Origin of the sequence: Variovorax rhizosphaerae (assembly GCF_037889975.1) — a bacterium.
GTDB lineage: Bacteria > Pseudomonadota > Gammaproteobacteria > Burkholderiales > Burkholderiaceae_C > Variovorax > Variovorax rhizosphaerae.
This window is the reverse complement of the sequence record NZ_JBBKZT010000010.1, coordinates 57,672-113,171: the sequence shown is the minus strand read 5'-3', so window position 1 is coordinate 113,171 and position 55,500 is coordinate 57,672. Positions and strand designations below refer to the sequence as shown.

Below are 55,500 nucleotides of genomic sequence, written 5' to 3'. Positions count from 1 at the left end.
CCGCATGGAAGGCCACGCCATGGCGACTGATCTCCAGTTCCTCATCAAGAGCGATTCGCCGGCCAACGCCGACCTGATGTTCTGGACCATCGTCGGCCAGGAGTCGCTGTCGCGCCCTTCGCACTACGAACTCACCGTGCTGTCGACCAACGAGAAGATCAAGGCGACGGACATCCTCGGCCATGCCTTCGACGTGGTGATCGAGTTCCTCGACAAGGACGGCGGCAAGCACGAGCGGCATTGCCAGGGCCATGCGGTGCGCTTCATGCGCAAGGGCGCCGTGGGCCGCTACTTCGAATACCGCCTCACGCTGCGCTCCTGGTTCTGGCTGCTCACCAAGCGCCTCAACTCGCGCATCATCCAGGACAAGAAAGTGCTGGACATCCTCGACGCCACCTTCGAGGACAGCCCGATCAAGCGCTTCAAGAAGGTCAAGTCCGACAAGGTCATCGGCACCCACAACGCGCTGCGCTACAGCGTGCAGCACCAGGAGAGCGACTTCGACTATCTGTCGCGCATGCTGGAAGACGAGGGCATCTACTACTGGTTCGACGCGCACGACGCGCCCGGCACCATGTACCTGGCCGATGCCAGCGATGTCGCGCACAAGAAGCTGCCCGTCATCAACACGCTCAACTACATCCCCTTCGGCGCGAGCGAGGTCCGCTTCAACGAGATCAGCCACTGGGTCGATTCGCGGCGCCTCGACACCGGCAAGTACGACGCGCGCGACAGCGACTTCAAGGCCGTCAAGAAGCAGCTCAAGGCCACCAAGGCCGACCCCGACACGCACGAGCTGGCCGACCTCGAGGCCTTCGAATTCCCCGGCGGCTTCTTCCGCAACGACGACACCGACGACGCCGGCAAGGTGCGCATGGAGGAACTCGCCGCACGCCGCCGCGTCAACTGGGCCTTCACGCGCTGGCCCGACATCGCCGCCGGCATGAACTTCACCTTCCACGGCCACCCGATGGGCGAGCCGGACACCGACTACCTCTGCGCCGCCTGCACCTTCGTCGTCACGCATCCGGGCTACGAAGGCCTGACCGAGAACGATGGCAACGTGCAACGCCTGGGCCATGTGGTGCTCGAACTGCTGGACGACGACCCGATCAATGCCAAGTGGGAAGAAGCGCTGCACGACCTCATCCGCGGCCACCCCGACCTGATCGCGCCCATGCGCGGCAACAGCGCCTTCCTGCTTACCGCACTGCCGGCCGATACGCCCTACCGCCCCCCGCGCACCACACCGCGCGTGGTCATGCCCGGTCCGCAAAGCGCCATCGTGGTCGGCCCCACCGGCGACGAGATCCATGCCGACGACTTCGGCCGTGTGAAGGTGCACTTCCACTGGGACCGCTACGACAAGAGCGACGAGAAATCCACCTGCTGGGTGCGCGTGTCGCAGCCTTGGGCCGGCAAGGGCTGGGGCGGCTACTTCATCCCGCGCATCGGCCAGGAGGTGATCGTCGATTTCCTCAACGGCGACCCGGACCGGCCCATCATCATCGGCCGCGTCTACAACGACGACCAGCCCAAGCCCTTCGACTCCCACACCCAGAGCGGCTTCAGGACGCGCTCCACCCCCAAGGGCAGCGCAGCCAATTGCAACGAGTTCCGCTTCGACGACAAGAAGGGCAGCGAGCAGGTCTACCTGCATGCGGAGAAGAACCAGGACATCGAGGTCGAGAACGACGAGACGCACTGGGTGGGCCACGACCGCACCAAGACCATCGACCACGACGAGACCTCGCACATCAAGCACGACCGGACGGAGACGGTCGACCATGACGAACAGATCACCATCCACCACGACCGCATCGAGCGGGTGGACAACGACGAGACCATCAGCATCGGCCGCGACCGCAAGATGCAGATCGATCGCCACAAGGGCGAGACGGTCGTCGGCAACAAGACCATCCTGGTGGGCGGCACCCACACCGAGTCCATCACCGGCGCGATGAGCATCACGGTGGCCTCGACACTGACCGAGTCCGTCGCCATCAACTACGCCGAGACGGTCGGCGGCGCGATGGAACTGACGGTGGGCGGTGCGCTGGCCACCACCGTGGGCGCGGCCTCGGCAGAGACGGTCGCCGGCGCCAAGACGCTGAGCGTGGGCGGCAGCCTGAGCGAGAGCACCGGCGGCAGCAAGACCGTGACCGTCGGCAAGGACGTGGCCGAGACCATCAGCGGCAACGAGAACGTCAAGATCGCCAAGAACCAGACGGTGGCCATCGATGGCGAGCAGAAGATCAGCGTGACCAAGGAAGCGTCCCTCAAGGCCAAGAAGGTGCAGATCGTGGCCGACGACGAGATCAGTTTCAAGACCGGGAGCGCCGAGATCCTCATGAAGAAGAACGGCGACATCACCATCAAGGGCAACAAGATCACGGTCAAGGGGGATGGCGACCTCATCCTCAAGGGCAGCAAGATCACCGCCAATTGAGCGGGGAGATGAACATGACTTCAAATGCGTCCAATGCCTTGTTGAAGTGGCCTGAGCCAACGCCAGCGAAAGAGACCGGTGCGTTGACAGGACGCCTGGTGGCCATCGATGCGGGCCGGCCCATCGTCGAGTTCGATGCCGGCCGGGGCTTGCAGGAGGTGCCCGCGCGCGTGCTGCAGGACATGGCGCCCGGTGGCCAGCCGTGGGCCGTGGGGCAGAGCGTGCTGCTGGTGCTTGAGCGCGGCGATGCGAGCCTGCCGGTGATCATCGGGCGTGTGGCCGACACGCTGCCGCGGCCGTCGCTCGAGCTGCGTGGCGACGAACTGAACTTCGAAGGCCGCGAGCAGGTCGTGTTGCGTTGTGGCGAGGCGTCGATCACGCTGCGCGCGGATGGGCAGGTGCTCATCAAGGGTTCGCGCCTGTTGAGCCGCGCCTCGGAATCCAACAAGATCCGTGGCGCCACGGTGCTGATCAACTGATGCCGGAAGCCTTGCAATGCCTGTGACCGTTGCCGTCAATTTCATGTCGGTCGTGCATGCCGGCAGCAACGGCATCACGATGGCCTTTCCGGACGTGTGCAAGACGCCGGTACCGCCCGCGCCGCCGGTGCCCATTCCCTACCCGAACATCGCGCAGTCGAGCGACACGGCGCAAGGAGCATCCACCGTCAAGTGCGACGGCAACCCGCCGTGCGTGAAGGACTCCAACTTCAAGATGAGCACCGGCGACGAGGCCGGCAGCCTGATGGGCGTCGCCTCCAACAAGGTCAAGGGCAAGGCCGAGTTCGTGAACTTCTCCTTCGACGTCAAGTTCGATGGCAAGAACGTGGCTCGGGCGATGGACCTCATGTTGCACAACGACAAGAACACGCCGCCTTTCCCCGTGATCCAGGGCCCCGCGATGGCCATGGGCGGCGACAAGGGCAATTGCTACGTCTGCGGCGAGGCCATGTAGGGCACACACCATGGTTGCCATCCTCGCCCATGCCATGGTCAGCTCGCTGGGGTGCGACAGCGCCGACGCCTGTGCCGCCGCGCGCGCCGGCCTGACCCGCGCCGCGTTGATCGACGGCATGGAGGTCTCCGCTGCCGCCGATGGCAACCCGGAGCCGGTGGTGGTGCATGCGGTGCCCGTGCTGACCAAGGGCTTCGAAGGCGAGGCGCGGCTGCAGCGCATGGTCGACCATGCGCTGCTTGAGATGAAAGTGCTGCTATCACGCAGCGGCACGCTGCGGGACCGCGTCGGCGCTTACTTTGCGGTGCCCGATCCGGCGCGGGAGTATCAGGCCCTGGACCTGATCACGGCCGAGGCCGAGCGCCAGGAGAAGAGCGAGATCGCCGGAAGGCTCGCCATGCAGCCTTTCGATGGCAGTTCGGCGCAGCGCATGCTGACGCGCGCGGCGGACGCGGCCGAATGGCCCGGCACGATCAAGCTGATGCGCGCTTCGGCCGCCGGGCAGGCGGCCGCGCTGGCCTGCATGGCCGCCGCCAGGCAAGACCTGGAGGAAGACCGCCTGGACCTGGCCATCGTGGCGGCGGTCGATTCGCTGGTCTCTCCGGCCACGCTGATCTGGTTGCACCAGTGCCACCGCCTCAAGACCACCGACATGCCCATCGGCCTGATGCCCGGCGAAGGGTGCGTGATGCTGGCCATGGCCCGTGGCGGCGAAGGCGTGCAAGGCCATGTGCTGGACGCGGCCCTGGGGCAGGAACCCCTGAGCCTGTGGTCCGGTGCCACCAGTGTGGGCCAGGGCCTGGGCGAGGTCATGTCGCGCGTGGCGCAGAGTGCCGGATGGAAAGACGCCGAGGCCAGTGCCTGGGTCATCTCCGATCACAACGGCGAGGTCTACCGCGCCAATGAATGGGGCCATGCGCTGGTGCGCCTGCAAGGCGCCTGGCCAGCCGCAAGCGACCCGACGGTCTGGTTCCCTGCCATCAGCTTCGGCGACACCGGGTCGGCGGCGCCGCTGATCGGCGCCTGCATGGCACTGCGGGCCTTCGAGCGCGGCCACGCGCCCGCCGACCGCGCGATGGTGCTGGCTTCGTCCGAGGGCGAAGCCCGCGCCGCACTGGTCCTGGCCGCGCCGTAGGGCGCCGGGACATGCGAGGAAATCCATCATGGGCAATCACAACCGAGAGCTATTCAAGAACGATTTCTGCGCCGTCGCGGCCGATGGCGAGTGCAACTGCGGCAATGACTACAAGAAGAACTGCGTGCCTTCGCCAGCCTGGAGCTCGGCAGATGACTTCCAGTGGGGAGATCGCCAGCAGTCCTATGCGCCTCACCATGTGTTGTGCGTCGCATCTGTCGGCGTGCTGATCATCAAAGCCACGGACACAGACGTCAAGGGTGTCGTCAAGGCCACCAAGTGGTGCGTCAACAAGAAGGGCAACATGATCGCCTTGCCGCTGTGGGGCCACACCGTGAAGTGGTATTGCAAGGTCGGGACACGGGTCATCGGGGGCGGAAATACCAAGGCGCCAAAGTTCCAGAACCTGCCGCAACACGATTGGGACCACACCGGCGAGGGCGGCTATATCGAAGAGTTGAACGAAGAGCTCAAGGACCTGGTGAGGGAAGTCGCCAACAAGGCGCATGACGCCAAACCGGTCAACCTGGCTGCCACCCTGGACAAAAAGGCCAAATCCTTCAAGGACAGGCTGAAGGATCGCGGCAACCGCCAAGGCGGCACCCACAAGGCCTGGAAGAGCGGTGCGACCAATCCCGATTGGTACATGCCATTCTCGATGGCCTCAAATGATTCGGTGAAGGACAGGGCCTACCCGAAACTCGATTTCAGCGATGAGGTCCTGACAAAGTTGAAGTGGCTGGCCGAGAAACTGAAATGAGGACTGACTGATGTCGAACTACGTCATCTGGACAAAGAAAATCGTCAAGGGGGCCTGCACACTGGCCGACTTCACAGGCTATGCGCAGGATTGGCGCCTTCTGGACGGGCAATCCCTGAAGGACAGCTTTCCGTCCTCGGCCCGCTTCGACATGGACCCCGAGTACCCCGACAAGCTCGCGCTGACGGACAGCCTCTACAACACCGACAGGCAGATCGTTGCTTCGCCGAAGCTGCGCGGTCTGCTCGAAGGCCTCGACATCCCGCACATGGAATACCTCCCGGTGAACGTGTTCAACCACAAGGGCCGGCCAGTCGAACCGTCCTATGTCATTGCGCACCCCATCGACCCGATCGACTGCATCGACGTGGCTGCATCGGGTGCCGACTTCAGCCTGATCGACACCGACTCGATAGACAGCGTGCAAAGGCTGGTCATCGACGAAAGCTGCATCGATCCCGCGCGGCTGTTGTTCCGGCCCAAGGCCTACTACAAGGTCATCCTGGCGCACCGCAGCCTGGCCGACAAGGTCGATGCCGCCGGCATCACCGGGGTGCGCTGGATCGAGTTGTCCGACTGGCCCGGTTGAACAGAAGCGCAGGACACCATGCAACTGGCCGAAGATGTCGACGCACTGGCCTATGACACCGCCTTCTGGCTGGTGGGCTATGAGGAGCCCGGTGTTTATGAACTGAAGGACCTCGGCGACATTGGCGCGGACCTGTCCCGCAAGCTGCGGGCGTTGGCCATCATCACGCTGCTGACGACGGGCGACAGCGACAAGTTCTGCCACAACCTGATCCGCAGCGGTCGCGTGCGCGAGCACTACCTGACGCGCATGCGCCAGCAACCGGGGCAGGCCGACCATCACCTTGCATCCGCCCGTGTCGATCCACTGCTCGACGCCCTGGCTGCGGGCGATGTGGAGCTGGCGCACCGCATCGCCTGGATCTCGCCGCGCACATGGGAGCCGCAGCGCGAGTACGAAGACGACTTCTGCTATGCGCAGATCCTGCATCGCCTGATCCATGGCGTGCAGTCCCCGGCGGTGTACCAGCCCTTCATCGACCAGTTCGAAAACGCCCTCAAGGGCCAGCCCAGCGAGCGCCTGGCGGTGGTGAAGGCACTGGTGCAACGCTCGCAGGCAGACTTCGATCTGGCCTTCGAGGCCTTGCTCGATGCGCGTCGAAAGGACATCCTGTCCGCGATCAAGCGGGCGCAGATGGAGGACCCGATCGTGCTGGCTGGGCGCCAGGTCTTCATCGAGGGCCTGGCCCTGCTGCGCCTGGCCGAGCGCCAGGGGCTGCAGACCGCGCCCGACTACCTGTACTGCCCGTCGCTGGCGAGGCGGCCCATGCGCACGCCCGTGCCGACTGAACCGGACGCTCCCTGAGCGCCGACGTCATGCCCCACACCCTGGTCGACAACCGCACGCCCTATGCCTTCGAGGCCCTTCAACTGGTCGACGAGCAGGCCGTGGCGCAGTGCGTGACCTGCGTGCAGGCCACTTTCCTGATCCACCCCGAAGGGCTGATCCCGCTGGCCAAGCAGCGCCCGGTCAAGGTGGGTGGCGAATGGCGCGGCGACCCGGCCGAAACCAGCATGGTGATGGAGCCCCAGGTCGCGTTCATCAAGCAGGGCACGGATGTCGTGCTGCACGGCCATGCGCACGCACCGGAGCCGGGCGCCACCGAGAGCATGATCGGCATTCGCGTGGGGCCCTTGCAGAAGACCGCGCGCGTCTTCGGCGAACGCCGCCACACCGGCATCCCCGGCTTGCGGGGCATCTCGCCGCCGTTGCCCTTCGAGCGCATCCCCATCATTCCCGAGCGGGCCTTCGGTGGGTGGGACCGGCGCGATCCCGACCCCAACCGCCACGCCTGCGAGCCCCGCAATCCCGTCGGCCGGGGCTTCTACACTGCCGTCCCCGAGGGCGACGACACCTGGTTGCCCAACTTCGAGGATCCGCAGGATCTCATCACCTCGTGGAGCGACCGTCCGCAGCCGGCCTGCTTCGGCTTCATCGGGCCGGAGTGGCATCCGCGCCTGGCTTATGGCGGCACTTACAACGAGGCCTGGTCCAAGTCCCGCAAGCCCTTGCTGCCGACGGATTTCGACCGGCGCTTCTTCAATGCGGGCTCGCCCGGCCTGGTGTCGCCGAAGCCTTTGCGTGGCGATGAGGAGGTGGTGGTGATGGGCTGTTCGCCGCAGCGGCAGCGTGTGGCGTTCCGGCTGCCCGAGCCCGAGGCACCGGTGTGCGTGGTCGAGCTGCGGGGCCGCAAGCGGGTACCGCTGCGCACCACGCTGGACACCGTCATCGTCGACATGGACAGCCACCTGCTGACCCTGCTGTGGCGAGCCTGCCTGCCGGTGCGCAATGGACTGCACGACGTCGTGGCCATCGGCGTCTGGCAGGGCGCACACGCCCGCGATGCCGCCGCCTCCATGGCCGCCTGAGACGCCCCGTCGCGACGACGACCCGACACCATGTACGCCACCCTCCACGCCTTCACGCGCGGCCTGCACGAAGAACACCTGCAGGAGATCTCGCTGCTGTTCGAGCAGCGGCAGGCGCTGCGCCTCAAGCCCGATTTCAACTGGCTCGAGGTGGCGGACATCGAGGAGCGGATCGAGGCGCACCTGGACGCCTTGCTGATCGGCGGCGAGCTGGCGCTGGAGGTCAGTCGCCGTGCCGCAAGCGAAGGCGATTTCGGGGAGATCTTCGGCGCCATCGTGTTGTTTTGCAGGCAGCAACAGGCACCGCTCCTGGCCGAGGCGCTGCGCATGATGGATTTCAAGGATCCCAAGAAGCAGTTCGCCCTGGCCATGGCATTGCGCAAGGCGCTGCCCACCCCCTGGGCCAGCTTCGTCGAACAGGCGCTGACACAGGGTGACGCGCGCCTGATCCCTGTGCTGGCGGCAGTTTCCGGACACTTGCGTTTGCCGCATGGTGCGGCGCTGCTGGCCGCCCTGCGGCGCAGTCCCGAGCACGCCTTGCCTGTCATCGAGGCGCTGGGCCGTTTGCGGGAGGCCAGCGCCGAGCCTGTGTTGCGGGCCGCGCTGCAGGGCCCGGATGCCGAAGTGTCGGATGCCGCCGATCTCGCACTGTGGCGCATGGGGCGTGGTCAACCCGACATGCCAGCCACGCCGCTGACCCTTGCGGTGGCCGGCGGACCGGCGACGGCCACTGCCTTGCGCCAGCGGGTCGAGGCAGGCCATGCCAGCCCGGAAGAAATACTGGCGCTGGGCATCCTGGGCCATCCCCCGGCGTGGCGGGCACTGTACGACTGCCTGGGCCAGCCGGAGCTTGCCGAGGTCGCCGCGATCGCCCTGCAATGGAGCACCGGCGCGGATCTCCAGGCAGACGTCTTCGTGCCGGAAGAGGTCGACGAACAAGCCTTGTTCAAGGACGAACTGCAAGCCTGGCAGCAATACAAGCAGGCCCCCGTGCGGCTGGATGGCCAGCCCTTCGGCGAGGTCGTGAACAAGCCCGTGACCGACCCGGTCGCCTGGCAGCAATGGTTCGAGGCCAACGCCGCGCGCTTCGACCGCCGCCTGCGCTACCACAAGGGCCGGCCATGCGCGCCCGCGACCTGGGTGGCCAGCCTGCAGTCGCCGCGCGGGGATGCCCGCGTGCGCCGCTATGCCGCGCTGGAGATGGAGATCCGCTATGGCTGTCCCGTGCGCTTCGAGGTGGACATGGACGTCATTCAGCAGCGTCATGCCTTGCGTGCCATGGAGGACTGGAGCCGCAAGGAAGGCGCACGTTTCCAGCCGGGGCATTGGTACCTCCATGGCGCAGCATCCGAATGAAGACGCCGCTGATCTTTGCCATCGTGGCCGCTGTCTTTCTCGCTGCGGCCCTCTGGCGCACGGGGCGCGATGGCTTCAAACTGGCACTGGCGAGCCGCATCTGGCTGCTGGTCGCGCTGATCTTCGGCGCGGTGTCCGCCTGGTTGTGGTGGTCTGGCGGAAAGCCGGGCCTGACAGTGTGAAGAAGACTTCGTCCTGGAGGCACAAGCCGTGATCAATGTGGTGGTTGTCAGTCATCGCGGTGCGCCCGTCGGGCAGCCCCTGCAGGCGCAGTTCGGGCCGGCGGGGGGCACCATCGGGCGCGCACCGACCAACACGCTGGTGCTCGACGACCCGGACCGCACGGTGTCCCGCGTGCATGCGCAGGTGGAGTGCCGCGGCGGCCAGTTCTTCATCCTCGACCGCGGCAGCAATCCGTTGCAGCACAACGGGCACCCGGTCGGCGCCGGACGCGAGGTCGCGTTGGCGGCGGGCGACCGGTTGGTGGTGGGCGGCTTCGAGCTTTCGGTGCAGGGCGTTGGAGGGGGTGTCGCCGCACCGTCGCCGGCCCCCGCAACCGCCAGGGCGGCGCACCCCTCCGACGACGACCCGTTCGCCGACCTGCTCGCAGGCCTTGGAACACCCGCGCCGCCGGCCGCCGCCCCTGCGCCGAAGGCCGCGGCTCCGACCCCGAAAGTCGCCACCGATCCGTTCCAGTTCCCGGACCCGATGGCGCACCCCGCCGCGGCCGCCTCGCCGAGCGACGATCCCTTTGCCGACCTGTTGGGCTCGGGCGCTTCGCCGCCCCCCACCGGCAGTGCGAACCAGGACCTGTCCGGCCTGGGCCTGCTGCCCGGCGCCGCCAGCAACATCGATGAGCTGTTCGGCGGCTTTGGCGGCAGCGGCCCGGGCAGCGATCCGTTTGGAGACAACAGCCCACTCGGCGCGCCGCTGGTGCAACCGAACCTGTCGTCCGGCGCCGACCCGCTCGCCTCCTTGCAAGCTACACCCAAGCCGATTGCCGCGCCGCGCAGCGACCATCTGCCGATCGGGCAGTTCGGCTACACGCCGCCCAAGGGCGTCGTCCCCCCCGGCGGCGCCAGCGGTGGCGGCTCGCTGATGGACGACCTGGGCGCCAATCCGACCGTGCCCACGCCCCTGTTCGGCGACCTGATCGACGAGCCGGCCACGAGCCCGTCGGGCCGCAAGCTCCCTGCAGCCGATGCCGACGACGATCCCTTCGCCAACCTGATACCGGGCCCGCCACCCGCAGCGCCGGCCTCCAGGCCCGTTGCGCCATCGCGCGTCGCGCCCGTCGCGCCGCCGATGGCCGCCACCCCGCGCGCCGCGCCCGCCCCGGTCGCGGCAGCGGCAGCGGCAGCGGTGTCATCCGCCGCACGCGAATCCGACGACGTCCTCTTCGCCGCCTTCCTGCGCGGCGTCAACAGCAACCACCAGATGCCGACCGCGCTCACGCCCGAGCTCATGGAGCGCATCGGCGCGTTGCTGCGCACGGCTGCCGAGGGCACCTTGCAACTGTTGCATGCCCGCCAGGAGGTCAAGCGCGGCGTGCAGGCCGAGCTCACGATGATCGCGGCGCAGGCCAACAATCCGCTCAAGTTCTCGCCCTCGGCGGAGGTCGCGCTGGCGCATCTGCTGGGCGCCGGCGTGCGCGGCTTCATGAGCCCCGAGGAAGCCATGCGCGACGCCTACGACGACCTGCGTGCCCACGAGTTCGGCGTGATGGTCGGCATGCGCGCCGCGCTCGCCCATGTGCTCGCCCGCTTCACGCCCGCGGAGCTGGAGAAGAAGATCGTCTCCAAGTCCGCGTTCGACGCCTTCTTCAGCAATCGCAAGGCCAAGCTCTGGGATGAATTCGTCTCGCTGTACGACGGCATCGCGGCGGAGGCCGAGGATGACTTCCACAGCCTGTTCGGCAGGGCCTTCGTGCAGGCCTATGACGAGCAGATGGCGCGACTGAAGGCGGGCCGCAGATAGGGCGCAGACCCACGACAGCCACGAGGCAACAACGACAGAGAGGAGAGCCGGGTGGAAATCGAAATCGTGACCTTGTCCAAGCAGGGTGGGCGTTCGTACAACGAGGACACCTACGGCCATTGGAACGACGACCGCTACGTCATCTGCGTCGTCGCCGATGGGGCAGGCGGGCACGGTGGCGGCGACGTGGCCGCCGCCGTCGTGCGCAGCAGCGTGCTCGACACCTTCTCGCGGCGTCCGGGCCTCGATGCCGACCTGCTGCGCAACGTCATCGAGCGCGCCAACCTCGACGTGGTGGCCCGCCAGGCCGAAGGCGGCAAGCTGTCGGCGATGCGCTCCACCGTCGTGCTCGCCGCCATCGACCTGCACGAGAACACGGTCGCCATGGCCCACTGCGGCGACAGCCGCGCCTACCTGTTCCGCGGCGGCACGGTGCTGACGCGCTCGCTCGACCACAGCCTGGTCCAGCAGATGGTGGCCGGCGGCATGCTCGACGACGAGGGCGCGCGGCTGCATCCGCAACGCAACATGCTGCTGTCGGCGCTCGGCTCCATCGAGCAGGCGCCGGAGATCGGCGTCTCACGCCCCATGCCGCTCACGGTGGGCGACGTGATCCTGCTGTGCTCGGACGGCATCTGGGAACCGCTGGGCGATGGATGCCTGAAAGAGACGCTGCAGGCCTCGCGCAATCCCAGCCAATGGATCGAGCAGCTCGACGCGCAGATCAGGAGCCGGGCCAAGCCGGGGTATGACAACTACACGGCGTTGGCGCTGTGGGCGCATGCGGATGATGATGTGACGCAGATGTTGCCGTAGGGCTGGTCGGCCGCAGTGGCCTTGCCAGCCTGATCGCCTTGCTTCAAAGTAAGGCGGACAGGAATTTTCAAGATGACAACCGCCACCATCACCAGCAAGGGCCGGATCACCATCCCCGCCGAGGTGCGCAAAGCGCTGTTGGTGGATACCGGTGACCGCGTGGAGTTCGTGCAGATCGAGCCCGGCCAGTATCTGTTCATCGCCGCCAATCGCTCGGTGACCGAACTGAAGGGCATGTTCGGCAAGGCCACTAGGAATGTATCGATCGAAGAAATGAATCGCGCCATCGCCGCTCGTGGAGCATCGGCAAGATGATTCGCCGGGATATCAACGTCCTGGAGCGTTACGTCATGCCAGGACGACCCGAAGCAATCCCCCAAGGCAAACAAGATCATCGACGCATTGAGCACCGATGAGCCCGGTTTCGTGACCCTCGTTTCAATCGTTGAAATTGTCTGGGTGCTTTCCTCGGCCTACAGCCTGAGTCGCGAGCAGATCTCGCACGCGCTCGATGCGTTGCTCAGGTCGAGGCAGTTGGTGGTCGACCAGGCGGAGCACGTCCTGCGAGCGTTGCGTGTGTTTGGCCAAGGCAGTGCCGATTTCGCCGACTGCCTGATCGAGCGGACCGCGCATGCGGCAGGCTGCGAGCGAACGATGACGTTTGACATTGCCGCCTCCAAGACGGCCGGGATGACGCTGATCGGCTGATCGGCTGAGACATGAAAAAAGGGCAGAAGTCCTTCGGCGACTTCTGCCCTCTTGGGAGTCCGACTGTCCGCTTCCGCGCCCGTAGGCGGCCGAAGCGGCAGCCAACCCAACCCATCAACCGAACGGCACGTTCTCCGCAATATTCCACGCCGCCGTCTTCTTCCCCTTGCCCGCGCCTTCCTTCGCCTGCGGGTCGTACTCGTACTTCACCTTGGCAAAGTTGAGCGTGACGTTTTCCGTCAACCGGTCTTCGCCGCCGCTGCCGCCGGTGCTGACGCTGGTGATGATCAGGTCGCTCATCGTGATGGTGACGTATTCCAGCGGGTTGTCGCCGGCCTTGCGCACGACCAGTACGGCCTCGTCGTAGTGCGTGCCCTTGCAGCAGGCGAGGATCAGCGCATGCGAGGCGGAGTCGGTGTACTTCGTGAAGGACAGGTCCTGGATGTTCACCTTGCCCGCGCCGCCGCCGGTGCCCACGTGCGTGGTCCCGCTTTGCGACAGGCCCCAGTTCCAGGCCAGGACGTCGATTTCCTTCTTGTGCTTCGAATCGACGGACTCACCTTCGATTGCGCCTATCTTGATAAACATGTCTACGGCCATGATGCTCACCTTTCAGTTGAGAGAGAGTGGATAGATAACGGGCTTGCTTGCTTACGTCGCCATCGGCAATCGATCAATAGTTGCCAGTAGCTGCTCAGATAACGAGTACGCCTCCCTGTTTTCAAACACCTTGGATGCTTCTCACGCACCTTTCGCGGAGGGCAGTTTCGACACCAGCCGCAGGGACACGGTGAGCCCCTCCAGCTGGTAGTGCGGACGCAGGAAGAACTTCGAGGTGTAGTAGCCGGGATTGCCTTCCACCTCCTCCACGATCACCTCGGCCGCGGCCAGCGGCTTGCGCGCCTTGGTCTCTTCGGACGAGGTCGACGGGTCGCCGTCGACATAGTTGGTGATCCACTTGTTGAGCCACTTCTGCATGTCGTCCCGCTCCTTGAAGCTGCCGATCTTGTCGCGCACGATGCACTTCAGGTAGTGCGCGAAACGGTTGCAGGCGAACAGGTAGGGCAGGCGTGCGGCCAGGTTGGCATTGGCCGTGGCATCGGGGTCGTCGTATTCGAAGGGCTTCTGCAGCGACTGTGCGCCGATGAAGGCCGCGAAGTCCGAGTTCTTGCGGTGGATCAGCGAGAGCAGGCCGGCCTTCGACAGCTCGGCTTCGCGCCGGTCGCTGATGGCGATCTCGGTCGGGCACTTCTGGTCGACACCGCCGTCGTCGCTCGGGAAGGTGTGCAGCGGCAGGCCTTCCACCGCGCCGCCGGACTCGATGCCGCGGATGCGCGAGCCCCAGCCGTACATCTTGTACGAGCGGTTGATGTTGGTCGCCATCGCATACGCGGCGTTGGCCCATGCGTAGTGGCTGTGGTCTGCGCCGGCCACGTCTTCCTCGAAGTCGAAGTCCTCCACCGGATTCGTCTTCGCGCCATAGGGCGTGCGCGCCAGGAAGCGCGGCATGCACAGGCCGAGGTAGCGCGAATCGTCCGATTCGCGGAGCGACCGCCAGCCGGCGTATTCGGGCGTCAGGAAGATCTTGGTCAGGTCGCGCGGGTTGGCCAGCTCCTGCCACGACTCCATCTGCATCAGGTGCGGGCTCGCGCCGGTGATGAAGGGTGCATGCGCGGCGGCTGCGATCTTGGCCATCTCGCCGAGCAGTTCCACATCAGGCGGACTCTGGTCGAAGTGGTAGTCGCCGACGATTGCGCCGAAGGGCTCGCCGCCGAACTGGCCGTATTCCTGCTCGTAGACCTTCTTGAACATCGGGCTCTGGTCCCAGGCCGCGCCCTTGAACTTCTTGAGCTGCTTGTGGAGATCCTTCTTCGAGATGTCCATCACGCGGATCTTGAGGTTCTCGTCCGTCTCGGTGTTGTTCACCATGTAGTGCAGGCCGCGCCAGGCACTCTCGATCTTCTGGAAGTCGTCGTTGTGCAGGATCTTGTTGATCTGCTCCGAGAGCTTCGCGTCGATCGCGGCGATCATGGCCTGGATCGACTTGGTCACGTCCTTGCCGATGACCGCGGTGTTGCTCAGCGCCTGCTGCGCCAGCGTGAGAACCGCGGCCTCGACGGCGCTCTTGGCTTCGTCGCTGCGCGGCTTGAATTCCTTCTGCAGGAGCGACGAGAAGTCGTTCCCCTCCAGCGCAACGTCTTTCAGTGCGCTCTGCTGCTCGAGTGCTTCGGTCGCCATGGTGCGTTCTCCTGATGTGCGGTGAATGGGTCAGGCGTCACGCGGCGGGCGCGGCGTCGTCGGGTTTCTTGCTGGCGGCCAGGGTCTTCAGCAATTCGGGGTTCTCCAGGACCTTGGCCAGCAGGTCTTCCGCGCCGCCCTTGCCGTCCATGTAGGTCACCAGGTTCGACAGCTGCGTGCGCGCTTCGAGCAGCTTGTTCAGCGCATCGACCTTGCGCGCCACGGCGGCGGGGGAGAAGTCCTCCATGTTCTCGAAGGTCAGGTCGACCTTGAGCTCGCCTTCGCCGGTGAGCGTGTTGGGCACCGAGAAAGCCGCATGCGGCTTCATCGCCTTCATGCGCGTGTCGAAGTTGTCGACATCGAATTCCAGGAACTTGCGGTCGGCCACCGGGATGACCTTGTCGGGGTCGGCCGGCTTGCCCGACAGGTCGGCCAGCACGCCCATGACGAAGGGCAACTGGACCTTCTTCTCGGCCCCGTAGAGCTCGACGTCGTATTCGATCTGCACGCGAGGCGCCCGGTTGCGGGCGACGAATTTCTGACTGCTGGTGGCCATGGATTAACTCCTTGCGTTGGAAGTAGCGGTTCGCTGGAAAGAGGCTCACTCCGATGACGGGCGCGGGCCCGTCACTGTTTCGATGGTGTCGAGCGCGTTGGGCGCGAGGTCGGCCATGATCTCGAAGAAGCTCACGCCGATGAGGCGCTTGGCGCGTTCGAGCAGCAGGGGCGCCGGGTTGCCGGGTTCGGTCTGTTGCAGGTAGCGGATCACGCGGTCGAGCGTGAGCAGCACGTCCTGGCGGCTGTTGAGTTCGCCCTTTGCCGAAGCGGCCCGGCCACCGCCCGCCGGCGCATCGCCATCGGTTGCTTCGCCGGCCTCGTCTTCGGCTTCCGCCTCGGCGCCTTCGCCCACCACGGCCGTGGCAGCCGTGCGAAGCACGATGCCGACGCGGCGCAGCGGGTCGAGGTCCATCGCATCGGCACGGCCGGTCCGATCGGTCACCAGCGCCTGCAACGCGGCCACCTGCGCCTGGATGCCTTGCAGCAGCGGCAACACTTCCGGATGCGCCGCATGGATCTCGGCCAGCGCGCCATGTACCTGGGCCGGTGAATAACCGGTGCCGCCGCCGACAGGTGTGATCAGGTTGTGCGCGATCGCGATGTCGCGCACCTTGATCGGGCCGACGCCGCGCGACACGCCCACGCTCGCCTCATACAGATCACGCAGCACCATCGACGACTGGGTCAGCGGCGCGAGCGCGTTGAGGCGCATCGTCGGGTCGTTGTCCTCCTCGGCGTCCAGCATCGGATGGATGCTGTCCCAGTAGGTGTCGAGCAGACCTGTCAATAGTTGCAAGCCGAGGCTGAAGCCGGTCACACCCTGCTGGCGCGTCGACGCGCGCAGCAGCAGCATCGCCAGCCGCACGTCCTTGGCGCGCTGCAACAGCGCCTGCGCCTGGTCGGACACCTGCCGCCACTCGGGCTCCACGGCAGGAATGACCTTGTCGCCGAACTGCTGCTCGGGCTTGCCCTGGGATGCGGTGTCCAGTGCGGTGAAGGCCGGGTCATGCTCAAGGTCGTCGCCCACAGGCGATGCCTCGCTGATGGGCGCTTGCAAGGCCTCGACGAGTTCGGGAGTCAGCATGTTGCCTGTTCAAATTGACTGGTGATAATCAAAGAAGCGTCCGGACCGGTCAATGCAACGAAGGAAATAGCATGCATCTCCTTGGCACCTACCGTTTGCCCTATGGCAGCCACACGGTCCTCGCTTCAGTGCTCGTGGGGCTGGCGCTGGCGGGATGCGCCAAGCCACCACCGCCGCCGCCACCGCCGGTCACCACGCCCATGGCCTTCACGATCACGGCCGGCCCCGATGCCAATCCCGATGTGCGCGGCCGTGCATCACCGATCACCTTGCGCGTGTACGCGTTCAAGACCACGGCGGCCTTCGAAGGCGCCGACTTCTTCACCCTGTTCGAGAAGGACACCTCCGTCCTGGCCGCCGACACGGTGCAGCGCGAGGAAATGCTGCTGCGCCCCGGTGAAAGCAAGAAGCTGCAGTTCGTGCTGCCCGCCGATGCCAAGGCCTGGGGCGTGATGGGCGCCTACCGCGACCTGGACCGTGCCCGCTGGCGCGAAGTGCGCCCCGTCGAGCCGGGCAAGGGCCAGATCGTGACGGTGACGGTGGGCGCGCGGCAGATGAAGATCGACTCGGTCCCCGCGCCACCGCCACCGCCGCCGCCCAAGAAATAGACCTTGCAGTTCAGGAACTCCGGTGCCGCCGCGCCAGCGACTGGTCTGCGGGCAGAAAGCGGCGCAGCAGGTCTGAACTGAAGGCGGCCTGGCTCTGGGGCGAGGAAGCGCCGGTCAGGTAGAGGCCGCGCCAGAAACAGGCGGGCGAACCGTCGTTGGCCGGCTCGAACAGCTTGACCACCAATTCGCGCAAGGCCGGCTCCAGCGCCAGCAGTTGCTCCACCCACTGATGGCTCGCCAGCCGCGCGGCCGGCGCGTCCGGATGCTCGAGCAGCAGTCCCGCGCCGAGCGCGCGCAAGCGAGTGGACAGCGTCGCGAACAACGCGTCGAAGCGCTCGCCCGCCGAATGGCCCGGTGTGGCGGCTCCAGAGCCGGGTTCGGGCAGCCGATGGCCGAGAGCCTGTGCGAGCACCTGCGGCGCTAGCACCTCGCACACCTCGACATGGCCGGCGAGGCGTTCGAGCCCGGTGACCAGGACATACACGGGCAGGCGCAGCTCCAACAGTTGCGTGGTTTCCCGCAGCACGCGCTGCAGACGCTCCGCGAGCGGCGCGGTGGTCTGCGGCGGTTGCAACAGCTCGCGTGCTTCCACGCACACCACGATGCCGTTGAGCGGCAGTGCGGGGCGCTGCTCCGCCAATGCCATCAGCGCACGCAGCCAGAGGCCACGGGCCCGCTGCCCGGCGACGCCGTTGCTCACGGCAGCCGGCCCCATCACGATCGCCGCCATCTCCGGGCGGACCAACCCCTGCCAGAACATCCAGGGCTGCGCCTCGATCGCCAGCAGCCCCGGCAGGTTGGCGGCGGCGTTGCCGATGAACATCACCCACGGCTTGCTGATGTCCGCCGCGTCCGCTTCCGACAGCGCCTGCGGCAACGCGGCCAGCGCCGTGTCTGCGTCGTCGATGTCCGACTTCGCCAGCAGCCCGCGCAAGGTGCGCAGCCGCTGCGAGCGCCGCCGCCCCAGCGTCCACCACCACAGCAGCGCAAAGGCCACGGCGCACAGCACCGTCAGCAGCCAGAAGCGGTGGGGCAGTGCGTTCATCTTTCCGTTGTCTGCAGGAATTCGAACTCGGCAATCAGGCGCTCCGGGTCCTTGTGCAGCGACAGCGATTCGCGCAGCCGCAGCAGGTAGTCGGACGCCATCTCGAACGGCGGCCGGTCGATGTTCTCGCTGAAGGGCGTGGGGGAGGCCAGCACCGTCACCAGCACGGTGCCGAAAGGCGGGCTGACCAGCCAGCTCGCCGGCACGTCCGCGCCGATCTCGAAGCGTTCGGCGGCGGCACGGCGGCGCGGGCTGAGGCCGGCATTGAAGTGCAGCACCGAGCCGTCGGCGGTGAAGTAGTCGACCCAGACATAGCCGTCGTAGTTGGGCTGCGTGAGCTGCAGCAACACCGGATCGCCTTCGCGCAACTGGCCGTTGCGCGCGGTCTTCGAGAACACGGTCAACCCCCACTGCTTCTCGCGGTTGCGCATCTGGTAGGGCTTGAGCATCGCCACCACTTCGCAGTACGGCCACACCCGCAACGCCAGCTCGATGCGCGTGGACTTCACGCCCGGCACCGACGCCACCTCGTGCCGTACCCGCTCGGGGTCGTCGCGATGGGACACGAAGCCGCGCACCTCGGCCATGCCGCTGTCCGTCACGGTGGACTGCAAGTCGGCGCAGGTAAAGGTCTGCAGGCGGCTGTCGACGCGTTGCGCCAGCGTCGTCGGCACCTGCGGTGCGCGCGCAAGGAACAGCCAGAGCAGCATCACCAGCGGCAGCAGCAGCGCGAGCGCCAGGCCGGTGCGCAGCATGGTTCGCTCGCGCTGCTCGGGCTTGCTGGGGCCCGGCGGGTCCGGCGATGCATACGGTTGCGGTGTGATGTGCTCCTGCGCCAGCTCGCCCAGCACCAGCGGCGGCGTGCCCAATTGGCGGGCATGCAGTGCCTTCAGCTTGCCGAGTTCGCCGCTGTCGCCGTTCTCGAAGTAGTACTGGCCGCGAAACCCGTTCGCCATCACATGCCAGTAGACCTCGCGCAACTCATCGTCCTCGGCCTGCAGCGAGGACAGGTGATGGAAGAACTCCGTGTGCGCGTTGTTGGAGTTGAAGAGCCGCAACTGCAGCGGCGGCATGCGCGCGTGCCATGCGGGGCGCCGCGCGAGGATCTCGTCCAGCCAGGCGACCAGCGCAAAGGAAGCCGACTCGACCCGATCCGCAGGCTGCCCGGCGGCGATGGCCTGCGCACGCGCCCGTTCCAGCAGCCCCAGCGCCTGGGCATGGGGTTCCTCCACCGGCGGCTCCGCCTGGCCGGCGCGGATCGCGGCCTCCAATTCCAGGCCGAGCGAGAACAGGGGGTGGAAGAAGTCGAGCAGGCGGTGGCGGCTCATGGCTGCTCGCGGCTATCCTTCGTGGGCGCGAAGCCGCTGTGGTTGGCACATGCTCCGTCCCGTCCGATTTAGAAGTGCATCGATTTTTCCGGCCGCCGCGGGCATGCACCATACTTCGTGGGGACTATGTCTTTCGGGCGGCGACCCGGCTTGCCGGCATCGCCAAAGGCCGCTATCTTCACTGTTGCGTTAACAAACATTTGCCGCCGGGGGTGCGCCATGAAAATCCTGATCGCCGACGACCACCGGCTCGTCATCGAGGCGGTCAAGGCCAAGTTGTCGGAGCTGGAACCTGCCATTGAATTCGTGCTCGCCATGAGCGTGGACGAGTTGCTGGCGAGCGCTTCCGATGATCTCGACCTGGCCGTGATCGACCTCAACATGCCGGGTGCCGAGGGCCAGGCCCACATCGAGGAAATCCGCCGCCGCCATCCCGCGGTTCCGGTCATCGTCCTGTCGGGCTACGAAGACCCGACGGTGATGCGCAGCGCGCTCGAAGTGGGCGTGCTCGGCTTCATTCCCAAGGCCTATTCGCCCGAAGTCATGATCTCCGCCGTCCGGCTGGTGCTGGCCGGCGGCGTCTACGTGCCGCCGCTGATGCTGTCCGCCGTGCCACCGGGCATCGTGCCGGGCGTGAACGGCATCGGTGCGGAGTCCCCGGCGCCGCGCGGCGCCAACAGCACGCACACGCTCGAACACCTGCGCAAGGTGCTGACCGAGCGCCAGGTCGAGGTGCTGCAACTGCTGTCGCAGGGCAAGCCCAACAAGCTGATCGGCCGCAGCCTGGGCATCAGCGAAGGCACCGTGAAGATCCACCTCGCTGCCATTTTTCGCGCCCTGAACGTTCGCAACCGCACGGAAGCCGTCGTGGCGGCGCAGACGCTGACCGAAGCGCAGACGTAGGAACACGGGAGCGGGTACAGGACGCAGAGGACACGCAGTTCCGCGAGGACGCAAAAGGAATACCCGAAATCAGTTTTGGTTTTCCTCTTTTCTTCTTTCGCGTCCTTTGCCTAACCTTCGCGTCCTCTGCGTCCGGAAGTCCGAGTTCCTCAGCCTCAGCCTCAGCTCTCGCCGATCCTTCAAACCAGGAACTTGCGCGCCAGGCTGACCCAGTAGCTGGCGCCCAGGGGCAGGGCGCGATCGTTGAAGTCGTATCGGGGGTTGTGGACCATGCAGCCGCCGTCCTCGCCGGTGCCGTTGCCCAGCACCACGTAGGCGCCGGGGCGCGCCTGCAGCATGAACGCGAAGTCCTCGCTGCCCATGGTGGCGGGGCGCTCGAACACCTTGTCCTCGCCCAGCAGGTCGACGGCGACCTGGCGCGCGAAGGCCGTCTCGCGCTCCGGGTTCACCAGCACCGGGTATTGCTGGCGGTAGCCGATCTCGCACTTCAGGCCGTAGCTCTCGGACTGCGCGTGGACGAAAGCCTTCAGGCGGCGCTCGATCTGGTCGCGCACGCCGGGGTCGAGCGCACGCACGCCGATCTTGAGCACGGCCTGCTCGGGCACGATGTTGTAGACCTCGCCCGCCTGCACCGATCCCACCGTGATCACCGCGGCCTGGTGCGCGCTGACCTCGCGCGACACCAGGCTCTGCAGGCCCAGCACGATGCTGGCGGCGCATTGCATCGGGTCCACGCCGTGGTGCGGCATCGCACCGTGCGCGCTGACGCCGGTCAGCGTCACGGTCACGCGGTCGAAGGACGCCATCGCCGGGCCGGTGCGCATCGCCATCTGCCCGACCGGGATGCCCGGCCCGTTGTGCAGCGCGAACACCGCGTCGCACGGAAAGCGATCGAACAGGCCCTGCTCGATCATGACCCGCGCACCGCCCTCGTTTTCCTCGGCCGGCTGGAAGATGAGGTTCAGCGTGCCGTCGAAGCCGCGGTGCTCCGACAGGAAGCGCGCCGCGCTCAGCAGCATCGCCGTGTGGCCGTCGTGGCCGCAGGCATGCATGCAACCGATCTTCCGGCTGGCCCACGGATGGCCGGTGGCCTCGACGATCGGCAGCGCGTCCATGTCGGCGCGGATGCCCAGGCAGCGCGTGCCCGTGCCTTCGCGCAGGGTACCGACCACGCCGGTGCCGGCCAGGCCGCGGTGCACTTCGTAGCCCCAGGCCGCGAGCTTCTCGGCCACCAGGTCGCTGGTCTGGTGCTCCTGGAACGCGAGTTCCGGGTTCGCGTGGATGTGGCGCCGCAGTGCGACCATCTCCGGTGCGAGCAATTGCATGCGGTCGAGGAGTTCGGTGGAGTCCATGAATGGCAGGCCTTCTTCTATTGGTCGATGCGGATGTTCAGGTCCTTGACGAGCTTGGCGTAGCGCGCCGCGTCGTCACGGTACAGCTTTTGCTGGTCGGCTGCCGTCATCGGCGGCATGGGTTCGCCACCGCCGGCCTGGATGCCGGCGCGCAAGGTGGTCACCGCGATGGCTTCGCGGAAGGCAGCCTGCAGGCTTTCGACAAGCGGTGCAGGGGTGCCCGCCAGCACGAACAGGCCACCCCAGATCGTGAAGTCCGCGCCCTTCAGCGCATGGCTCTCCTGCGCGGTCGGCAGGCTGGGCGCGAGCGGGCTGCGCTCGCGGGTCAGCAGCGCCAGCGGCGTCATCTTGCCGCCCTCCACATAGCCGAGCGTGCCGCCGCTGAGCGTGGTCACGGCAAGGTCGACCTGCTGGCCCAGCAGGTCGTTGTTCATCGGCGCCGCGCCCTTGTAGGGCACGTGCAGCAGCTTCACGCCCATCAAGGCGCCGACGTGGGCGCCCAGCACGTGCTGCAACGAACCCGCGCCGACGCTGCCATAGGTCAGCTCGCGCGTCGCGGCCTTGGCGTACTTCTGCAGTTCGTCGGGGTTCTTCATCGGCAGTCCGGTGCGGGCGACCAGGATCATTGGCGTGCGGCTGGCAAAGCCCACCGGCACGAACTCCTCGGGCTTGTACTTGATGGCGGCATTCAGCGCCGGCACCAGGATCAGTTCATTCGGCGATCCGTAGAAGAGGGTGCGTCCGTCCGGTGGCGACGACAACAGCTTCTGCGCGCCGATCGCGCCGCCCGCGCCCGCCATGTTCTGCACGACCACGGGTTTGTTCAGGACCTTGGAGAGATGCGGGGCGATGCGCCGGGCGCTGATGTCTGAAGGGCCGCCGGCCGCGTAGGGGACGATGATGGTCAGGGGTTGGGCGTCCTGCGCCCACGCGGCCGGGCCGGCGGCCAGTCCTGCGAGCGCGAGGGCGGCCACGCCGCGGCGGGTCAGGTGGAAATTCTTCGATTTCATTTGTTGTGCCTCCTTTGGTGAATGATGAAAAGGAGGAGGCGTGCGGCACCTGATGCCGCTCGCCTGTGTGCCGGTCCGCAAACGGACGTTTGCGAATCAGCACGAGCCTCCCTGATTGCGACGACGGGCCCCCAGCGCGGCACCCGCTCGCGGCAACAGCGTAAACGCTTCCCGCTCCAGCGCCTCGCGATGCTCCGGCGCGGCGATGTCGATCATCCGGCGCACGCGCACCGACAGCGGCTGGTCGCGCAGGTCGGCCACGCCGAATTCGGTGACGATGAGCCCGGCGTCGGCGCGCGAGGTGCTCACCGGCCCGCCGAGGTCCAGCACGATGCGGCTGCGCGCGCCCGCACGCGCCGGCAGCCCGACGATCGGCAGGCCGCCGCGGCTGCGGCGCGCGCCGCGCAGGAAATCCACCGCACCGCCGACCGCGCCGACATAGAGGCCGTCGGCCACCTCGGCATTGACCTGCCCGGTCAGGTCGACCTCGATCGCGGCATTGATGGCGACCAGCCGCTCCTGCGCGGCCAGCACATCGGGATGGTGCGTGTATTCGGTGCCGCGCAGACTGAGGTTCGGGTTGCGATGGGCAAAGGCGCGCAGCCGCGGGCCGCCCAGCAGGATGCCGGTCACACCCACGCCTTTGTCCACTGTCTTGCGCGCATGCGTGAGCGCCCCCGATTCGGCCAGCGTCACGATGCCGTCGCCAGCCGCGCCGCTGTGCAGGCCCAGGTCGCGATGGCCGAGCAGCGCGCCGGGTACCGCGTCCGCCACCGCGCCGATGCCCAGTTGCAGCGTCGCGCCGTCTTCGACGAGGCCGGCGATGTGCGCGGCGATGGCTTGTTCGACAGGCCCGCTGCGCGCAACCGGCGCATCGACGATCGGATGGCGTGCGTCGAAGCAGGCCGCGATGCGCTCCGTGCCCAGGCTCAGGCCGCCTTGCAGCTGCGGCAGATCGGGATGCACCTCGACCAGCACCGTGCGCGCCACCTCCAGCGCCGCGCCCAGGTACTCATGTGCCAGGCCCAGCTGGAAGCGCCCGTCCGCGCCGGGCGGTGGCACCTGCAGCATCAGCACGTCGACCTTCAGCGCGCCGCTGTGGATCATCTGCGGCAACTGCGAGTAATGCGCCGGCACCACGTCGAGCACGCCCGCCTGCGCCAGGCCGCGCTGCGACGCGCCGCAGATATAGCCCACGAAGTCCAGGAAATCGGCATGCTCCGGTTGCAGCGTCCCCGCAAATCCCAGCCCGACCCATACGCGCACGCGCCCCTGGCCCGCCAGCGACGCGCGTTGCGCCACCAGCGCCCGCGTCAGCGTGAGGGGTTCGGCCGTGCCCTGGCCCCACATGACGGTGTCGCCGGGGCGGATCCAGTCGTCGAGCACGGGCTCGCCGGGTCGTCTCATTTTAATGCGCTTGTAATTTCTGATCGAAACCTATCATGACATGAAATGATATTTTCGATACTATCGTCCCGAAATAATGCATATCTGGAGACGCACAGTGGCAAACATGATGGAGAACAAGGTCGTCGTCGTGACTGGCGCGGGCAACGGCATCGGGCGCGACATCGCGCTGGCCATGGCAGCGGAGGGCGCGAAGGTGGTGGTCAACGACCTCGGCACCAGCGGCAGCGGCGAAGGCAGCGATGCCGGCCCGGCGCAGGCGGTGGTCAACGAGATCCGCGCGGCCGGCGGCGAGGCGGTGGCCAGCACCGAGAGCGTGTCGGAATGGAACGCGGCCAACCGCATCGTGCAGGCCGCGCTCGACCATTTCGGCCGCATCGACGGCGTGGTCAACAACGCCGGCATCCTGCGCGACCGCATGTTCTTCCGCATGAGCCCGGGGGAGTGGAAGGCGGTCATCGACGTGCACCTCAACGGCAGCTTCTACGTGGCGCGCGCGGCGGCCAACCACTTCAAGGAGCAGGGCAGCGGCGCCTACCTGCACATGACCTCGACCTCCGGGCTGATCGGCAACTTCGGCCAGACCAACTACGCGGCGGCCAAGCTCGGCATCGTCGGCCTGTCGCGCAACATCGCGCTGGACATGCAGCGCTACAACGTGCGCTCCAACTGCATCGCGCCCTTCGCCTGGAGCCGCCTGATCGGCACCATCCCGACCGAGACGCCGGAGGAGAAGCAGCGCGTCGAGCGCATGAAGCGCATGGAGACCGCCAAGATCGCGCCGCTGGTCGTGTACCTGTGCTCGGACGCGGCCAAGGGCGTGTCGGGACAGATCTTCACGGTGCGCGCCAACGAGATCTTCCTGTTCAACCAGATCCGCCCGATGCGCGGCGTGCACCGCAGCGAAGGCTGGACGCCGCAGACGGTGGCGGACCATGCGATGCCGGCGCTGAAGGCTGGCTTCACGCCGCTGGAACGCAGCGCCGACGTGTTCTGCTGGGACCCCATCTGATCCCTCTTCCTCCCTCTCCCGCTGGGAGAGGGCCGGGGTGAGGGCAGCGGCGCCTGCACAAGCACTCATCCACATCCCGCCCCTTCTGGAATCCAGCCAATGTCCATCGACTACCAAAAGCTACGCACCCGCGTCTTCCCCGACGTCGAGCAGACCTACACCTGGAAAGACAGCGCCCTCTACGCCTTGGGCGTCGGCTTCGGCCACGACCCGCTCGACGCGCAACAGTTGCCCTATGTCTACGAGCAGGACATGCGCGCCGTCCCCACCATGCCTGTGGTCCTGGCCACCCCCGGCTTCTGGCTCAAGGACCCCGACTCGGGCGTCGACTGGGTCAAGGTGCTGCATGGCGAGCAGAGCCTCACGATCCACGCGCCAATCCCTGTAGGCGCCACCGTGGTGGGCAAGCTCAAGGTCACATCCATCGTCGACAAGGGGCGTGACAAGGGCGCGCTGCTGGTCTCCGAGCGCACGCTGCATGACAAGGCGAGTGGCACGTTGCTGGCCACACTCGAAGGCCTGACCTTCTGCCGCGGCGACGGCGGCTTCTCCGAGACGCCGGGCAACGGCCCCCCGGGCGGCGACCCCGCCCCCACGCCCAAGCCCGCCACGCCGGACCGCACGCCCGACATCGTCTGCGACCTGCCGACGATGCTCCAATCCGCGCTGCTCTACCGCCTGTGCGCCGACCTCAACCCGCTGCATGCCGACCCGGCCGTGGCGCGCGCGGCCGGCTTCAAGCAGCCGATCCTGCACGGCCTGGCCAGCTTCGGCGTCGCGGGCCATGCCATCCTGCGCACCTGCTGCGACTACGAAGCGGCGCGGCTCACATCGATCGGCCTTCGCTTCGCCAGCCCGATGTACCCCGGCGAAACCCTGCGCACCGAGATCTGGCGCGACGGCACGCGCGTGCAGTTCCGCGCCCGCTCGCTCGAGCGCGACGTGGTCGTGCTGTCGCACGGCACCGCGAGCGTCGCCTGACCTTTTCCTCACACCAGAAAGCCCCAGCATGACGCAGGAACGCGGCATCCTTTCATTCGGCGCCTACATCCCGTGGCGGCGCCTCCAGCGCAAGGCCATCGCAAACGCCAACGTGTGGTTCAACCCGGGGCTCAAAGGCCAGGCGAAAGGCGAACGTGCCATCGCCAACTGGGATGAGGATGCGATCACGATGGGCATCGAGGCGGCGCGTGATTGCCTTGCCGGATTCGATCGTTCGGGCATCACGCAGGCGGTGCTTGCATCGACGACGCACCCGTTCGCAGACAGGCTCAACGTCGGCATCGTCGCCGGTGCGCTGAGCCTCCCGGGCAACGTGGGTGCGCAGGACGCGTCGGGCAGCCTGCGCGCAGGCACATCGGTGCTCCTGCAGGCGCTGCAAGGCGCAGGTCGGACGTTGGTGATGGCCTCCGACAAGCGCCCCGCCAAGGCCGCCAGCACACAGGAGATGGCGTATGGCGACGGCGCGGCAGCGATGCTCGTCGGCACCGGCGAGCCCATCGCCACGCTGCGCGCCGCGCACAGCCAGACGGTCGACTTCGTGCACCAGTACCGCATGCACGACCAGTCGCACGACTACGCCTGGGAGGAGCGCTGGATCCGCGACGAGGGCTACTTCAAGATCGTGCCCTCCGCGGTCACCGCGGCCTTGCAGGCGGCCGGCATCGAGGCATCGGTCGTGGCGCATTTCTGCATGCCCTGCACGCTGCCGCGCGTGGCGGCTGGCGTCGCGAAGAAGATCGGCATCCCCGACGCTGCCGTGCGCGACAACCTCGCATCCACCTGCGGCGACACCGGCGCCGCGCACGCGCTGCTGATGCTCGCGCAGACGCTGGAGACGGCGCAGCCCGGCGACATCATCGTGGTCGCCGCCTTCGGCCAGGGCTGCGATGCGCTGGTGCTGCAAGCCACCGAAGCCATCGCAACGCGACGCCGCGCGCAAGGCAGCGTCAGCGCCGCACTCGCGCGCCGCAGCGAGGACGGCAACTACATGCGCTACCTCACCATCAACGGCCTGGTCGACATCGAGCGCGGCATGCGCGCCGAAGCCGACAAGCTCACGCCGCAAAGCACCGCCTACCGCAACCGCGATGCGCTGCAAAGCCTCATCGGCGGCAAGTGCCGAAGCTGCGGCACCGTGCAATATCCCAAGCAGCGCTACTGCGCCGAGCCCAGCTGCAAGGCACTCGACAGCCAGGACGACCATGGCTTCGCCGAATCACGCGCGACCGTGCTCTCGTACACCGCCGACCTGCTCACCTACAGCCCCGACCCGCCGGCCTGGTACGGCATGGTGCAGTTCGAGGAGGGAGGGCGCTTGATGGCCGACTTCACCGACGTGGCCTCGGTCGACGTGGGCACGCCGATGCGCATGGCCTTCCGCATCAAGGACGTGGATGCCGCGCGCGGCTTCCAGCGCTATTTCTGGAAGGCGCAGCCGGTTCAACAAGCAGCGCCCGCAAAGCAGGACTGACAAGGAGCATCGACATGGCAAGCGGAATCAAGGACAAGGTCGTCGTCCTCGGCATGGGCTGCTCGCGCTTCGGCGAGCGCTGGGACTGCAACGCCGAAGACCTGATGGTCGAGGCATTCGAGGAAGCGCTGGCCGACGCCGGCATCGGGCGCGACCGCATCGAGGCCGCATGGCTGGGCACCGCCATCGCCGAGCAGCATGTCGGCATGTCGTCGGTGCCGCTCGCGATGACGCTGCGGCTGCCCTACATCCCGGTCACGCGCGTGGAGAACTACTGCGCCACCGGCACCGAGGCCTTTCGCGGCGCGTGCTATGCGGTGGCCTCCGGCGCGGCCGACATCGCGCTCGCGCTCGGCGTGGAGAAGCTCAAGGACACCGGCTACGGCGGCCTGCCGCAACGCGGCCGGGGCGCCCTCAACAACCTGCACTGGGCCAACATCTCCGCACCGGGCTCCTTCGCGCAACTGGCCAGCGCCTATCGCGCGAAGCACGGCGTCGATGCAGGCGACCTGAAGCGTGCGATGGCTCACATCTCGGTCAAGAGCCATGCGAACGCCGGCAAGAATTCAAAGGCGCACCTGCGCAATGCGATCAGCGAAGCAGACGTGCTCAACGCGCCGATGGTCGCCGACCCGCTGGGCCTGTACGACTGCTGCGGCGTGTCTGACGGATCGGCCTGCGCCATCGTCACCACGCCGGAGATCGCGCGCAGCCTCGGCAAGAAGGACCTGGTGGCGGTGAAGGCGCTGCAGCTTGCGGTGTCGAACGGCGAGGAGTTGCAGTTGGGCAAATGGGACGGCTCCTACTTCGCCACCACGCGCGTCGCCGCCGCTCGCGCGTACAAGGAAGCCGGCATCACCAAGCCGCGCGAACAGGTCTCGCTGGTCGACGTGCACGACTGCTTCTCGGTCACCGAGTTGGTCACGATGGAAGACCTTCTGCTGTCCGAGGAAGGCAAAGCGATCACCGACGTGCTCGACGGCTTCTACGACGCCGACGGCACGCTGCCCTGCCAGATCGACGGCGGCCTCAAGTGCTTCGGCCACCCCATCGGCGCCTCGGGACTGCGCATGATCTACGAGATGTACCTGCAGCTCAGCGGCCGTGCCGGTGCGCGCCAGCGTGCGTCCAATCCGACCTTTGGCATGACGCACAACCTGGGCGGCTTTCCGAGCCAGAACGTGTCGTCAGTGACCATCGTCGGCGCGTACGGCGCCTGAGCAAGGGAGCGAACAAGCATGAAGCAACGCCCATCCCCGTGGATGACCGAGGAACTCCAACTGCTGGCCGACACCTCCGGCCGCTTCTTCGAGCGCGAGGCCGTGCCGAACGATGCACGTTGGCGTGCTCAGCACGTCGGCGACCGCGACTACTGGAACAAGCTCGGCGCGGCGGGCCTGCTGTGCCTGAGCATCCCCGAGGAATACGGCGGCGGTGGCGGCGACTTCCGGCATGACGCGGTGTTCCTGCATGCGCAGATGCGGGCGATGGTCGGCGGCGGTTCCAACAACGTGCACTCGGCCATCGTCGCGCACTACATCCTGGGCTACGGCACCGAGGCCCAGAAGCGCCGTTGGCTGCCGAAGATGGCGAGCGGCGAGATGGTCGCCGCCATCGCCATGACCGAGCCCGGCGCGGGCACCGACCTGCAGGCGCTGCGCACCTCTGCACGCCGTGACGGCGACCACTACGTCATCAACGGCAGCAAGACCTTCATCACCAACGGCTGGCATGCGGACCTCGTCTGCGTGGTCGCGCGCACCGGCGCGGAAAAGGGTGGCAAGGGCCTGTCGATCATCGTCGTCGAGACGAAGGACCAGCAGGGCTACCGCCACGGCCCGTTGCTCGACAAGATCGGCCAGCACAGCACCGACACCTGCGAACTCTTCTTCGACGAGATGCGCGTGCCCTGCGAGCAACTATTGGGTGCCGAGGAGGGCAAGGGCTTCGCGCAACTCATGAGCCAGTTGCCGCGCGAGCGCCTCATCGTCGCCACCGGCGGCGTCGCCACCATGCAGCGCGCGGTCGAGGAAACGCTGGCCTACGTCAGCCAGCGCAAGGTGTTCGGCGAGACGCTGATGAAGATGCAGAACACGCGCTTCAAGCTCGCCGAATGCCAGACCCACGCCACCATCGCGCAGAGTTTCGTCGACGACTGCATCGTGCGTGCGACCAAGGGCGAGCTCGACCTGCCCACTTCTGCCATGGCCAAGTGGTGGGTCAGCGAGATGGTGTGCAAGGTCATCGACGAATGCCTGCAACTCTTCGGTGGCTACGGCTACATGAACGAATACCCGATCGCGCGCATGTATGCCGATGCGCGCGTGGGTCGCATCTACGGCGGGAGCAACGAGGTGATGAAGGAACTCATCGCGCGGAGCATGGAAGTGCAAGTGCTCGGCTGAGCGTTCCATTCAAAAAAAGACACAAGAGGAGCAGGGACGAGACATGGACAGGCGAAACACATTCAGGATTTCACGCCGCAGCGTGCTGCTGGCCGGCGCAGCGCAGGCAGCGCTCCCGGGCTTGGCCCTCGCGCAATCATCCGAAGCTGCCGGCAAGCCGATTCGCCTGCTCGTGCCCTTCGCAGCGGGCGGCGGTGCCGACGTCGCGGCACGCCAGCTGGCGGTGAAGTTCCAGGACGTCGTCAAGCAAACGGTGGTCGTCGAGAACAAGGCCGGCGCCGACGGCGCGCTCGCGTTGCAGGAACTGCTGCGCAGCAAGGCCGACGGCCACACCATCTGCCTCGCGACATCCAGTGCCTTGTCGTATGTCCCGCACATCCGCCGCACACCGGGCTACACGCTCGACGACTTCGCGCCACTCACGTCCTTCGTGACCTTCACCTTCTTCCTGATGGTGCACGAGAGCATCCCGGGCAAGAACCTCGCGGAGGTGCTCGCGCATGTCCGCGCCAACCCCGGCAAGTACGCGTATGGCGGTGGCAACTCCGCATCGATCATGGCGACCGAGCAGTTGATGGCCAACGCCGGCGTCAACATGATCCGCTCGCCGTACAAGGGCGAAGGCCAGATGACCACCGACCTCATCGGTGGCCGCATCCAGGTGTCATGGGCCACGCCGGCCGTCACGCCCGCATTGCTGAAGGACGGCCGCACGCGCCCGGTGGCAGTGCTGCTGCCCAGGCGCAGCAATGTCATGCCCGAGGTGCCGACGATTGCCGAGGCCGGTTACCCACTGGTCGACATCTCGCCCTGGGGCGGCTTCGTGGCCGCCGCTGCGACGCCCAAGCCCTTGATCGCCAGCCTGTCGCGCGACCTGCGCCAGGTCATATCCAACCCGGAACTCGTGGCCCAGTGCGACAAGTACGGCCTGCTCGCGCAGGCCAGCACGCCGGAGGAGTTCGGGGGCTTTCTCAAGCAACAGTACGTGGCTTGGGGGAACGCGGTGAAGCTGGCGAAGATTCCGATGGAGGACGCATAGCGAGCGGGTACGTCAAGCAAGCCGACGCATGCCTTGGGGGATGCCGGAGCATTCGGGAGAAACGACCTTGGACCAGGCTGCGTCGCTGGGTACGATGCCTGTTCAGCATCACAGGGAGAAATCAAATGAGCATTCGAGCTTTGATCGCGGCTGCCGCAGCGGTAATTGCAGTGCTTGGTTGCACCACGCCGTCATCCCGATCCGTTGCGCCGGTATCGCGCCCTCCCGGCCTGGGTGAAGCCAAGGTGTCGGCGATCGAAGTGTGCAAGCCATCAGGTCAGCGTGCGTACCTCGATCGTCTTCAATGTACCGACGGCTCGATTCCGGCCTATCGGCGAGTTGGCAGCTTCGGCGGACGCAACGAACTTCCGGCCAACCTCACCAAGGAGCAGCAGATCGCTCAACTCGAGCGCAATTTCAGCGGTGCGGCGCTCAAGCCCGGCGAGACTGACTATCACGTCATCGATGGGTACGAGGTGTCATGCGGGCCTGTAAAGCGCATGATCTACATGGACATGTATCACTGCAATCAGGCACCACCCGCCGAGATACCCAGCGGCTTTCAGCTTCGTGGGCCAGGCAAGTAATCCTCAGCCGCCGCATCGTGGCGGATCGTCTTCGGCGCCCGCCGCACAGTTTCGATCAGCATCCACCCGACCATGACGCAGTTCAAACCCCGCCGATCTGCCACCAGGAACTCCATGCTGGGTCGCTCGCAGGATGATGGTCGCGACTACCGGCTGGGCGGCGCCGCAATGGGGTTGTTCATCGGTCTTCTCATGGGCCTGGTGAGTGCTGGCGCGGTGCTTGTCTTGTTCAAGGGCTCCCCATCCTTCGCTCACTTTGTGTTCGGCGGTGGCGCTGCCGGGGTGATCGTGGGCGCGCTGTTTCCAGGAGCGGTTCTCAACGCGTCCGAGGGGACAGTGCACTTCCTCCTCGGCTTCTTCAGCGGCGCTGGCGAGAACTTCGAAATCGAGCAAAGCCGCCATGCGCCGACGTGGCTGCGCATCGTTTTCGGGATCGGCCTGGTGTTGGGGCTTGTCCTTTGCGCGTTCTATTGGCTGTGGGTTTGACGACGTCGCCGACGCCGCGGTGAAGTGAAGCGAGGCTGCTCATCGCCTTGTCTTGGCCCCTGCCGGGACTAACTAACTCTCATTGCGCAGGTCGGTGCGCTGAAATGGGCTTGTGCGCTTTGATCTGGCCCGTGTGGTAGTGAATTGCTTAGGGTCGAAGCGGGTGCGCTGGGCCAGCAGTTCTTCACCGTCGATGCGCTCGGCCAGGCTCGCGATGTCTCGCTGCGTGACGCCGACCGCCGCGAAGTGCGCCTGCCAGCCATTCACGACGTCGATCATCGCGGCCACTTCGAGCGCGGCCTCTGAAGGCAGCAGGCCGAACGCATCGCACTGCGACATCGCGTTTTCTAGCGTCGAGTCCCGACCATCCGCGCCGCAGATGAATTCCTGGAAGCCCTGGCCCGAATTCGTCGGCAGGACGTCGTATGCCGGCGCCAGCTTCAAACGGCCATTCTCGAAAGGGTTGGCGACGAGGAGGGCGTGGTTCTTCTCGTGGTCATCGGTGTTGTCGACGAGGATGTTGAAGACCATGCGACGAAACAGCTCGCGGGCGTCGCGCAGGTTGATGTCGTCCTGGGCAATGCCGATGCGGCGAAGGATTCGCGCCAGTTCGGGATAGCCCATCTCCGGCTCCGCGCCCGATGCGGTGGCCGCCCGGATGGCGGTGCCCGCCGAGATGCTGTGAATCCGCCGGCCCCGATCGCGGTCGAAGCGGCGAATGGCGATCGCGTGTTCGGCGCTGAGGCGGATGACCTGCGTTGTCGCGACAGTGATGCCGGCGCGCTGGGCCAATGTCATCGTCGCATGCTCGATCAGCGGCGTGTCCACAGGCTCGTTGTTGAAGAACTTGATGGCCCACTGCTCGCCATCGATCTCGATGAGGGCCTTGGGCTTTGCGCCACCGAGCGGGCTGCCGCCGCCCGCGATGATCTTTGCTTCCAGCGCGGTGAGCGGTTCCGACGCTTCGATCTTGGCTGCGACTTCGCTGAGCTTCTGCGCATCCCCGATCCGGGGAAGAGGGCCCGTCTCACGCGGGAGGTACTGGCTCGCGGATGTCGAGACGCCGAGCGCGCCGAAGCGATCGTCGCCGGCGTAGTAGAGGTACTCCATCAGGGAGAGGCGCCTGGGCTTGTCGACGAAGCGGATGACCTTCTCGCCCCACCGGTCCGGCCGCGCGTCGTCGACCGCGCCGACTGCACGCTGCGCATCGGTCGACAGGCGGCCCGGCGGCAGGAATTCGCTGTCGACAAGGGGCAGGTCCTCGCTCAGGGCGAAGCCGGTTTCGCGCCACGCCTTGTCGTAGTGCAGTGAGACGCCCTTGCCGGCGGAAACGAGCTTCCGCGCGCCGACGTAGCGCGGTGCAGCCGGGTCGTGCAGGAACCAGAGGTGCAGGTCGTCGAGGCGCATCTCAGGAGTCCTTGGCCCGCTGGCTTGTCATGCGCGCTTCCGCGGAAGCCTGGGCGCGGGCGCGGCCCAGTTCGACGGCCGCGCGGACATCCATTTCGATGGCGCCCTGGTCATGCTCGGGGGCTGCGAGCTTGCCCAGTTCGCCATCGCGCTGGATGAGCCAGAGCGCGGTCGCGACGATGCCGATGCCGACGGAGGGATCACCGGCTTCGAGCCGTTGGAGCGTGGGAACGGAAACGCCCATTCGCCTAGCCCAGGTCTTCAAGGATTCCTTGCGGCGCAGGCGGGCGACTGCCAGGTCAGCGCCGAGTTTGCCGATGGCGGCTGCGGTCGCGGGAGGCAGTTGCAGGAGGGCGCGGGCGGTCTTTGGCATGCATATAGATTATTCCAAAATCGACTATTTTGTAAACATCTATGTGTATTTGCACTTAGTGCACTCCACGGAAACTTCACCAAGCCGCACCACTCCCCTCCAACAACCGCTTGGCCAAGAGAAACGCCGCCGCATTCCAGCTCTGCCCCGCCATCCCCATTGGCGCCAGCGTTTTCCCATGGAACCACTCGGTGAATCGCCAGTCGCCGTGTTCATTGGCCCGCGCAAGCCGCCCCAGTTCAGCCCAGGCCTGTTCGCGCAGGCCCAACTGCGCCAGCGCCATCACCCAGAACCCCCCGACGAAGGGCCAGATGCCGCCGTTGTGGTACTGGTGGACGATGTTCTGCTGGTGCCGACCCATGTAGGCGCGCCACAGGTCGTGATCGCGCGCCAGCGGGTGCAGCACCACGCGCACCGGCCACGGCTCGCTCGCATGCGCGGTGGCGATGGTGTCGACGATGCGGCGGGCCATGTCGGCGTCGGCCAGTCCGCTCTGGATTGCCAGCACGTTGCCGAACACATCGCCCTCGTCGCCGACGAAGGAGAGGTTGACGAAGCTCAGGTACATCCCCGGGTCCTGCCGGCCGCGCCGCGCGTAGTGGCGCAGCAGCCGGGCGCGGTGGTATTCGGGCAGGTCCTGCTGGAAGGGATTGAACAGGTGGTTGAAGTGGTAGAGCGTGTCCTCCGCATGGTCGAGCGCGAAGCGGCGCTTGACGTCGTACCAGAGCGCATTGGTGTAGAGCACGTAGCCTGAGCGCGGCATGATGTCGGCCCAGTCGCTGGCCTCGTTCTGCTGCAGCAATCGGAAGTGCTGGTGCTCCTGCGCCAGCAGCCAGTCGATCGCGCGGCGCACGCCGCCGCCCCAGTGCGCGGGGCCGACGCTGCCGTGGCGGCGCACATGGTCCACCGCGATCAGCCACCACAGCGTGGCGTCGATGCAGCCCAGGTACCAGAAGTCGGCGTCCTGGCCTTCCGGGTCGACGTACTTGGGAATCTGCCCGTTGGCCGCCTGCTGTGCGGCCAGCGCATCGAGGCTGGCCACCGCGCCTTGCTCGAGTTCGGGCAAGCCGCTGCCGCACATCGCCATCACGCAGATCGCCGCATCCCGGCCGAAGATGCGCGTGTAGCGGCGCGCCACCGCCGCCTCGGTCCGGCTGGCGGCCAGGATGCCGTGCGGCGTGAGGTTGGCTTGCAGGAGATCGAGCGAGGCCTGGGCGCAGGTGTCGATCAGTGCGCGCGTGGCGGGGGAGTCGAGGTGGGTCATGAGGATGCGGCTGCAAGGTCAGCCGGCATTCTCGACCCATTGCGCAGCGTTTCAGTCGATGGCGACCTTCGCGTCTTTCACGAGCTTCGCGTACTTGGCGGTGTCATCCTTGATCTGCGTCGCCATCTGCGCGGGCGTGTCGCCGACCGGCTCGGCGCCGATCTCGTCCATGCGCTTCCTGAACTCCGGCGACTGGATGATCTTCACCATCTCGGTGTTGAGTTTGGCGACGATGTCCTTCGGTGTGCCGGCCGGCGCCAGCACGCCGAACCATGTGCCCTGGTTGAAGTCTTTCAGCCCCGACTCCGCCAGCGTCGGCACGTCGGGCAGCGTGGTCGAGCGCTTGGCCGTCGTCACGGCCAGCGCGCGCAGTTTGCCGCCCTTGATGTGCTGGACCACCGGCGTCAGCGTGTCGAAGGACATGTCGACCTGGCCGCCGAGCAGGTCCGTCGTGAGCGGCGCGCTGCCCTTGTACGGCACATGCAGGATGTCCACGCCGGCCAACGCCGCGAACTGCGTGCCGATCAGGTGCTGCACGGTGCCGTTGCCGTTGGAGCCGTAGGTGAGCTTGCCCGGCGAGGCCTTGGCGAGCGCGATCAGCCCCTTGACGTCGGTCGCCGGGGACTTCGCATTGACCACCAGCACATTCGGCACCAGCGCGACCGTGGTGACCGGCGCGAAGCTCTTTTCGAAGTCATACGGCAGCTTCTTGTAGACGCTGGTCGCGATGGTGTGATGCACCGCGCCCATCAGCAGCGTGTAGCCATCGGGCTTGGCCTTGGACACGTAGTCGGCGCCGAGCGTCGCGCCGGCGCCGGGCTTGCTCTCGACGATCACCGGCTGGCCCAGGCTTTGCGAGAGGCTGGTGGTCAGCGAACGAGCGAGCGCGTCCGAACTGCCGCCCGGCGGGAACGGCACGACGAGCGTGATCGCCTTGGTCGGCCAGGCCTGGGCCGCTGCGATGGATGTCGCAAGGCCAAGGGCCAGTGCGGTCAGGGTGGTGCGGGGAGCGAGCTTGAACATGGTTGTCTCCTACGTTGGGTTGGGTCTACGAAAGCACGGCGGACAGCGAGCGCGCGAACGCATCCCGTCCGGCAAAGGTGGCGGCCTGGCCCAGCTCTGCCTCGATGAGGAGCAGGCGGTTGTACTTGGCCATGCGGTCGGAGCGGCACAGCGATCCGGTCTTGATCTGCGTGGCCGCGGTGCAGACGCTGAGGTCGGCGATGGTGGTGTCCTCGGTCTCGCCGGAGCGGTGCGAGACGACCGATGAATAGCCCGCTTCATCGGCCATCGCGATGGCGGCAAGCGTTTCGGTCAGCGTGCCGATCTGGTTCGGCTTGATGAGGATCGAGTTGGCCGCGCCGCGCGCGATGCCCTGCTGCAGGATCTCGGTGTTGGTGACGAACAGGTCGTCGCCAACGAGTTGCAGGCGGCGGCCGAGCTTTGCGGTCAGCAGTTCCCATCCGTCCCAGTCGGCCTCGGCCATGCCGTCCTCGATGGTGACGATCGGGTAGGCATCGACCCACTTCCCGAGGTAGTCGGCAAAGCCCGCGGAATCGAAGCGCTTGCCTTCCGACGCAAGCTCGTAGAAGCCGTTCTTGTGGAACTCCGAGCTGGCGACATCCAGCCCCAGCGCGATGTCCTGCCCGGCCTTGAAGCCGGCGCTCTCGATGGCGGCGAGGATGACTTCGATGGCCGCTTCGTTCGACGGCAGGTCGGGAGCGAAGCCGCCTTCGTCGCCCACCGCGGTGGAGAGGCCGCGGCGCTTCAGCAAGGCCTTCAGCGAATGGAAGACCTCGACGCCCCAGCGCATCGCCTCGGAGAAGCGCGGCGCACCGACCGGCACGATCATGAACTCCTGCATGTCGACGTTGTTGTCTGCATGCGCACCGCCGTTGATGATGTTCATCATGGGCATCGGCAGCACGGGCTTGCGAGGGCCGGCAAGGTGGCGGTACAGCGGCAGGCCCTTCGATTCGGCCGCGGCCTTGGCCAGGGCCAACGACACGGCAAGGATCGCGTTGGCGCCGAGGCGCGCCTTGGTCGGCGTGCCGTCGAGCGCGATCATCACGCGGTCGATCGCGGCCTGGTCATCGGCGACGCGGCCGACCAGAGCCTTGTGCAGCTCGTCGTTGACGTGCCCCACCGCCTTCGTCACGCCTTTGCCGAAGTAGCGCTTCGGATTGCCGTCGCGCAGCTCGATGGCTTCGCGTGCACCGGTGGATGCGCCCGAGGGCGAGGCTGCGAAACCGCGTGAGCCATCCGATAGCAGAACCTCGGCAGCTACGGTGGGGTTGCCGCGGGAGTCGAGCAGCTCGAAGCCGCGAATCTGTTGGATCGTTGTCGTCATGATGGGTCCTGTTCAGGTCTGCGCGATGCGCAGGATGTGGGTGGTGCCGGAAATGCCGAGAGAGGGCATACCGGCGGAAATCACGAGTGCCTGGCTGGCATGAAGCGCCGTGGCACGACGGCTCATGCAGCGATGCGAACGGTGGCGGGATTCGCCGCGTCGACCGGCACAAGCAAAGGCTTCACCTTGTCGCTGTCCTCATCGCCTTCATAGAGCCCGTGCAGGTCTTCCGGATCGCTCTTGCCATCCAGCACCTGGGTAAGCCGGTCGCGGTCCACGGCACCGACCCAGCGGGCGATGGCCAGGGTGCCGACCGCATTGCCGATCGTGTTGGTGATGGCCCGCGCTTCCGACATGAAGCGGTCCACGCCCAGCAGCAGCACCATGCCGGCGACGGGGATCTTGCCCATCGAGGCCAGCGTCGCCGCCAGCGTGATGAAGCCGGAACCGGTCACACCCGCCGAGCCCTTCGAGGTCAGCAGCAGCACGCCGAGCACCACGAACTGGTCGGTCATCGTCAGCGGCGTGTTGGTAGCCTGTGCGATGAAGATCGCGGCCATCGTGTAGTAGATGCACTGGCCGTCGGGGTTGAAGGTCAGGCCGGCCGGCACGACCAGGCCCACCACCGGCTTCGACACGCCCGCATGCTCCAGCTTGCGCATCAACTGCGGCACCACCGATTCCGACGAGCTCGTGCCCAGCACGGTGAACAGCTCGTCCTTGATGTACTTGAGGAACTTCCACAGGCTGAAGCCGGAGAGCTTGGAGATCGCACCCAGCACCAGCGTGATGAACAGGAAGCAGGTGATGTACATCGTGCCCATCAGCTTGCCGAGCGACAGCACCGAACCCAGCCCGTACTTGCCGACCGTGAAGGCCATCGCGCCGAACGCCGCCAGCGGTGCGAGCCGCATGATCATGCCGACCACCGAGAACACGCCGTGCGTGAACGAATCCAGGAAGTCCACCACCGGCTTGGCACGCGGCCCGATGTGCGAGAGCGCCACGCCGAACATCGTGGCGAACACGAGGATCTGCAGGATGTCGTTCTTGGCCAGCGCGTCGACGATGCTGGTAGGCACCAGGTGCAGCACGAACTCGACGAAGCCTTCGGGCTTGGCCGCGGCGGCCGTGTAGCTGGCGATGGCCTTGGTGTCGAGTTGCGTGGCGTCGATGTTCATGCCGTGGCCGGGCTGGAACACGTTGACCACCAGCAGGCCGAGCAGCAGCGCGAAAGTCGACAGCACCTCGAAGTAGATGAGCGCCCGCACGCCGACGCGGCCGAGCTCCTTCATGTTCTCCATGCGGGCGATGCCGAGCACCACCGTCGCGAAGATGATCGGCGCGAAGACCATCTTGATGAGCTTGATGAACACATCGCCGAAGGGCTTGAAGTCCGTCGCGAGGTTGGGCCAGAAGATGCCCAGCAGCACCCCGGCGAACACGCCGATGAGCACTTGCACGTAGAGTTTTCCGAGGTAGCGGCGCATGTTTTGTCTCCGGGTGTTGGTGTGGGCGCGAGCGGGCCCCCGCGGCGCTTGGCGGCCGCTTCGAAGGGGCGAGGCGCGGCGCGTTGCGCCGGCCTGTTCAGGTACTGGAAGTCACCCCGGCAAGTCGCCGGGGCGGGCAGGCGCTCAGGCCGCCTTGCGCTGGGCGCTGGCTGCGACCTGGCCGCACACGGCCTTGGTCACATCGGCCGTGGTGGCCTTGCCGCCGAGGTCGCGGGTGTGCAGGGACTTGTCGGCGGTGACCTTCTCGATCGCAGCCATCACGCGCTGCGCCGCTTCGGTCTCGCCGAGGTGTTCCAGCAGCATCACCACCGACCAGAAGGTGCCGACCGGATTGGCCAGGCCCTTGCCCATGATGTCGAAGGCCGAGCCGTGGATGGGCTCGAACATCGAGGGATAGCGTCGCTCCGGATCGATGTTGCCGGTGGGCGCGATGCCCAGGCTGCCGGCCAGTGCGGCGGCCAGGTCGCTCAGGATGTCGGCATGCAGGTTGGTCGCGACGATGGTGTCGAGCGAGGCCGGGTTGTTGATCATGCGGGCGGTCGATGCGTCGACCAGTTCCTTGTCCCACTTGACGTCCGGGAACTCCTTGCTGATCTGCAGCGCGATCTCGTCCCACATCACCATCGCATGGCGCTGCGCGTTGCTCTTGGTGATGACGGTCAGCAGCTTGCGGGGACGCGACTGGGCCAGCTTGAAGGCGAAGCGCATGATGCGTTCGACGCCGGCACGGGTCATCATCGACACGTCGGTGGCGGCCTCGATCGGATGGCCCTGGTGCACGCGGCCGCCGACGCCGGAGTATTCGCCTTCGGAGTTCTCGCGGACGATGACCCAGTTCAGGTCGTCCGGGCCGCAGCGCTTGAGCGGGCCGTCGATGCCGGGGAGGATGCGCGTCGGGCGCACGTTGGCGTACTGGTCGAAGCCCTGGCAGATCTTGAGGCGCAGGCCCCAGAGGGTGATGTGGTCGGGGATGTGCGGGTCGCCGGCGGAGCCGAACAGGATCGCGTCCTTGTCGCGCAGTGCGTCGAGGCCGTTGTCCGGCATCATCACGCCGTGGGCGCGGTGGTAGTCGCCGCCCCAGTCGAAGTTCTCGAATTCGAACTGGAAATTACCGCTGCCAGCGGCCAGGGCTTCGAGGACCTGCTGGCCGGCAGGAACGACTTCCTTGCCGATGCCGTCGCCAGGGATGGTTGCAATCTTGTACGTCTTCATGGTGTGTCTCCGGGGTGGTGGTTGGGGTGGAGTGAATGTAAGAACTGGACACCCTTTGCGACCGGGCCTAAAGTGAATCCATTCTTCACCTGAATTCAACAATGGAGCGGCCATGTCCAGTGAAGTGCAACCCGCCGATCTCGGCTTCTTCTCCACGCTGGCCAGCGCCGGCAGCCTGAGCGCCGCGGCGCGTGAGCTGGGCATCACCACGCCGGCGGTTAGCAAGCACCTGGCGCTGATGGAGCAGCGCATCGGCGTGTCGCTGGTCAACCGCACGACGCGGCGCATGAGCCTCACGCCCGAGGGCGAGCTGTACCTGGAACATGCGCGGCGCATCCTCGGTGACATCGACAGCATGGGTGAGTTGCTCGGTGTGTCGAAGGCCACGCCAAAGGGCCTGCTGCGCGTCAACGCCACATTGGGCTTTGGGCGCAGCCACGTGGCGCCGCTGATCTCGAAGTTCGTGCGCGAGTATCCGCAGGTGGAGGTGCAGTTGCAGTTGTCGGTGAACCCGCCGCCGTTGACGGAGGATGCGTTCGATGTCTGCATCCGGTTTGGCGCGCCGCCCGATTCGCGGGTGATCGCGCGGCACATTGCGGCCAACCGAAGGCTGCTGTGCGCCGCGCCAGCCTATCTGGCAAAGCACGGCATCCCGAAGGTGCCGAACGACCTGACGAAGCACAACTGCATCGGCATCCGGCAAGGGGAGGAGGCCTATGGCGTGTGGCGCCTCTCAAGCGGAAGGGGTCGCAGCGCAAACACCGAAGCCGTCAAGACGCGCGGCAACCTCGCCACCAACGATGGCGAGATTGCCGTGAACTGGGCGCTCGATGGCCACGGCATCCTGATGCGCGCGGAGTGGGACATCGAGCGCTACCTGCAAAACGGCCGGCTTGTCCGTGTCCTGCCGCAGTACGACACGCCGGATGCGGACATCCATGCGGTGTATCCGCAGCGGCACCAGCTTGCGGCGCGCGTGCGCGCGTTCGTCGACTTCGTGGCGCTGGCGTTCAAGGAGCAGGCTGCCGGTTGAAGTACCCCCATTCGTTCTCTGGCGCCCAAGATGCCTAGGAGTCTGGCGCGTGATCGCGCCGACGGCGTACTCTGCTCCGCGAATGTCCGCCGCCGACAGCCTGCGGCTGCCGGCGCCTACTTTATTTCGCTGCGCAGAGCACGCCATCGACGCGAACCGTACGCGCGGTCGTTGTTCTGCCCACGCTGGAACGCCGCGGGTCGCTTCACGTGCCGGGGGCATCGGGTGTCCCCCGCAGCGAAACAAGGGAGGAGCCGAAGGCAGGGGACATCCGCGGAGGGGGATGCCGGGTGGCCTCGGTACGCGCCTCAGCCGCCAAGCTCCGCAGAAAAGCTCAGGCGCCGACCGCAGCCACGCCTTGCGCGTATTGCTCCATCAGCACCCGCTTGTACAGCTTGCCGTTCTCCTGCCGCGGCAGCGCCGTCGTGAAGTCCACGCTGCGCGGGCATTTCAGATGCGCGATGTGCTCGCGGCAATACGCCATCAACGCCTGCGCCAGTTCATTGCTCGCGCCCGCCGGATCGTTGAGCTCGACCACCGCCTTCACCTCTTCGCCGAACTCCGCATGCGGCACGCCGATCACCGCCACGTCGCGCACGCTCGTATGCCCCGCGAGCAGGTTCTCGATCTCCTGCGGATAGATGTTCACGCCGCCCGACAGGATCAGGTCGGTGCGCCGCCCGGAGAGGTAGAGGTACCCATCCGCGTCCAGATGCCCGATGTCGCCATACGTCGCGCGGCCTTTCGCGTCGTAGGCGGCAGCGGTCTTTTCGGGATCGTTGTGATACACGAAGCGCGGCGTGCCGGAGAAGTAGATCGCGCCCTGCTCACCCGCCGGCAGGTCCTCGCCATCCGCGCCGACGATGTGCACGGTGCCCAGCGTCGCACGCCCGACCGAGCCCGGACGCTGCAAGGCCTCGTCGCTGTAGAGCGCAGTCAGGCCGATGGTCTCGGAGCCGCCGTAGTACTCGGTCACCACCGGTCCCCACCATTCGATGGTGCGGCGCTTGACATCGGGCGGGCAGGGGGCAGCGGCATGGATGAACATGCGCATGCTGGAGAGGTCGTAGCGCTTGCGTACCGCCTCGGGCAAGGCCAGCATGCGGATCATCATGGTCGGCACCCACTGGCTGTGCGTCGCACGGTGCTGCTCGACCAATGCGAGCGCGCGCTCGGCATCGAAGCGCGGCATCACGACGACGGTCCCGCCGATGTCGATGATGCGGTTGGTGAAGCGCATCGGCGCCGCGTGGTAGAGCGGCGCGGGCGAAAGGTAGATGCTGTTGCGCGTCACGAGGTAGGTGTCGCGCCAGGCGGCGAAGTCGAAGGCTTCCTTGAAGCGGTCCTCGTGCGCGATCATCGGCCGCCGGATGCCCTTGGGCTTGCCGCTGGTGCCAGAGGAGTAGAGGAACTCGCGGCCCACGGGGCGCGGTGGCAGCGGGGCCTCGGGGTCGAAGCGGTCTCGTTGTGCAGGCACGGACACATCGGCCGGCGCGCTGTCGTCGAGCACGAAGCAGGCGCCGGGCCACTGGCTGCTGGCGATGACCTCGCGTGCCAGCGCGGCCAGCGTCGGCGTCGTGACGAGCACCCGCGCACCGCAGTCCTTCAGCACATAGGCGATCTCTGCCGGCTTGAGATGCCAGCTGATCATCGTGTAGTAGAGCCCCGTGCGCCGGGCGCCCCAGGCCAGCTCGAAGAACTCGGCTCGGTTCTCCATCAGCATCGCGATGCTGTCGCCGGCCTGCAGACCCAGCGACACCAGCCATTGCGCCACCTGCGCGGAACGTCGATGCAGTTGCAGGTGCGTCATCGGCGCTGCGGCGCCCTCCATCCACACGGCGGGCTTGTCCGGGTTCTCCAGGGACCAGCGCTCCAGGTTGTCCAGCACGTTCTCGTCTCCTTCTTGTTGGACGCCCCGGGAATCCGCACCACCGCGGTCGTCAATATGACTTCGGCAGCCCCAGCACCTTCTCCGCGATGAAGCACAGCACCAGTTGCGGACTGATCGGCGCGATGCGCGGAATCAGGCTCTCGCGCAGGTAGCGTTCGACGTGGTATTCCTTCGCGTAGCCGAAGCCGCCGTGCGTCATCACCGCCTGCAAGCAAGCCTGGTAGCCGGCTTCCGCGCCAAGGAACTTGGCCGTGTTGGCTTCGGCGCCGCAGGGCAGCCCGCGGTCGAAGCGATCGGCCGCCTTCAGCATCATCAGGTTCGCGGCTTCCAGGTGCATCCAGCATTCGGCCAGTGGATGCTGGATGCTCTGGTTCTTGCCGATCGGCCGGTCGAACACCTCGCGCTCGTTCGCATACTGCGTGGCACGCTGCAGCGCGACCTTGCCGAGCCCGATGGCCTCCGATGCGATCAGGATGCGCTCCGGATTCATGCCGTGCAGGATGTAGTGGAAGCCCTTGCCTTCCTCGCCGATGCGGTCTTCCACCGGCACGCGCAGGCCATCGATGAAGACCTGGTTGGAGTCGACCGCCTTGCGGCCCATCTTGTCGATCTCGCGCACCTCGACGAAGCGGCGGTCCAGGTCGGTATAGAACAGGCTCAGTCCATCGGTATGGTTCTTCACGTCCTCGATCGGCGTGGTGCGGGCGAGGATCAGCATCTTCTGCGCGACCTGCGCGGTCGAGATCCAGACCTTCTGGCCGTCCAGCACATAGTGGTCGCCGTCGCGTTCGGCCCTCAGCTTGAGCCGCGTGGTGTTGAGCCCGGTGTTGGGTTCGGTGACCGCGAAGCAGGCCTTCTCCGTGCCCTTGACCAGCGGCGGCAGCATGCGTTGCTTCTGCGCGTCGGTGCCGAAGATCACCACCGGCGAGAGGCCGAAGATGTTCATGTGCACCGCCGATGCGCCGCTCATGCCCGCGCCCGATGCGCTGATGGTCTGCATCATCAGCGCGGCCTCGGTGATGCCCAGGCCGGAGCCGCCATACGCCTCCGGAATGCAGATACCGAGCCAGCCGGCGTCCGCCAGCGCCCGGTGCAACTCAAAGGGAAAGCCGCCTTCCTTGTCCTTCTGGAGCCAGTAGTCGTCGTCGAACTGCTGGCAGACGCGGCCGACGGCGTCGCAAACGGATTGCTGGTCTTCGGAGAGGTCGAAATTCATGCGCGGGCAGGGCGATCAGTTCAAAAGCGAGTTCAGGCGCCGAGGGTCGGGGGCGCCCCAAGCGCGGCTTCGATGCTGCGCGCCAGCGTGGCCAGGCGCGGGCCGACCTCGTCCAGCAGTTGCCCCGGCTTCAACTCGAAGCTGGGCACGGTGCAGGCAAATACATAGATCTCGTCGGGACTGCCGGCGGTGCGCAGCGGCACGGCCACGGCTTCCAACTGGCGTTGCAGGTCGCCGTGGCTCACGCAGAAGCCGCGCTCCGCCAGGTCGGCGCGGGTTTCCCGCATCCGCTCTTCCAACCAGGCGCCTTGCGCCGCGTCGGCCTCCCGCACGCTCTCGATGTAGCGCTGCGCCTGCTCGGGCGGCAGGGCGGCCAGGTAGGCGCGGCCGGAGGCGGTGCGCGACAGCGAGATGTGGCTGCCCATGGCCGGACGCACCGTCACGCAATCCTTGGACTGCGCGAGTTCGATGAACACCAAGTCCAGCCCCAGCCCCAGCCCTAGCGAAACCTGAGCGCAGACCCGGTCGGCCAGTGCCTGCATCGGCCCGAAGGCGAGTTGCCGGATCGGCGTACGGGCGAGCAGCGGCGCGGCCAGCCGTGCCAGGCCGGGCGCGGGCATGAAGCGGCCGTCGGCTTCCTCGTAGCGCAGCAAGCCGACCTCGGTCAGCGTGGTCACGAGCCGGAACAGGGTGGGCTTGGGCAAACCTGTCGCGGCCATGAGGTCGCGTGCCGTGAGCGACGGGGCATCGACGCTGAAGGCCTGGAGGATATGGATGCCGCGGGCGAGGGCGCTGCCGCCCGGCTTGTCGGCGTCGTTCGAGGTATCTTGAAAACGAGACTCTTGATCCATTTAACTTTCCTTGGGCTGCATTGTGTAGCGATGAATCGCTCGAATCAATAAATTTCAAGACATGGGTTTCAATTTTGGGGGAATGGGTAGCTTCAGCAAGACTTGTGCGCGTCGCCTCATCTGCTACCCGCTGTAACGCGCAACACGGCACCCGGCGTATCGGGTACACCTGCCATCCCCATCGGGAGGTGCCCATGAAAATTGCCGTCTTCAGTGCCAAGCGTTATGACCGCGACTTCCTCGAAGCAGCCAATGCCATGCAAGCGCACCAGTTGCATTTTTTCGAGGTGGCCCTGGCGCCCGAGTCGGCGGCGCTCGCCGAGGGCCATGAGGCCGTCTGCGTCTTCGTCAACGACATCGTCGATGCCGCGATGCTCGAGGTGCTGCAACGCGGCGGCACGAAGCTGGTCTGCCTGCGCTGCACCGGCTTCAACAACGTCGATCTCGCGGCAGCTGCGAAGCTGGGCATCAAGGTGGTGCGCGTGGTGGACTACTCGCCGTTCTCGGTGGCAGAGCACGCGGTGGCGCTGTTGCTGGCCATCAACCGGAGCGTCCACCGCGCATACAACCGCACCCGCGATTCCAATTTTTCCCTCGACGGCCTGATGGGCTTCGACTTCCATGGAAAGACCGCCGCGGTGGTCGGCACGGGCAAGATCGGGCGTGTGTTCGCGCGGATCATGCTGGGCTTCGGCTGCCATGTGATCGGCTACGACAAGTTTCCGTCGGCGGAATTCGAGGCGCTCGGCGCACGCTATGCGGAACCTGGCGAGATCGGCGCGAGCGCGGACATCATCTCCCTGCACTGCCCCCTGACACCCGAGACCTATCACATCGTCAACGCGGATTCGCTCTCCCGCATGAAGCGCGGCGCCTTGCTGGTCAACACCAGCCGGGGCGGCCTGGTGGATGCGGAAGCCGCGATCCAGGCGCTCAAGACCGGGCAGCTCGGCGGCCTCGCGCTGGACGTCTACGAACAGGAGGCCGAGCTGTTCTTCCGCGACCTGTCCAGCACCATCGTCACCGACGACGTGCTGCAACGGCTGATGGCCTTTCCCAACGTGATCGTGACCGGCCACCAGGCCTTCTTCACGCGCGAAGCGATCTCGACGATCTGCGAGACGACCTTGAACAGCGTGAGCGAATTCGAGGCCGGCAAGCCGTTGTCGAACGAGATCAAGTTGCCTTGATGCTGGCGCGGGGCGCATGCGCCCGCCCCACCTCGGCGATCGCCGCACGCAGCCAGCGATGCGCCGGCGAATGGTGCGCGCGCTCATGCCACAGCTGATAGAAGCGCATCGTCGGAAAGTCCGGCGGCGTCTTCAGGATCACCAGCCCCAGCGCAGCCGCGTAGTGCTCGGCGAAATGCCGTGCCGTGGTGAACACCAGGTCGGTACGCGCGACCACGTGCGGCGCCAGCCCGAAGTAGGGCACCGACACACGCGCATCGCGAGCCACATGGTGCTTCGCCAGATGCGTCTCGACCACGCCGCGATGCAGACCCGAGTAACGCATCGGCGCGAGATGTGCCGCCGCCAGGTACTGCGCTTCCGTCAGCTCCGCGAAGTCGGCCAGCGGATGACCGGGCCGAACGAGGCACACCAGTTCGTCCTCCAGCAGCAGCAGGGTGTGGAGCAACTCCGGCGGGTTGGGCCAGTTGCCGATGATCACGTCGAGCAGGTCGTCGGCCAGCGCGCGTTCGCTGTCGAAATCGGGGCCCATGGGATGCACTTCCAGGCGGCACAGCGGCGCCTCTTCGCGGATGCGCCGTGCCACCTCGGCCAGCACCGATGGCGCCAGGTAATCCGGCGAGGCCACGCGAAAGGTGAGGGCGGCCCGCTGCGCATCGAAGTCCTCGCGCGAGGCCACCAGCACCGACATCGCATCCAGCGCCACCCGCGCCTGCGCCGCCAGTTGCAGCCCGCGCTCGGTCGGGATCATGTCGAGCTTGTTGCGCACCAGCAGCGGGTCCGAAAGGATCAGCCGCAGCCGCTTGAGCGCGGCGCTGACGGCCGGCTGGGTCTGGCCCATGCGCCGCGCGGCGCGCGAGACGCTGCGCTCCTCCACCAGCGCGCAGAGCGCCCGGAGGAGGTAGCCATCGAGTGGGTCGACGTTGCTGCGTGAGGTCATTGCGTCATGCCTTGAGCGGGGCCTCGGCCGGGGCCGGAGCCGTGGCCCATGGTCTTTGCTGATCGACTCTATATCGAAACCGCTGCCGCCGAGGCCTCCCGTTTTTGCCCGAAAAAGCGCAATCTTCGGCCTCCCGATCCAACCCCCCGATCCACCCTCGATCCGCCTTCATCGAATCATCCCGGAGCCGCGCATGACCACGATTCCCTTGCCCTCCCCCGCAGTCGCGGGAACGGGCCCGACCAACGACCTCGACGCCACCTATCGCAAGATCACCTGGCGCCTCATTCCCTTCCTGTTCGTCCTCTGGGTGCTGGCCTGGATCGACCGCGTCAACATCGGCTTCGTGAAGCTCACGATGCTGGACGACCTGAAGTGGAGCGACTCCATCTACGGCCTCGGCGCCGGCATCTTCTTCCTCGGCTACTTCTTCTTCGAAGTGCCGTCCAACCTGCTGCTGCAACGCATCGGCGCCCGCAAGACCATCACCCGCATCTGCATGGGCTGGGGCATCGTCTGCGTGCTGATGATGTTCGTCAAGACGCCGGCGATGTTCTACTTCCTGCGCTTCCTGATGGGCGTGTTCGAAGCGGGCTTCTACCCCGGCGTCATCCTGTACCTCACCTACTGGTACCCGAGCGAACGCCGCGCCAAGGCCTTCGGCATGTTCATGTCCGCATCGGGCGTGGCCGGCGTGATCGGCGGCCCGCTCGCGGGCACCTTGATGACCAGCCTGCATGGCGTCAACGGCTGGGCCGGCTGGCAGTGGGTGTTCCTGGTCGAAGGCGTGCCGTCGATCATCGCTGCCGTCGTCACCTGGTACTACCTGACCGATCGGCCGCAACAGGCCAAGTGGCTCTCGCCGGCGCAACGCCAGCTCATCGAGGCCGACCTTGCACGCGACCGGGCCTCGCTCGGCCATCGCGAAGAAAGCCTGCTCGCATCGCTGAAGGACGGCCGCCTGTGGCTGCTGATCCTGGTCTTCTTCTGCGTCATCGCAGCCAACTCGTCGCTGACCTTCTTCGGCCCGTCGGTGGTCAAGGAAGTCGGCTTCACCGACCCGGCCACGGTCGGCTGGATCATGGCGCTGTCGTACCTGTTCGGCGCCATCGGCATGGTGATCAACGGCCTCCATTCCGACCACAGCAAGGAAGCACGGCTGCACTGCGCCTTTGCCGCAGCGCTCGGTGCGGTCGGCCTGCTGTGCACCTCGCTCTTCATCAGCGTGAGCCCGGTGCTGGCGCTGGTCGCCCAGACGGTCGCCATCATCGGCACCATGAGCGCCATCCCGGTGTTCTGGCAGTTGCCCGGCCGCTTCCTCGCGGGTGCCGCTGCCGCCGGTGGCGTCGCGCTCATCAACTCCATCGCCAACCTCGCGGGCTTCGGTGCGCCGGCCATGCTCGGCTTCATCAAGACGCAGACCGGTGGTCTCGCACCAGGCCTGCTGATCGTCGCCGCCGTGGAGGTGTGCGCAGCGATCCTGATCCTCTTGTTCGTCCCGCGCTTCGTCAACAAGGCCGCCGGAAAGTAAAGCAAACCATGACGACTTCAACCCTCACGATCTCCGCCGTTGCCGACATGGACCGCGACGCCTTCATCGACACGCTGGGCGACCTGTTCGAACACGCGCCCTGGGTGGCCGAGGCAGCCTGGGCCGTGCGCCCCTTCGCCACCGAAGACGCACTGCATCGCGCCATGCTTGAGGCCGTGCGCGCCGCGCCCTTGCCAAGGCAGATCGCCTTCCTGCGCGGCCATCCCGAACTGGCCGGCAAGGAAGCGCAGGCCGGCACGATGACCGGGCATTCGACCTTCGAGCAGCGCGGCCTGGACAGCCTGAGCCCCGCGGAGTTCGCCGAGCTGCGCTCGCTCAACGCCGCCTATGCGCAGCGCCACGGCTTCCCTTTCATCATCTCCGTGCTGGGCCACACGCGGGCCGGCATCTTCGACGCGCTGCGCATGCGGCTGCACCGTGACACCGACACCGAACGCGAGGAGGCGCTGCGCCAGATCGGCCTGATCACGCGCCGCCGGCTTGCCGCGCTGTTCCGCGCTCCCGAATCCGATCGCTCAACCCTGCAGGCCACGACATGATCGACAAACCCCTGAGCCGTCGCTCCTTCCTCCCCGCCAGCCTGGCGCTCGGCGGCATCGGCCTGCAACTGGCCGGCCATGCACACGCTGCCGATGCGCCCGCCGCGGTGCCGGCAGGCCTCACCACCGCCCCGGTGTCGCAGTCCGACCTGAGCCCCCGCCTCACGATGCATGCGATCGACATCTTCCACGGCACGCCCGGCGCCGGCATGAAGGTCGACCTGTCGATGTTCGACAACGGCGCCTACAAGCCGCTCAAGTCGATCGAGACCGCGCCCAACGGACGCTCCGCCGATCCGCTGCTGCTCGAGGGCACCTACAAGGCCGGTCGCTACGAAGTGCTGCTGCACATCGACGAATACTTCTCGCGCTTCGACACGCCGCTTCCCAAGCCCACCTTCCTGTCGACCGTGCCGCTGCGCTTCGTGGTGCGCAACCCGCAGGAACGCATCCACCTCGCGATCCTGTTCACGCCGTGGAGCTATTCGTACTACCGCGGCAGCTGAGTCCACCACCAGGAGCAATCAAATGGCAGGCATCTCCACCCACGTCCTCGACAGCGCCAGCGGCCGCCCCGCCGCAGGCGTGCGCATCGACTTCTCGGCCTTCGACGGCACCACATGGAAGCTCGTGAAGACCATCACCACCAACAAGGACGGCCGCACCGACGCACCCGTGCTCGCGCCCGCGGACGCCAAGGTCGGGCAGTACGAACTGCTGTTCCACGTCGGCGACTACTTCCAGCGACCCGGTGCCAATCAATCCGAGGCCCCGTTCCTCGACACCGTGCCGGTGCGCTTCTCGATCTTCGATGCGAAGCAGCACTACCACGTGCCGATGCTGTGCTCCGGCTGGAGCTGCTCGACGTATCGGGGGTCATGAGTCCCCAGGGCCGGGCTGTGTCCGGCCCGCCTCCCGAGGGGAATCGAGTCAAGACGGTGGCGCCACATCGACTTGAGAGCCAGGCAATACCTCCTCGACCGTGACCTCCATCTCCCCCATCTCCAGCGGCCCGTAGTTCGATAGAAACGCCACGTCCGCCGCGTCACGCCCATAGGCCACGACGATGCGCCCGCCGCGCGGTTGATCCTGCGTGCCATCGAAGGTGTACCAGCGACCGCCCACGAAGGCTTCGAACCACGCGTGCATGTCCATCGGATCGAGCCGGTGGAGGTAGCCGACCACGAAGCGCGCCGGGATCCGCAGCGCGCGGCACAGGCTGATGCCGACGTGCGAGAAATCCCGGCACACGCCGGCCCCATCGTTCAAGGTGTCCAGGGCATCGGTGCTTCCGGAACTGACCCCGTACTTGTATTCCAGGCTGGCGTGGATCCAAGCGCGGATCGCCTCGACCTGTGCATAGCCCGAAGCGGCGTCGCCGACGATCGCCTGCGCCTTGTCGCCCATCTTGTCCGACGGGCAGTAGCGGCTTTGCAGCAGGTACTTCAGCACATCGAAGGGCAACTGCTCGACCGGGGTCGCCAAGGCGTCGACATCCACGGCGATGACCTCGTCCGTCACCATGACCATGTCGACTTCGATGCGCATCTCGCCTTTCGGGATCTTCATGCGCTGGCACAGGTTGCCGAAGTCATCGACATATTCCGTGGTCGCCACCCACGGGTCGAGTTCGTAGCATTCCTGCACCATCCATTGCGCCTCGCCGCTGCGCGGCCGCAGCATCGCGACGACGGGGCAGTCGCTGCTGGCGGAGACGGTCATCTTGCAGGTGGCGTGCAGTTTCATGGTGGAGGCGAGATGGGTTGGAGGTGAATGGACACGCAATTGACGCGCCAAGCGATGGTCGCCGGACGCGGTCACGCCGGACGCCGGCCGTTGCAACCGGATCGCGCAGGCGAACCACCCGGTGATCGGTAGGGAAACGCTGATGTGTGCGCTGGATCGCAGTCTCCCTCAGCACAAATCCGTAGCCGGGGGAGCGCTAGCGGTAGCGGACAATCTGCCTCGACCCCGGGCAGTTCGCTTGCCCCTTTACAACACAGATCAGAGAGACCGTCATGCATCGTGTCGCCATCAGCAGTACCGGCCTGTTCATCCCGCCGGAGGTGATCACCAATGAGGAATTGGTCGAGGCCTACAACCAATACGCCGCATTGGAAAACGCAACGCACGCCGAGGAGATCGCCGCCGGCACCCGCGCCGCGCTGACCAACTCCAGCGTCGAGTTCATCGAGAAGGCCTCCGGCATCAAGCGCCGCTACGTGATGGAAAAGTCAGGCGTGCTGGACCCGCACCGCATGCGCCCGGTCTTCAAGCCCCGGCCCGACACCGAGATCTCCCTGATGGCCGAGATCGCCGTCAAGGCCGCGCAGGACGCGCTTGCCAAGGCCGGCAAGACTGCGGCCGACGTCGACATGGTGATCTGCGCCTCGGCCAACATGCAGCGCGCCTATCCCGCGATGGGCGTGGAGATCCAGACCGCACTCGGCATCCAGGGCTTCGGCTTCGACATGAACGTGGCCTGCTCGTCGGCCACCTTTGGACTGGAGATGGCCTACAACGCGGTGCGCAGCGGCGGCGCCCGTGCCGTGCTCATGGTCAATCCGGAAATCACCTCGGCCCACCTCGCCTGGAAGGACCGCGACTGCCATTTCATCTTCGGCGATGTCTGCACCGCAGTGCTGGTGGAACGCCTGGAACTGGCGCCGCCGGGCGCCTTCGAGATCCTGGGCACGAAGGCGCTGACGACCTTCTCCAACAACATCCGCAACAACTTCGGCTTCATGTCCCGCGCCGAAGACCGCGACCCGGACGACCGCGACCAGCTCTTCCGCCAGGAAGGCCGCAAGGTGTTCAAGGAAGTCTGCCCCATGGCCGCCGACCACATCGAGCAACACCTCGCCGCGTTCAGTTACACGCCCGCCGACGTGCGCCGCTTCTGGCTGCACCAGGCCAATCTGTCCATGAACCAGTTCATCACGCGCAAGCTGCTCGGCCACGACGCCACGGCAGACGAGGCGCCCGTGATCCTGGACGAGTTCGCCAACACTGCATCCGCCGGTTCCATCATTGCCTTCCACCGGCACCAGGCTGATTTCAAGGCGGGCGACGTGGGCGTGATCTGCTCCTTCGGCGCGGGCTATTCGATCGGCAGCGCGATCGTGAAGAAGCTTTGAGGATGCATCGGGCAGTGGCCCGATGCTCAGGCCTTGGAATCGGGCAACGCGCGCGCCAGTGACTCGTTCACCTTCTTCAGCTTCTCGACCGACGCACTGAGCTGCTTCTCGATTCGCTCCGTCTGCGCGACGGCGCGATCCACTTCCGGGGGCAGCGAAGTCTTCGGAACTTCGCGGTCCAGCACGGCATGGACGACCGCGAGGTCATCCGAGGCCTTCTCGACCACCTGCGCCGCCTCCTTGTTTTCCTTGAGGGACTTGGCGAGGACGGCCTGGTTTTCAGGTCCGGTGGGTGACGGGAGCTTGGACATGGAGATCCTCGTTTCGAGCAACGGCCCGATGCTATTCAGAAACGCGGCAGATCGCAGAGGGCGTTGACAGATCAGGCTTTCGGCCTACACGCATTTCGCGTTGTACTCGTATAACGGTGATCCGTGTTGCCCTGCAACGCACAAAGACAGGCAGGGCGCAACTGCCGGAAGCCATGCCCCCATGCCCGTCGCCGCCGTCCTCGTCGAAGACAGCCAGACCATCCGGGACAACCTGATCCCGGCGCTGGCCGAGCTTGCCGACGTGGAAGTCGTCGCCATCGCCGAAACGGCGAACGAGGCCGTCGCCGTCGTGGAAGGCCTGCAGGATCGTTGGCAACTGGTGGTCGTGGACCTCTTCCTGCGGGAAGGGACGGGCCTGGCGGTCTTGCGGGCCTTCCAGGATCGCCTGCCGCACCAGCGCCTGGCGGTGCTCACCAACTACCCCACGGAAGAGATGCGGCGCCGCAGCCTCGCACTCGGTGCCGACGCGATCTTCGACAAATCGAAGGAGCTCGAACTGTTTTTCGCGTGGTGCAGGAGCTGACCGGTCCCTGGCGCGTCTGCGCGGGCATCGGGCCAAAAGGAGGCCCCTTCCCGTCGATCGTTCACTGCGGCTCGCGTTCGGCCGCTGCTCTTAATCTGGCCTTAATCGCCTCGATCGAACATTTGCTCCCTGAGCCGACCCGCAACCCGCGGGCATGCCGAGGGAACCATGTTCATGTCACCACCCATTCGCGACAGCGCCGATCGTTCGCCCACTGGCGATCCCGCTGCACCAGTGTTCGAACTCACACTCCATGGCATCGACGATCCGCGCCGCGCTGCCGTCGAAGCCTTCATCAGCGGGGTCTATGCGCGTTGCTACGGCGCCATGGTGCCGCACTTCGCCCCCATGCTCGTGGGCCTGCGCGAGAACGGCGAATTGCTGGCGGCCGCAGGCTACCGGTCCGCGGCACATGAACCGCTGTACCTCGAGTGCTATCTGCCCGCGCCCGTGGAAGCCATCGTCGCGGCGCGCATCGGCGAGCGGCCCGCGCGTTCCGACATCGTCGAGGTCGGCCACCTTGCCGCAAACCGCGGCGGTGAAGGACGGCGCCTGGTCCAGCTGCTGGCGCTGCATCTCGCGGCGGAAGGCTTCGACTGGGTGGTGGGCACCGTCACGCGCGAACTGAAGCCGATGCTCGAGCGGCTCGGCGCCGCACCCGTGACGCTGGGCGCGGCCGACCCTGCATCCCTGGGCGACCAGGCCGCTCACTGGGGCCGCTACTACGAGCACCAGCCGGTGGTCCTGGCGACGCACCTCCAGCGCGACCTGCAGCGCCACCGCGCGCGCCGCGCCGCAGCGGCGGGGGGCGATCGGTGAACCCGGTCGTCGATCCTTGTGCCATCGCCCTGGACGATGGCCAGCGCCGCTGGACCTTCGCCGAACTGGACAGGGCGTCTGCGTCCCTGGCCCAGCGCCTGCGCGACCAGGAAACCCGCGTCCTCGCGACGCTGATGGACAACACGCCGGCCTGGGTGGTCGCCGACCGCGCCGCGTTGCAGGCCGGGGCAGTGCATGTGCCCTTGCCCAGCTTCTTCACGCCCGCGCAGATTGCCCATGCGTTGGGTTCCGCGGGCGTCGACACGCTGCTGTTACCGCCATCGCTTGCCGCGCGCTGGCCGCAGGCGCCAGCCACTGAATGCGCCGTCGCGGCACAGCCGCTGGCCCTGCTGCGCCTGCCCGCACGGGCCGTGCCGATGCCCTTGGGAACCGCCAAGATCACCTTCACCTCGGGCACCACCGGGGCGCCCAAGGGCGTGTGCCTCGGCGAGGCTGCCATGCATCGCGTGGCGCTGGGCCTGGTGCAGGCGATGGAGCCTCTGGACATCCGCCGGCACCTGTGCGCATTGCCCTTTGCCGTGCTGCTGGAAAACATTGCCGGTGTCATGGCGCCCCTGCTGCGCGGCGCGACCTGCGTGGCCTTGCCGTTGGGCAGCCTCGGGCTCAGCGGATCGTCGAGCTTCGATGCCGCCCGCTTCCACGAGACGGTGGTGGCGCAGCAGCCGGACAGCCTCATCCTGCTGCCGCAGATGCTGCGAGCCTGGGCCGGCCATCTGGCGCGCAGCGGCCAGCGTGCACCTTCGTCGTTGCGCCTGGTCGCCGTCGGCGGCGCGGCGGTGGGCGAGAAGCTGCTGCTTGGCGCGCGCGCGCTGGGCATCCCGGCCCATGAAGGCTATGGACTGTCGGAAGGCGCCTCGGTGCAGACGCTCAACCTGCCCGGCCACGACCGCCCCGGGACGGCCGGTCGCGTGCTGCCGCATGCGCGCCTGCGTGTCGCGAGCGACGGCGAGATCGAGGTGGCCGGCAGCCTGTTCTGCGGCTACCTCGGCGGCGATGCCGCCATGCCCACCTGGTGGCCCACTGGTGACCTCGGGCGCATCGATGCGGACGGCTTCCTGCACCTGGACGGACGCAAGAAGCACCTGCTCATCACCGCCTTCGGCCGCAACGTCTCGCCCGAATGGGTGGAGACCGCGTTGCGCAGCGAAAACGCTGTCGCGCACGCGGTGGTCTTCGGCGACGCCCAGCCGGC

General features: G+C 66.6%; 56 protein-coding genes (1 of these 56 cut by a window edge). 34 read left to right on the top strand and 22 right to left on the bottom strand.

Annotated features, from left to right (window positions below; genetic code table 11):
* Positions 1-19: 19 nt before the first annotated feature.
* The 14 genes from WKW82_RS21860 to WKW82_RS21795 all read left to right on the top strand — a co-directional run bounded on the left by WKW82_RS21860 (position 20) and on the right by WKW82_RS21795 (position 12,612).
* On the top strand, positions 20-2,449 hold the full coding sequence (locus tag WKW82_RS21860; protein ID WP_340344443.1) for a type VI secretion system Vgr family protein: 2,430 nt from the start codon (positions 20-22) through the stop codon (positions 2,447-2,449).
* Positions 2,450-2,463: 14 nt separating this feature from the next.
* A complete protein-coding gene (locus WKW82_RS21855; RefSeq protein WP_340344442.1) occupies positions 2,464-2,928 on the top strand; it encodes a DUF6484 domain-containing protein in 465 nt (154 codons plus the stop codon).
* Between the two features lie 16 nt (positions 2,929-2,944).
* Positions 2,945-3,403 carry a DUF4150 domain-containing protein gene (locus WKW82_RS21850; protein ID WP_340344441.1) on the top strand — a complete coding sequence of 153 codons (459 nt, stop codon included), beginning with the start codon at positions 2,945-2,947 and terminating at the stop codon, positions 3,401-3,403.
* Between the two features lie 10 nt (positions 3,404-3,413).
* Complete coding sequence (locus tag WKW82_RS21845; RefSeq protein ID WP_340344440.1) at positions 3,414-4,538, top strand: hypothetical protein; 1,125 nt, start codon at positions 3,414-3,416, stop codon at positions 4,536-4,538.
* A gap of 28 nt (positions 4,539-4,566) precedes the next feature.
* Complete coding sequence (locus WKW82_RS21840) at positions 4,567-5,298, top strand: hypothetical protein (protein WP_340344439.1); 732 nt, start codon at positions 4,567-4,569, stop codon at positions 5,296-5,298.
* Positions 5,299-5,308: 10 nt separating this feature from the next.
* Positions 5,309-5,887 (top strand): imm11 family protein, encoded by a 579-nt coding sequence (locus tag WKW82_RS21835; RefSeq protein ID WP_340344438.1) that lies wholly within the window; start codon positions 5,309-5,311, stop codon positions 5,885-5,887.
* Positions 5,888-5,905: 18 nt separating this feature from the next.
* On the top strand, positions 5,906-6,691 hold the full coding sequence (locus WKW82_RS21830; protein ID WP_340344437.1) for an Imm49 family immunity protein: 786 nt from the start codon (positions 5,906-5,908) through the stop codon (positions 6,689-6,691).
* Positions 6,692-6,702: 11 nt separating this feature from the next.
* Entirely contained in the window at positions 6,703-7,755 is a 1,053-nt protein-coding gene (locus tag WKW82_RS21825; RefSeq protein ID WP_340344436.1) for a DUF2169 family type VI secretion system accessory protein, read from the top strand.
* Positions 7,756-7,785: 30 nt separating this feature from the next.
* Positions 7,786-9,111 carry a hypothetical protein gene (locus WKW82_RS21820; protein ID WP_340344435.1) on the top strand — a complete coding sequence of 442 codons (1,326 nt, stop codon included), beginning with the start codon at positions 7,786-7,788 and terminating at the stop codon, positions 9,109-9,111.
* On the top strand, positions 9,108-9,293 hold the full coding sequence (locus WKW82_RS21815; protein WP_340344434.1) for a hypothetical protein: 186 nt from the start codon (positions 9,108-9,110) through the stop codon (positions 9,291-9,293). Before WKW82_RS21820 ends, WKW82_RS21815 begins: the two co-directional genes overlap by 4 nt.
* Positions 9,294-9,321: 28 nt before the next feature.
* Positions 9,322-11,088 (top strand): type VI secretion system-associated FHA domain protein TagH, encoded by a 1,767-nt coding sequence (tagH, locus tag WKW82_RS21810; RefSeq protein WP_340344433.1) that lies wholly within the window; start codon positions 9,322-9,324, stop codon positions 11,086-11,088.
* A gap of 51 nt (positions 11,089-11,139) precedes the next feature.
* On the top strand, positions 11,140-11,904 hold the full coding sequence (locus WKW82_RS21805) for a PP2C family protein-serine/threonine phosphatase (protein WP_340344432.1): 765 nt from the start codon (positions 11,140-11,142) through the stop codon (positions 11,902-11,904).
* A 72-nt stretch (positions 11,905-11,976) separates the two neighbouring features.
* Complete coding sequence (locus tag WKW82_RS21800; RefSeq protein WP_340344431.1) at positions 11,977-12,219, top strand: AbrB/MazE/SpoVT family DNA-binding domain-containing protein; 243 nt, start codon at positions 11,977-11,979, stop codon at positions 12,217-12,219.
* 111 nt (positions 12,220-12,330) lie between these two features.
* Positions 12,331-12,612 (top strand): PIN domain-containing protein, encoded by a 282-nt coding sequence (locus WKW82_RS21795; RefSeq protein ID WP_340344430.1) that lies wholly within the window; start codon positions 12,331-12,333, stop codon positions 12,610-12,612.
* Between the two features lie 114 nt (positions 12,613-12,726).
* Here the strand turns inward: WKW82_RS21795 and WKW82_RS21790 are convergent, their stop codons facing one another.
* From WKW82_RS21790 to tssA, 4 genes are all read right to left on the bottom strand, one after another.
* Complete coding sequence (locus tag WKW82_RS21790; protein WP_340344429.1) at positions 12,727-13,212, bottom strand: Hcp family type VI secretion system effector; 486 nt, start codon at positions 13,210-13,212, stop codon at positions 12,727-12,729.
* A gap of 141 nt (positions 13,213-13,353) precedes the next feature.
* Positions 13,354-14,850 (bottom strand): type VI secretion system contractile sheath large subunit, encoded by a 1,497-nt coding sequence (gene tssC, locus WKW82_RS21785; RefSeq protein ID WP_340344428.1) that lies wholly within the window; start codon positions 14,848-14,850, stop codon positions 13,354-13,356.
* A 37-nt stretch (positions 14,851-14,887) separates the two neighbouring features.
* On the bottom strand, positions 14,888-15,406 hold the full coding sequence (tssB, locus tag WKW82_RS21780) for a type VI secretion system contractile sheath small subunit (protein WP_340344427.1): 519 nt from the start codon (positions 15,404-15,406) through the stop codon (positions 14,888-14,890).
* A gap of 45 nt (positions 15,407-15,451) precedes the next feature.
* Positions 15,452-16,492, bottom strand: coding sequence for a type VI secretion system protein TssA (tssA, locus tag WKW82_RS21775; RefSeq protein ID WP_340344426.1), 1,041 nt, complete (start codon positions 16,490-16,492; stop codon positions 15,452-15,454).
* Between the two features lie 71 nt (positions 16,493-16,563).
* On the opposite strand from tssA, the gene tssJ reads away from it, so the two are divergent.
* On the top strand, positions 16,564-17,100 hold the full coding sequence (tssJ, locus tag WKW82_RS21770; protein ID WP_340344425.1) for a type VI secretion system lipoprotein TssJ: 537 nt from the start codon (positions 16,564-16,566) through the stop codon (positions 17,098-17,100).
* A 10-nt stretch (positions 17,101-17,110) separates the two neighbouring features.
* On the opposite strand, the gene WKW82_RS21765 is transcribed toward tssJ, so the two are convergent.
* Positions 17,111-18,145 carry a type VI secretion system protein gene (locus WKW82_RS21765; RefSeq protein WP_340344424.1) on the bottom strand — a complete coding sequence of 345 codons (1,035 nt, stop codon included), beginning with the start codon at positions 18,143-18,145 and terminating at the stop codon, positions 17,111-17,113.
* Positions 18,142-19,473, bottom strand: coding sequence for a DotU family type IV/VI secretion system protein (locus WKW82_RS21760; protein WP_340344423.1), 1,332 nt, complete (start codon positions 19,471-19,473; stop codon positions 18,142-18,144). The genes WKW82_RS21765 and WKW82_RS21760 overlap by 4 nt, the downstream gene beginning before the upstream one ends.
* Positions 19,474-19,692: 219 nt before the next feature.
* On the opposite strand from WKW82_RS21760, the gene WKW82_RS21755 reads away from it, so the two are divergent.
* Entirely contained in the window at positions 19,693-20,376 is a 684-nt protein-coding gene (locus WKW82_RS21755; protein ID WP_340344422.1) for a response regulator, read from the top strand.
* A gap of 179 nt (positions 20,377-20,555) precedes the next feature.
* Here the strand turns inward: WKW82_RS21755 and WKW82_RS21750 are convergent, their stop codons facing one another.
* From WKW82_RS21750 to WKW82_RS21740, 3 genes are all read right to left on the bottom strand, one after another.
* Positions 20,556-21,728 carry a M20 aminoacylase family protein gene (locus tag WKW82_RS21750; protein ID WP_340344421.1) on the bottom strand — a complete coding sequence of 391 codons (1,173 nt, stop codon included), beginning with the start codon at positions 21,726-21,728 and terminating at the stop codon, positions 20,556-20,558.
* A gap of 17 nt (positions 21,729-21,745) precedes the next feature.
* Positions 21,746-22,738, bottom strand: coding sequence for a tripartite tricarboxylate transporter substrate binding protein (locus tag WKW82_RS21745; protein ID WP_340344420.1), 993 nt, complete (start codon positions 22,736-22,738; stop codon positions 21,746-21,748).
* A gap of 96 nt (positions 22,739-22,834) precedes the next feature.
* The gene (locus tag WKW82_RS21740; protein WP_340344419.1) at positions 22,835-24,145 is read right to left on the bottom strand and encodes an acetyl-CoA hydrolase/transferase family protein; all 1,311 of its coding nucleotides are present in this window, start codon (positions 24,143-24,145) and stop codon (positions 22,835-22,837) included.
* Between the two features lie 106 nt (positions 24,146-24,251).
* On the opposite strand from WKW82_RS21740, the gene WKW82_RS21735 reads away from it, so the two are divergent.
* The 8 genes from WKW82_RS21735 (at position 24,252) to WKW82_RS21700 (ending at position 32,147) form a co-directional block, all read left to right on the top strand.
* The gene (locus tag WKW82_RS21735; RefSeq protein ID WP_340344627.1) at positions 24,252-25,157 is read left to right on the top strand and encodes an SDR family NAD(P)-dependent oxidoreductase; all 906 of its coding nucleotides are present in this window, start codon (positions 24,252-24,254) and stop codon (positions 25,155-25,157) included.
* Positions 25,158-25,256: 99 nt separating this feature from the next.
* Entirely contained in the window at positions 25,257-26,138 is an 882-nt protein-coding gene (locus WKW82_RS21730; RefSeq protein WP_340344418.1) for a MaoC/PaaZ C-terminal domain-containing protein, read from the top strand.
* 28 nt (positions 26,139-26,166) lie between these two features.
* A complete protein-coding gene (locus tag WKW82_RS21725; RefSeq protein ID WP_340344417.1) occupies positions 26,167-27,630 on the top strand; it encodes an OB-fold domain-containing protein in 1,464 nt (487 codons plus the stop codon).
* Positions 27,631-27,644: 14 nt separating this feature from the next.
* Entirely contained in the window at positions 27,645-28,850 is a 1,206-nt protein-coding gene (locus WKW82_RS21720; RefSeq protein ID WP_340344416.1) for an acetyl-CoA acetyltransferase, read from the top strand.
* Positions 28,851-28,868: 18 nt separating this feature from the next.
* On the top strand, positions 28,869-30,035 hold the full coding sequence (locus WKW82_RS21715) for an acyl-CoA dehydrogenase family protein (RefSeq protein WP_340344415.1): 1,167 nt from the start codon (positions 28,869-28,871) through the stop codon (positions 30,033-30,035).
* A 43-nt stretch (positions 30,036-30,078) separates the two neighbouring features.
* The gene (locus WKW82_RS21710; protein WP_340344414.1) at positions 30,079-31,074 is read left to right on the top strand and encodes a Bug family tripartite tricarboxylate transporter substrate binding protein; all 996 of its coding nucleotides are present in this window, start codon (positions 30,079-30,081) and stop codon (positions 31,072-31,074) included.
* A 125-nt stretch (positions 31,075-31,199) separates the two neighbouring features.
* On the top strand, positions 31,200-31,661 hold the full coding sequence (locus tag WKW82_RS21705; protein WP_340344413.1) for a hypothetical protein: 462 nt from the start codon (positions 31,200-31,202) through the stop codon (positions 31,659-31,661).
* Between the two features lie 72 nt (positions 31,662-31,733).
* The gene (locus WKW82_RS21700) at positions 31,734-32,147 is read left to right on the top strand and encodes a hypothetical protein (protein WP_340344412.1); all 414 of its coding nucleotides are present in this window, start codon (positions 31,734-31,736) and stop codon (positions 32,145-32,147) included.
* A gap of 72 nt (positions 32,148-32,219) precedes the next feature.
* Here the strand turns inward: WKW82_RS21700 and WKW82_RS21695 are convergent, their stop codons facing one another.
* The 7 genes from WKW82_RS21695 to WKW82_RS21665 form a co-directional block, all read right to left on the bottom strand.
* The gene (locus WKW82_RS21695; RefSeq protein WP_340344411.1) at positions 32,220-33,554 is read right to left on the bottom strand and encodes a type II toxin-antitoxin system HipA family toxin; all 1,335 of its coding nucleotides are present in this window, start codon (positions 33,552-33,554) and stop codon (positions 32,220-32,222) included.
* A 1-nt stretch (position 33,555) separates the two neighbouring features.
* Complete coding sequence (locus tag WKW82_RS21690) at positions 33,556-33,927, bottom strand: XRE family transcriptional regulator (RefSeq protein ID WP_340344410.1); 372 nt, start codon at positions 33,925-33,927, stop codon at positions 33,556-33,558.
* Between the two features lie 76 nt (positions 33,928-34,003).
* On the bottom strand, positions 34,004-35,191 hold the full coding sequence (locus WKW82_RS21685) for an amylo-alpha-1,6-glucosidase (protein WP_340344409.1): 1,188 nt from the start codon (positions 35,189-35,191) through the stop codon (positions 34,004-34,006).
* 51 nt (positions 35,192-35,242) lie between these two features.
* Positions 35,243-36,214, bottom strand: coding sequence for a Bug family tripartite tricarboxylate transporter substrate binding protein (locus tag WKW82_RS21680; protein ID WP_340344408.1), 972 nt, complete (start codon positions 36,212-36,214; stop codon positions 35,243-35,245).
* Between the two features lie 25 nt (positions 36,215-36,239).
* Positions 36,240-37,541 carry a phosphopyruvate hydratase gene (gene eno / locus WKW82_RS21675; protein WP_340344407.1) on the bottom strand — a complete coding sequence of 434 codons (1,302 nt, stop codon included), beginning with the start codon at positions 37,539-37,541 and terminating at the stop codon, positions 36,240-36,242.
* 122 nt (positions 37,542-37,663) lie between these two features.
* A complete protein-coding gene (locus WKW82_RS21670) occupies positions 37,664-39,031 on the bottom strand; it encodes a dicarboxylate/amino acid:cation symporter (RefSeq protein WP_340344406.1) in 1,368 nt (455 codons plus the stop codon).
* Positions 39,032-39,175: 144 nt separating this feature from the next.
* A complete protein-coding gene (locus WKW82_RS21665; protein ID WP_340344405.1) occupies positions 39,176-40,264 on the bottom strand; it encodes a tartrate dehydrogenase in 1,089 nt (362 codons plus the stop codon).
* A gap of 112 nt (positions 40,265-40,376) precedes the next feature.
* Between WKW82_RS21665 and WKW82_RS21660 the strand changes: the two genes are divergently transcribed.
* Positions 40,377-41,297 (top strand): LysR substrate-binding domain-containing protein, encoded by a 921-nt coding sequence (locus tag WKW82_RS21660; RefSeq protein ID WP_340344404.1) that lies wholly within the window; start codon positions 40,377-40,379, stop codon positions 41,295-41,297.
* A 334-nt stretch (positions 41,298-41,631) separates the two neighbouring features.
* Here WKW82_RS21660 and WKW82_RS21655 read toward each other — a convergent pair whose 3' ends face one another.
* Genes WKW82_RS21655 through WKW82_RS21645 form a run of 3 tightly spaced genes read right to left on the bottom strand, consistent with a single transcriptional unit; the run spans position 41,632 to position 45,255 of the window.
* Positions 41,632-43,185 (bottom strand): AMP-binding protein, encoded by a 1,554-nt coding sequence (locus WKW82_RS21655; protein ID WP_340344403.1) that lies wholly within the window; start codon positions 43,183-43,185, stop codon positions 41,632-41,634.
* Positions 43,186-43,237: 52 nt separating this feature from the next.
* Positions 43,238-44,404, bottom strand: a complete 1,167-nt coding sequence (locus tag WKW82_RS21650) for an acyl-CoA dehydrogenase family protein (RefSeq protein WP_340344402.1) — start codon at positions 44,402-44,404, stop codon at positions 43,238-43,240.
* A gap of 32 nt (positions 44,405-44,436) precedes the next feature.
* Positions 44,437-45,255: an IclR family transcriptional regulator gene (locus tag WKW82_RS21645; protein ID WP_340344401.1), complete on the bottom strand. Its 819-nt coding sequence runs from the start codon at positions 45,253-45,255 to the stop codon at positions 44,437-44,439.
* Positions 45,256-45,449: 194 nt separating this feature from the next.
* Here WKW82_RS21645 and WKW82_RS21640 point away from each other — a divergent pair, with 194 nt between their 5' ends.
* A complete protein-coding gene (locus WKW82_RS21640; protein WP_340344400.1) occupies positions 45,450-46,445 on the top strand; it encodes a 2-hydroxyacid dehydrogenase in 996 nt (331 codons plus the stop codon).
* Here the strand turns inward: WKW82_RS21640 and WKW82_RS21635 are convergent.
* Complete coding sequence (locus WKW82_RS21635) at positions 46,432-47,385, bottom strand: LysR family transcriptional regulator (protein ID WP_340344399.1); 954 nt, start codon at positions 47,383-47,385, stop codon at positions 46,432-46,434. The genes WKW82_RS21640 and WKW82_RS21635 overlap by 14 nt on opposite strands.
* A 193-nt stretch (positions 47,386-47,578) precedes the next feature.
* Between WKW82_RS21635 and WKW82_RS21630 the strand changes: the two genes are divergently transcribed.
* From WKW82_RS21630 to uraH, 4 genes are read left to right on the top strand one after another with little or no spacing between them, the layout of a single operon-like run.
* Positions 47,579-48,916, top strand: coding sequence for an MFS transporter (locus WKW82_RS21630; RefSeq protein ID WP_340344398.1), 1,338 nt, complete (start codon positions 47,579-47,581; stop codon positions 48,914-48,916).
* A gap of 8 nt (positions 48,917-48,924) precedes the next feature.
* A complete protein-coding gene (gene uraD, locus WKW82_RS21625) occupies positions 48,925-49,476 on the top strand; it encodes a 2-oxo-4-hydroxy-4-carboxy-5-ureidoimidazoline decarboxylase (protein ID WP_340344397.1) in 552 nt (183 codons plus the stop codon).
* The gene (locus WKW82_RS21620; protein WP_340344396.1) at positions 49,473-49,982 is read left to right on the top strand and encodes a hydroxyisourate hydrolase; all 510 of its coding nucleotides are present in this window, start codon (positions 49,473-49,475) and stop codon (positions 49,980-49,982) included. Before uraD ends, WKW82_RS21620 begins: the two co-directional genes overlap by 4 nt.
* A 22-nt stretch (positions 49,983-50,004) precedes the next feature.
* Positions 50,005-50,358, top strand: a complete 354-nt coding sequence (gene uraH, locus WKW82_RS21615) for a hydroxyisourate hydrolase (protein ID WP_340344395.1) — start codon at positions 50,005-50,007, stop codon at positions 50,356-50,358.
* Positions 50,359-50,406: 48 nt separating this feature from the next.
* On the opposite strand, the gene WKW82_RS21610 is transcribed toward uraH, so the two are convergent.
* Positions 50,407-51,222, bottom strand: coding sequence for a transglutaminase-like domain-containing protein (locus WKW82_RS21610; protein ID WP_340344394.1), 816 nt, complete (start codon positions 51,220-51,222; stop codon positions 50,407-50,409).
* Positions 51,223-51,494: 272 nt separating this feature from the next.
* On the opposite strand from WKW82_RS21610, the gene WKW82_RS21605 reads away from it, so the two are divergent.
* Positions 51,495-52,613, top strand: coding sequence for a beta-ketoacyl-ACP synthase III (locus WKW82_RS21605; protein WP_340344393.1), 1,119 nt, complete (start codon positions 51,495-51,497; stop codon positions 52,611-52,613).
* A gap of 26 nt (positions 52,614-52,639) precedes the next feature.
* Here WKW82_RS21605 and WKW82_RS21600 read toward each other — a convergent pair whose 3' ends face one another.
* Positions 52,640-52,924, bottom strand: coding sequence for a hypothetical protein (locus tag WKW82_RS21600; RefSeq protein ID WP_340344392.1), 285 nt, complete (start codon positions 52,922-52,924; stop codon positions 52,640-52,642).
* Positions 52,925-53,105: 181 nt separating this feature from the next.
* Here WKW82_RS21600 and WKW82_RS21595 point away from each other — a divergent pair, with 181 nt between their 5' ends.
* The 3 genes from WKW82_RS21595 to WKW82_RS21585 all read left to right on the top strand — a co-directional run.
* Positions 53,106-53,468, top strand: a complete 363-nt coding sequence (locus tag WKW82_RS21595; protein ID WP_340344391.1) for a response regulator — start codon at positions 53,106-53,108, stop codon at positions 53,466-53,468.
* A gap of 174 nt (positions 53,469-53,642) precedes the next feature.
* Entirely contained in the window at positions 53,643-54,287 is a 645-nt protein-coding gene (locus WKW82_RS21590) for a thermostable hemolysin (protein ID WP_340344390.1), read from the top strand.
* Positions 54,284-55,500 carry the 5' portion of an AMP-binding protein gene (locus tag WKW82_RS21585; RefSeq protein WP_340344389.1) on the top strand. 253 nt of this gene lie beyond the right edge of the window, so only the first 1,217 of its 1,470 coding nucleotides appear in the window; it begins with the start codon at positions 54,284-54,286; the stop codon falls past the right edge of the window. Before WKW82_RS21590 ends, WKW82_RS21585 begins: the two co-directional genes overlap by 4 nt.

Coding starts and splice junctions, on each gene's coding strand:
- WKW82_RS21860 (WP_340344443.1), top strand. CDS start 20: ATGGCGACTGATCTCCAGTTCCTCATCAAGAGCGATTCGCCGGCCAAC.
- WKW82_RS21855 (WP_340344442.1), top strand. CDS start 2,464: ATGACTTCAAATGCGTCCAATGCCTTGTTGAAGTGGCCTGAGCCAACG.
- WKW82_RS21850 (WP_340344441.1), top strand. CDS start 2,945: ATGCCTGTGACCGTTGCCGTCAATTTCATGTCGGTCGTGCATGCCGGC.
- WKW82_RS21845 (WP_340344440.1), top strand. CDS start 3,414: ATGGTTGCCATCCTCGCCCATGCCATGGTCAGCTCGCTGGGGTGCGAC.
- WKW82_RS21840 (WP_340344439.1), top strand. CDS start 4,567: ATGGGCAATCACAACCGAGAGCTATTCAAGAACGATTTCTGCGCCGTC.
- WKW82_RS21835 (WP_340344438.1), top strand. CDS start 5,309: ATGTCGAACTACGTCATCTGGACAAAGAAAATCGTCAAGGGGGCCTGC.
- WKW82_RS21830 (WP_340344437.1), top strand. CDS start 5,906: ATGCAACTGGCCGAAGATGTCGACGCACTGGCCTATGACACCGCCTTC.
- WKW82_RS21825 (WP_340344436.1), top strand. CDS start 6,703: ATGCCCCACACCCTGGTCGACAACCGCACGCCCTATGCCTTCGAGGCC.
- WKW82_RS21820 (WP_340344435.1), top strand. CDS start 7,786: ATGTACGCCACCCTCCACGCCTTCACGCGCGGCCTGCACGAAGAACAC.
- WKW82_RS21815 (WP_340344434.1), top strand. CDS start 9,108: ATGAAGACGCCGCTGATCTTTGCCATCGTGGCCGCTGTCTTTCTCGCT.
- WKW82_RS21800 (WP_340344431.1), top strand. CDS start 11,977: ATGACAACCGCCACCATCACCAGCAAGGGCCGGATCACCATCCCCGCC.
- WKW82_RS21790 (WP_340344429.1), bottom strand. CDS start 13,212: ATGGCCGTAGACATGTTTATCAAGATAGGCGCAATCGAAGGTGAGTCC.
- tssC (WP_340344428.1), bottom strand. CDS start 14,850: ATGGCGACCGAAGCACTCGAGCAGCAGAGCGCACTGAAAGACGTTGCG.
- tssB (WP_340344427.1), bottom strand. CDS start 15,406: ATGGCCACCAGCAGTCAGAAATTCGTCGCCCGCAACCGGGCGCCTCGC.
- tssA (WP_340344426.1), bottom strand. CDS start 16,492: ATGCTGACTCCCGAACTCGTCGAGGCCTTGCAAGCGCCCATCAGCGAG.
- tssJ (WP_340344425.1), top strand. CDS start 16,564: ATGCATCTCCTTGGCACCTACCGTTTGCCCTATGGCAGCCACACGGTC.
- WKW82_RS21765 (WP_340344424.1), bottom strand. CDS start 18,145: ATGAACGCACTGCCCCACCGCTTCTGGCTGCTGACGGTGCTGTGCGCC.
- WKW82_RS21760 (WP_340344423.1), bottom strand. CDS start 19,473: ATGAGCCGCCACCGCCTGCTCGACTTCTTCCACCCCCTGTTCTCGCTC.
- WKW82_RS21755 (WP_340344422.1), top strand. CDS start 19,693: ATGAAAATCCTGATCGCCGACGACCACCGGCTCGTCATCGAGGCGGTC.
- WKW82_RS21750 (WP_340344421.1), bottom strand. CDS start 21,728: ATGGACTCCACCGAACTCCTCGACCGCATGCAATTGCTCGCACCGGAG.
- WKW82_RS21745 (WP_340344420.1), bottom strand. CDS start 22,738: ATGAAATCGAAGAATTTCCACCTGACCCGCCGCGGCGTGGCCGCCCTC.
- WKW82_RS21740 (WP_340344419.1), bottom strand. CDS start 24,145: ATGAGACGACCCGGCGAGCCCGTGCTCGACGACTGGATCCGCCCCGGC.
- WKW82_RS21735 (WP_340344627.1), top strand. CDS start 24,252: ATGATGGAGAACAAGGTCGTCGTCGTGACTGGCGCGGGCAACGGCATC.
- WKW82_RS21730 (WP_340344418.1), top strand. CDS start 25,257: ATGTCCATCGACTACCAAAAGCTACGCACCCGCGTCTTCCCCGACGTC.
- WKW82_RS21725 (WP_340344417.1), top strand. CDS start 26,167: ATGACGCAGGAACGCGGCATCCTTTCATTCGGCGCCTACATCCCGTGG.
- WKW82_RS21720 (WP_340344416.1), top strand. CDS start 27,645: ATGGCAAGCGGAATCAAGGACAAGGTCGTCGTCCTCGGCATGGGCTGC.
- WKW82_RS21715 (WP_340344415.1), top strand. CDS start 28,869: ATGAAGCAACGCCCATCCCCGTGGATGACCGAGGAACTCCAACTGCTG.
- WKW82_RS21710 (WP_340344414.1), top strand. CDS start 30,079: ATGGACAGGCGAAACACATTCAGGATTTCACGCCGCAGCGTGCTGCTG.
- WKW82_RS21705 (WP_340344413.1), top strand. CDS start 31,200: ATGAGCATTCGAGCTTTGATCGCGGCTGCCGCAGCGGTAATTGCAGTG.
- WKW82_RS21700 (WP_340344412.1), top strand. CDS start 31,734: ATGACGCAGTTCAAACCCCGCCGATCTGCCACCAGGAACTCCATGCTG.
- WKW82_RS21695 (WP_340344411.1), bottom strand. CDS start 33,554: ATGCGCCTCGACGACCTGCACCTCTGGTTCCTGCACGACCCGGCTGCA.
- WKW82_RS21690 (WP_340344410.1), bottom strand. CDS start 33,927: ATGCCAAAGACCGCCCGCGCCCTCCTGCAACTGCCTCCCGCGACCGCA.
- WKW82_RS21685 (WP_340344409.1), bottom strand. CDS start 35,191: ATGACCCACCTCGACTCCCCCGCCACGCGCGCACTGATCGACACCTGC.
- WKW82_RS21680 (WP_340344408.1), bottom strand. CDS start 36,214: ATGTTCAAGCTCGCTCCCCGCACCACCCTGACCGCACTGGCCCTTGGC.
- eno (WP_340344407.1), bottom strand. CDS start 37,541: ATGACGACAACGATCCAACAGATTCGCGGCTTCGAGCTGCTCGACTCC.
- WKW82_RS21670 (WP_340344406.1), bottom strand. CDS start 39,031: ATGCGCCGCTACCTCGGAAAACTCTACGTGCAAGTGCTCATCGGCGTG.
- WKW82_RS21665 (WP_340344405.1), bottom strand. CDS start 40,264: ATGAAGACGTACAAGATTGCAACCATCCCTGGCGACGGCATCGGCAAG.
- WKW82_RS21660 (WP_340344404.1), top strand. CDS start 40,377: ATGTCCAGTGAAGTGCAACCCGCCGATCTCGGCTTCTTCTCCACGCTG.
- WKW82_RS21650 (WP_340344402.1), bottom strand. CDS start 44,404: ATGAATTTCGACCTCTCCGAAGACCAGCAATCCGTTTGCGACGCCGTC.
- WKW82_RS21645 (WP_340344401.1), bottom strand. CDS start 45,255: ATGGATCAAGAGTCTCGTTTTCAAGATACCTCGAACGACGCCGACAAG.
- WKW82_RS21640 (WP_340344400.1), top strand. CDS start 45,450: ATGAAAATTGCCGTCTTCAGTGCCAAGCGTTATGACCGCGACTTCCTC.
- WKW82_RS21635 (WP_340344399.1), bottom strand. CDS start 47,385: ATGACCTCACGCAGCAACGTCGACCCACTCGATGGCTACCTCCTCCGG.
- WKW82_RS21630 (WP_340344398.1), top strand. CDS start 47,579: ATGACCACGATTCCCTTGCCCTCCCCCGCAGTCGCGGGAACGGGCCCG.
- uraD (WP_340344397.1), top strand. CDS start 48,925: ATGACGACTTCAACCCTCACGATCTCCGCCGTTGCCGACATGGACCGC.
- WKW82_RS21620 (WP_340344396.1), top strand. CDS start 49,473: ATGATCGACAAACCCCTGAGCCGTCGCTCCTTCCTCCCCGCCAGCCTG.
- uraH (WP_340344395.1), top strand. CDS start 50,005: ATGGCAGGCATCTCCACCCACGTCCTCGACAGCGCCAGCGGCCGCCCC.
- WKW82_RS21610 (WP_340344394.1), bottom strand. CDS start 51,222: ATGAAACTGCACGCCACCTGCAAGATGACCGTCTCCGCCAGCAGCGAC.
- WKW82_RS21605 (WP_340344393.1), top strand. CDS start 51,495: ATGCATCGTGTCGCCATCAGCAGTACCGGCCTGTTCATCCCGCCGGAG.
- WKW82_RS21600 (WP_340344392.1), bottom strand. CDS start 52,924: ATGTCCAAGCTCCCGTCACCCACCGGACCTGAAAACCAGGCCGTCCTC.
- WKW82_RS21595 (WP_340344391.1), top strand. CDS start 53,106: ATGCCCGTCGCCGCCGTCCTCGTCGAAGACAGCCAGACCATCCGGGAC.
- WKW82_RS21590 (WP_340344390.1), top strand. CDS start 53,643: ATGTCACCACCCATTCGCGACAGCGCCGATCGTTCGCCCACTGGCGAT.